We start from the raw sequence: 57,671 nt of genomic DNA, 5'->3' as shown, positions 1-57,671 counted from the left end.
CGGTTGTAACAGATATGAAGAAAACACCTCAGGCATTAGCTTGGGCAGTGAATGAAATGGAAAAAAGATATGCCTTGTTTGCAGAACATAAATCGAAAGATATCAACAGTTACAATCAAAAATCAACAGAAAAAATGCCAAGAATTGTTATAATAATTGACGAGCTTGCAGATTTGATGATGGTAGCTCCAAAGGAAATAGAAGAAGCTATATGCAGATTGGCACAAAAAGCCAGAGCTTGCGGTATACATTTGATAGTTGCAACACAAAGACCGTCAGTAGATGTAATAACCGGTCTTATAAAAGCAAATATACCTTCAAGAATAGCATTTGCAGTATCATCACAGACAGATTCAAGAACAATATTGGATTCCGGCGGTGCTGAAAAATTGCTCGGTAAAGGAGATATGCTATATTCTCCAATCGGTATGAATAAACCTATAAGGATACAAGGAGCTTTTTTGACAGAAGAAGAAGTAGAAAAAATAACGGAATTTATAGAAATAAATAATCCTGTAGAAGGTTTACAAGAAAAACAGGAAGAAGTATCGAAACAGATAGATGATATTGTACTTGAAACTGATAAAAAAGGTAAATCTGATGACGATTTATATGATAAAGTCGTAGAGTTTGCAATCAGTAATGGAGAAATATCTGTATCATTGGTGCAAAGACAATTTAGGATAGGTTACAATAGGGCATCAAGAATAGTGGATGATATGGAGAAAAACGGAATAGTAGGTAAGAGTGACGGCTCAAAACCGAGAAAAGTTTTAAATAATTAAGTTTAGATTTTTGGTGATTAATATGCAAAATATAAGTCTAAGAGCGAATGCAAAGTTAAACCTTTTTTTGAAAATAAACGGAATAACAAACTTCGGTTATCATGATATGACTATGATAAATCAAAGCATATCATTGTATGATGATATAAAAATAACAAAAAATGATAATCAAGGCATAAAAATAATAGATGAAACAACAGATATAGAATTTAAAGAAAATATAATGTATAAGACAGCTAAGATTATAAATGACAAAATATCAAAAATAGACGTTGACATAGAAATAAATAAAAAAATTCCGATGCAAGCAGGTTTAGGTGGGGGAAGCAGTGACGCTGCTGCTGTAATAATAGGACTTGATCATATATATAATTTAAGCCTAAGTGATGATCAGAAAATAGATATTGCCGTAAAAGTTGGTGCAGATGTACCTTTTTGCTTATTTGGAGGCACTAAGTATGTTGCGGGGATAGGAGAAAAAATAAATGATGTAAAATCAGACAATTTTTTATTTATAATAATAAAACCTGATGATAATATGCCTACAAATCAAGCATTTATGCTCTATGACAACAGTGAAAAGATAAAGCGGAGTGCTGAGTTTCTAAAAGGAATAAAAAATATAGATTTAGATTTAATAAGAAAAAACTTCTATAATGATTTTGAACCTGTAATATCTGATAAATTTTCTGTAATAGAAAAAATAAAATCGGATTTTTATAAAATAGGTGCAAGTTTTACTATGATGAGCGGAAGCGGAACAACGGTATATGCAATATTTGATGAAGAAAAAACAAGACAAAGAGCATATGATTATTTGAAAAATGAATATAAAAATATATTTTTGTCAAATACTACAAAATCAGGCATTGAAATAGTAAGTTGCAGTTAAAGAATAAGTATATTCTTATATGTAATAGACTAACTCTAATCACTGTGGTATAATATTTAATTGATATGATAAGGAAATGGCTATGAATGTAACTGTAAAGATTAATACATTACAAATTGATCTGACTTCAAACAAGAAAGATAATATAGATTTTGAGTCATTAGGCAGTATAAAGTCTGTTAAAAATATAGATTTAATAAAATATGAAGAAAGTGAAATAACAGGCTTAAATGGAAATACAACAGTTTTGAAAATAGAAAAAGATTCTGTAACTATGCTTAGATATGGAAAAAACTGCGGAACTATGTATTTTAAAGAGGGAATCAGCTCAAAAACTTTATATAATACAGATTATGGAAGCTTTGAACTTGAAATTTTTACAAAAAAATTGAATATAGAAAAATATACTGATGATTTACTGTATAAAATAAATATAGAATATGATATAAATATTAAAGATTTATTTAATGGATTAAATATACTTGATATAACTGTCAAAAATATAAAATAGTTTATTGTTTGATTAATGGATGAAGCTTTTGAACATATATAGATTTAGGGGATTTAATATGCTAATATATTCAGTTAAAGAAACAATAGAAAGAGAAAATTTGGTAAAAAACGGAGACAAAATATTGGTTGCACTTTCCGGTGGACCTGATTCGATATGTCTTTTAGACATACTTGTAAAATTGAGAGAAGAATATAATCTTACAATATATGCGGCGCATTTAAATCATAGAATTCGTGGTGTAGATGCGCAAAAAGATGCGTTATATTGTAGTGAAGTATGCGAAAAAGACGGAGTTATATTTTTTCTGAAAAGTGAAGATGTACCTGCTCTTGCTAAAGAAAAAGGTAAATCTATAGAAGATATGGCAAGACAAGTGCGCTATACAATGTTATTTGATATAAAACAAAAATTAGGAATAGATAAGATTGCAGTTGCACATAATCTTGATGATCAAGCCGAAACAGTACTTATGAAATTACTAAGAGGCTCAGGAATGCAAGGATTAAGAGGTATGGACTACATAAGAGATGACGGTATAATAAGACCTTTGTTGGACATATACAAATATGATATATTGCAATACTGTGAAGAAAATTATCTAAACCCGAGAATAGATAAAACCAACTTTGAAGATGAATATACAAGAAATAAAATAAGATTAAATCTCATACCGTATCTGGAAAAAAATTATTCCTCGAATATTAAACAAATACTTTCAAGAACTGCAAATATAATAAGGGAAGATTATAATTTTATAGAAAATGTTGCTAAAGAAAACTATGAGCTTATAAAATCATATCAAGATGACAATGAAACAGTATTGGATATAGAGCTTTTAAAAAATATTGATAAGTCAATAAAAAGAAGAATAGTCAGAATGGCAATAATATCGATATTGAAAGATTTAGACAATATAGAAACAGTTCATATAAATGATATTATAGAGCTTATGGATAAAGATAACGGGAAAATGCTAAATCTTCCAAGAGGGTTAAAAGTATATGTAAATTATGGTAAATTGACATTTACCTTAAAAGAAAAAGTAATTGAGGAAAAAAAATACAGTTACAAAATAAATCTAAATGGGTATACAAGAGTAGATGAGTTAAATTTAACAGTTATTTCAAATATTATATCAAAGCAAGAATGTTTAAGATATCCGACTACTAAATATGCAAAAGCATTTGATTATTCAAAGATACAAGGCGACTTGGTGATAAGGAATAGAGAAAATGGGGATAAAATAAATGCGATAGGATTGAAAGGCACAAAAAAGATAAAAGATATATTGATTGATAAGAAAATACCTGTAGAAGAAAGGTATATGTATCCTATTTTTAGTGATGATAACGGAATTTTGTGGCTATTCGGATATAGAATTGCAGAAGATTATAAAATAGATGAAAGTACTGACAAAGTAGTTAGAATACAGTTAAAGTATGATGTTAACAGGAGGGACATAATTGAAAAATTTATTTAAAGAAAGTATATTCTTTATAGTTGTTATACTTGTTGTAGCTTTTGGTCTTAGACTTGTAAATTTTGAAACTACACAGGCAAGTTCAACAATACCGTTTTCAGAAGTGTATAGCAATTTAGAAAAGGGACAATTAAAGTCTATAACATTTACAGATAGGAAGATAAAAGGACAAACTATAAGAGGCGAAGAATTTGAATCATATTTGCCGTATGCAATAGATACAGATGCGTTTTCTAATGAATTAATCAAAAATATAACTGAAAACCATCTCGTTGTAACTGGTACTCCGGAAGCACAGACTCCTTGGTTTTTGAGTTTTCTTCCAAGTATAATACTGGTTATAGCTTTAACAGGAGTACTTTTCATAATGATGCAACAGCCACGTGGAAATGGCGGTGCTAAATTTAATACCTTCGGAAAAGCTAAAGCAAAGACACAAGTGTCTGAAAATAAAGTCAGATTTGAGAATGTTGCCGGACTTGATGAAGAAAAAGAAGAATTGCAAGAAGTAGTAGATTTTTTAAAAAATCCAAAAAAATATATAGAATTAGGAGCAAGAATACCAAGAGGTATATTGATGATAGGACCTCCGGGAACAGGTAAGACATATTTATCAAAAGCAGTTGCAGGAGAAGCGAAAGTACCGTTTTTTTCAATAAGCGGTTCAGACTTTGTTGAGATGTTTGTCGGAGTAGGGGCATCAAGAGTTAGAGATTTATTTGAACAAGCCAAAAGAGATGCTCCATGTATCGTGTTTATTGATGAAATTGATGCAGTAGGTAGAAAAAGAGGTGCAGGCTTAGGTGGCGGACATGATGAAAGAGAGCAGACACTTAATCAATTATTGGTAGAAATGGACGGCTTTGGAGAAAATCAAGGCGTTATAGTTATGGCGGCGACAAATAGACCAGACATATTAGACCCGGCATTGTTAAGACCGGGAAGATTTGACAGACAAGTAATGGTTGGAGCACCTGATATAAAAGGAAGAGAAGAAATATTAAAAGTCCATTCAAAGAATAAACCGCTTGCTCAAGATGTAAATTTAAAAACACTTGCTAAAAGAACACCGGGTTTTACACCGGCAGATATAGAAAATCTTATGAATGAAGCTGCAATATTGACAGCAAGAGTAAACGGTAAAAAAATAAATATGGAAACGATAGAAGAGGCAATAACAAAAGTAATTGCGGGAATACCTAAAAAATCAAGAATAATAAGTGATAAAGAAAAAAAATTAGTATCTTATCATGAGGCTGGTCACGCAGTTATAGCAAGATTATTACCGGATTTTGACCCTGTACATCATGTAACCATCATACCAAGAGGTAGAGCAGGAGGATTTACAATGACTTTACCTGAAGATGATGTAAATTATATGACAAAATCAAAAATGAAAAATGAACTTGTAGATTTACTCGGTGGAAGAGTAGCGGAAGAAATCATATTGGAAGATGTATCTACAGGTGCACAAAATGACTTGCAAAGAGTATCACAGATAGCAAGGGCTATGGTTACAAAATATGCTTTCAGCGAAAATTTACCGTCAATGTCATTTGGAGATTCTTCAGATGAAGTATTTTTGGGAAGAGATTTTACAACAAGAAGAAATTATTCAGAAGAAGTTGCATCACAGATAGATAAAGAAGTTGAAAAAATAGTTCAAGTCGCTTATGACAGAGCTAAACAGATTTTAATTGAAAATATTGATAAACTTCACAATGTGGCAAAAGCATTGATGAAATATGAAACTTTAGATAAAGACCAATTTGAATCAGCTTATAACGGTACACTTAATCTTGAAGAAGATGAAAATACCAATTCTAAAATAAACTCTAACGATTCTTTAGATATTGCTTCAAATGAAAACCGAAAAATAGATTTAGAAAAGTCTTTATAAGAAAGTCAGTCCATATGATATTTAAAATATTTGTAATATATAAAAATAGAATCTATTATATAGGTTCTATTTTTATATATTTATGCAAAGTTTACAATATGTAATACTAAAATACTATTGCAAATGATAATATTTCTGAGTTTTATATATTTTTAGTTTGTAAAAGTATAATTTTTTAAATATATTATAATATACTTTTAATCAATGTTCAGTATAAATAATATTTTTTTGTAGGAAGGAGAATAAATGAAAGAAAATTACAGTGTATTTTATTTGTTTAAGAGGTTCAAACCATATTATAAAAAATACTATGGAACACTTCTTATAGACTTAATATGTGCAATGTTTTCAACAATGTGTGATTTGATATTGCCGATAATTTTGAGATTTTTGACTAATACAGCAAGAGAAGATATAAATAATCTTACAATAGAGTTAATACTTATGCTTGGCGGATTATTTGCTGTTCTTAGAATACTTGATACTATGGCTAATTACTATATGCAATATATAGGTCATGTTATGGGGGCTAAGATAGAAACAGATATGAGATATGATGTGTTTTCAAAATTACAACAATTGCCATATTCGTATTATAATACTAATAAATCAGGTCAGATATTGTCAAGAATAACCACAGATTTATTTGAAGTTACAGAGTTTGCCCACCATTGCCCTGAAGAGTTTTTAATAGGCGGTGTTAAACTTATAATTTCATTCTTGATACTTATAAATATTAATGTTCCGCTTACTTTGGCTATTTTTATTACAATCCCTATAATGGTTATGTCAATATCAAGATATAACTTAGCAATGAGAACATCTCAAAAAAGCCAAAGAAATCAAATAGGTGAACTCAATTCCGGAATAGAAAACAACATATTAGGTGCAAAAGTGGTAAAATCTTTTGCAAATGAGGAGCTTGAAATAGAAAAATTTCATAAAGAAAATCTTAAATTTTTAGGGATTAAAAAGAAGTTTTACAAGAGTTTAACAGGTTTTCATGCAGTATCTAGAATATTTGACGGTATAATGTATCTTATAGTAATAGTTTACGGTTCATATCTTATGAAATCAGGTCAGATAAAAGCCGGAGATATGTTTTTATACACATTGTATATAAATATGTTGCTTGCCACTGTTAAAAGAATAGTAGAATTTATGGAGCAATTCCAAAGAGGAATGACAGGTATAGAAAGATTTATAGAAATAATGGATGTTGAAAATGACATTAAAGATAGTGAAAATGCCATAGAGCTTACAGATGTAAAAGGTGATATAAAGTTTGATAATGTAAGCTTTTCATATCCGCTTAGTGATGTAAATGTCCTTGATAATGTAAGTTTTTCTATAAAACATGGCGAAAATGTTGCACTTGTAGGTTCATCAGGAGTTGGAAAAACAACTATATCCAACCTTATACCAAGATTTTATGACATAAATTCAGGCAGTATAACTCTTGACGGAATAAATATAAAAGATATAAAGCAAATAAGTCTAAGAAACAATATAGGAATAGTTCAGCAAGATGTGTATTTATTTTCAGGGACAGTTTATGAAAATATAATATATGGGAAAAAAGATGCATCAAAAGATGAGGTAGTAAAAGCAGCTAAAATGGCAGGTGCGTATGATTTTATAATGGAGCTTGAAAATGGATTTGATACTCATATTGGAGAAAGAGGAACCAAATTATCAGGTGGACAAAAACAAAGAATAAGTATAGCAAGAGTATTTTTGAAAAATCCTCCTATTTTGATATTGGACGAAGCAACTTCAGCATTAGATAATACAAGTGAAGCGATAGTGCAAAAATCTCTTGAAATTTTAGCTGACGGAAGAACTACATTTACAATAGCTCACAGATTGTCAACTATTAAAAATGCTACAAAAATATTGGTGCTTACTGAAAACGGTATAGAAGAAAGCGGCACACATAATGAACTTATGAATAAAAAAGGTGTATACTATAATCTATATAATAAAAATATAGACGAAACAGCTGTAAATCTATAATGTATTTGATATTTAGCTTTCAATTTAGAAACTATTAAAAATTTATTGTTAAAAAATTAAGAGTTATAGGAGGATTAAATGAAAAATGCTGTTGTATATATACATGGTAAAGGCGGCTCCGTTGATGAAGCTCATCATTATGAGAAATTTTTTAATTATGAGTATGATATTATAGGCTTTGATTATAAATCGAAATTACCATGGGAAGCTAAAGCTGAATTTCAAAAGTACTTTACTGATATTTTTTCAAGATATAATGAGGTTATATTAATTGCAAATAGCATTGGAGCATATTTTTCTTTAATATCCTTATCCGAAAACTTTATTAAAAAAGCAATGTTTGTTTCACCCATTGTAGATATGGAAAATTTAATTTTGAATATTATGAGTCGGTTAAATATATCAGAGGAAAAACTATATAAAGAAAAAACTATCACAACACCCTTTGGAGAAAACTTATCATGGGAATATCTTTCTTATGTTAGAAATAACCCTATAACTTGGGATATACCAACCAATATTCTTTACGCAAAGAATGACAATATGACTTCTTTGGAAACAATGACAAATTTTGCAAATAAGATAAATGCAAATATTACAATTATGGATAATGGAGAGCATTTTTTTCATAAAAAGGAACAAATGATTTTCTTAGATAATTGGTTCAAGGAATTTATATAATAAATCGAAGTTTTTATAGTTGATGATTAAAAACAAAACATATATATTGTAAAAATTTGGAGATGGAAAAAATAAGACAATATTGAAATTTGGGGAGTTAATTATGAGAATTGAACATATTGCAATATATGTAAATAGTCTGGAGGATGCTCGAAAATTTTTTATAAAATATTTAGGAGCAAAGTCAAATGACGGTTACCACAATTTACAAACAGGTTTCAGATCGTACTTCCTTTCATTTGATGATGGAGCACGTATTGAAATTATGAATAAACCAGAAGTTTTAGATTTGTCGAAAGAATTTGAGCATACCGGATATTCACATATAGCTTTTAGTGTGGGAAGTAAAGATAAAGTAGATGCTATAACTGAAGAGTTGAAAGCAGGCGGATATGAAGTTATCAGCGGACCGAGGACAACGGGAGACGGTTATTATGAAAGCTGTATAGTTGCTGTTGAACAAAATAAGATTGAAATTACGGTTTAAAATTTTTATATTGTTGTTAGATTTTATATAAAAAAGGTATAAAAATAATCATATAAAATATATTAATATAGAGGTTATTATGCTTGATAAATTACAAAAATATGGAATAAGTGACAATATTATAGATGAACTTAGATATTTTAGAAAATATTATAAAACAGATGACAGTGTTATTAACAGAATACAAGAGCCTAAGAGTTTTTATTATGGCATAGATATTTGGGAACAATGCCTTTATGCTCTTTTAAACTCTCAAAACATACTTTTAGTAGGTACAAAAGCTACTGGAAAAAATATACTTGCAGATAATCTGGCATATGCTTTTGCAAGGCCTAAATGGACAGTATCTTTTCACAACTTTTTAGATGCTGATGATTTGATAGGGGTAGATACTTATAAAAACTCACAAGTAATTTTTAGAAATGGTTCAATAAGTGAGTGTTCCATATATGGAGGTTTTGGTATATTAGATGAGATAAATATGGCTAAAAATGATGCCATATCGGTCTTATATTCAGCTCTTGACTATAGAAGAGTAATAGATATATCAGGATATAAAAAAATAGATATATCCGAGCCTACAAGATTTATAGCTACAATGAATTATGGCTATTATGGAACAAAAGAACTCAATGAAGCATTAATATCAAGGTTTGCAGTAATACAAATGCCAAAGCTTAATAAAGATATGATATTTGAAATATTAAAAGGTTCTTTTACGAATATAAATGAAGACAGCTTACAATTATTATCAGAAATATTTGAAAATTTACAGACAAAAGCACAAAATGGACAAATATCATCAAAAGCTGTAGATTTAAGAGGGCTTATAGATGCTGTATCTCTTGCCAAAAAAGGAATGAATATAAGCAAGGCACTTCAGATATGTATTACAAATAAAGTATTTGACGAATATGAAAGACAAATAATATCTGATTTAATAAAATTAAAATTATCGAATAAAATTTCTTTGGCAGGTGATTAATATGGAAGTATCTTCATACTATGATAGGGGCAGAATATCAAATATAGTGTGGACAATCACAGATAAATACGGATATGAAGTCGATTTTTCTCTTATAGAGCAAGATTATTTTTCCTATGAATTAATATATAATGCTACTATAATAGGCTCGGTATATAACATACTTGACTATAAGATGATAGCAGATTTTATAAAAAGTATTAAAGAGCAAATAAATAAAGCTAAAGAGATACTTACACTATTTTTTATGTGTATTGAAGAAACTTGTATAAATAAAAATATAGAATTTATAAAAAATATAGAAAATATCAGATATGAAAATTATAAATACAATATAAAAATTTTGAGTGAAACAGGGAAAAAAGACAAGCTATATAATATGTTGAGATTGGCATATTGGCATAATAATACAGATAAAATCATGATATTTCCACACAATATAATTCACATAATAAGAAGTATAGGTGAATTTAAAACAGTAGATAACACCATAGACTTTATAGAAAAATTTAAAAAAATAATTAATTTATACTTTAAATTTGAGGAAGACAACATAAAGCAAAATATTGAAAATTCACAGAATATAAATGAAAAAACTAAATCTGCCATAGCTATATCAATAAAAAATAATAAAGAGAAGATATATGAGTTTTTCGAAGAATATACATCTTCAGAATTCAATCCTAATGAAAGTATAATTGAGAAAAATTTTTCTACAGACTCGTCTACCATAGATGAAAAAGAAGATATATCAAAAGAAGAAGAAAATCTAAAAAAAATGGAAAACTACTATGGTAAAACTATGTTTGACATAAATAAACTGCATATATTGGAAAAAAAGTATTGTAAAGATATACATCATGCATATAAACTTTTTTTTACAAAAGGAGATTTGTCATCTATAAAAGAAGATTATAGAAAAAATCAAATTGAGCAGGAGCAAAATAAAAATAAATATGAATATATGAGCAAGAAAGAGTATTACGATAGGTCTATAGAAAAGTTGAAATCCATAATAAAGCAAAGTTTGGCTCAAAATGAAAATGTAAAAAATAAATCATACAGCGGTAACGTAGATGCAAGGCTTATATATAAAGCAGAAAAGATAAATGATTATAAAATTTTTTGGAAAGAAAAAAGAAGAGATGAAATAAAATTTCTCGTGGATATAGTTATAGATTCAAGTGCCTCGTTGCTTGAAAAGCAGAGCAAATTATCGGTTCAAGCTTATATAATATCAAAGGCATTGGAGGATTTGAAGATAGAAAATTCTATAAAAACATTCAACAGTTTTATGGATTATACAGTTATAAAAATATTGAAAGACTATGATGATATGAAAAGTGAAAATTGCTTTGATTATTTTTGTAGCGGTGGAAACAGAGATGGGCTTGCAATAGATGTTATAGGTTCGATGTCAAATAATATGAGTGATTACAAAAAGATGATGATAATATTCACAGACGCAAAACCGTTTGATGTACAAGTATTACACGCTATAGGAACAAAAGCTAAAAAACCATATCAAGGAGATATTGCAATAGACGATACAGCAAATGTTATAAGAAAACTAAGGCAGAAAAACACAAAGGTATGTGGTATATTCAGCGGTCAGGAAGAAGATATAGGCATAATAAGATATATATACGGCAGTGATTTTTTGCATATAAATTCAGTAGAACAGCTTTCAACCAAAGTAGGTAGATTTATAAGCGATTATATAAGTAATTTTTACGAATAATATGAAAATTTTTATAAAAAAGCTCAAAAAAATATTGAAATATGATAATTTATATATTATAATCTATAAGATATTAAAAAGATATTGCAAGAAGAGTAAGATTTTATATATTTTTCAGAGAGAAAACGTAAGGTGCGAGTTTTTAAATATATGTCCGAAAGCTGACTTGCAAAATGAAAGTTAATTCATTTAATCTTCAAATTCTAATAAAATTTGACGTTGATTACGTTATAATCCAAAAGATATGAGATTTTTAAGTTCTTGTATGAACAAGGGTGGTACCACGATAATTCGTCCCTAATACTTTATCAGTGTTAGGGATTTTTTTATGCTGAAAATAATTTTGTATTAATTTATATTAGTAATAACATATTTATAGAAAGGGATTGATTAAAATGGAATTTATGAAAGCGAATGATATAAGAAAAAAATATCTTGATTTTTTTAAGAGCAAAGAACATTATGTAAAAAACAGTTTTTCATTAGTGCCTAAAAATGATAAGAGCCTTTTACTTATAAATGCAGGTATGGCTCCTTTAAAAAACTATTTTTTAGGAATTGAAATACCTCCTTCAAAAAGAATGGCGACTTGCCAAAAATGTGTAAGAACCGGAGATATAGAAAATGTAGGAAGGACAGCAAGACATGCTACTTTTTTTGAGATGCTCGGAAATTTTTCTTTTGGAGATTATTTTAAAAAAGAGGCAACAAGTTTTGCTTGGGAATTTGTAACAAAAATTCTTAAACTTGATGAAGATAAACTTTGGGTTACTGTATACGAAGAAGATGATGAAGCATTTGATATATGGAAAAATAAGGTGGGCGTATCAGAAGAAAGAATAGTAAGACTTGGAAAAGACGATAATTTCTGGGAAATAGGAAACGGTCAAGGTCCTTGCGGTCCATGTTCTGAAATCTACATAGATAGAGGAAAAGAATATGGCTGTGATGATCCGAATTGTAAACCGGGTTGTGATTGTGACAGATTTTTAGAGTTTTGGAATTTGGTATTTACACAATTTGACAAACAAGTTGACGGTAGCTACAAAAAATTGGAGCATCCTAACATAGATACAGGTATGGGATTAGAGAGAATGGCTTGTATAATGCAAGGTGTAGACTCTATATTTGATATAGATACTATGAAACAGATAAGAACAAAGATATGTGAAATATCAGGTAAAAAATATAACGAAAATGAAAAAACAGATATATCTATAAGAATAATAACAGACCATTTAAGAGCTATAACATTTATGGTGAGTGACGGTATAGTGCCTTCAAATGAGGGAAGAGGATATGTTCTTAGAAGATTGGCAAGAAGAGCGATAAGACATGCCAAATTGATAGGCATAGATAAAAAATTTATAAATGATGTTGCAAATGTAGTTATAGATGTATATGCAGACGGATATGAAGATCTTGTAACAAATAAAGATTATATAAATAAAATACTGAAGATGGAAGAAGAAAAATTCAATGAGACATTGGACACAGGCATAAATATCTTAAACTCATATATTGAAGATGCAGTTAAAAATAATGACAAAAAAATAAAAGGTGAAGACGCATTCAAACTATATGACACATATGGTTTTCCGTTGGAGCTTACAATAGAAATTGCTGAAGAAAAAAATTGCTCAGTAGATAAAGAAGAATTTGAAAATCAAATGCAACAACAAAGGGAAAGAGCAAGAAATGCAAGAGCAAAAGGCACTGATATAGGCTGGAAAGATGAAATATCAAGTTTGGATTTATCAGTAAAAAATACAGAATTTGTAGGATATGACAGTCTTGAAATTGAAAATTCTATACAAGATATAATTTTTGAAAAAGAGATAGTAGATGAAGCATTGCAAGGACAAGAAGTTATATTGATTTTCGACAGAACGCCTTTTTATGCAGAATCAGGTGGACAAGTGGGAGATATTGGACAAATTTCAGGAGAAAATTTCAAAATAATTGTAAATGATGTAAAAAAATCCACTAACGGATTGTACTTGCACCACTGCATAATAGAAGAGGGAAGAGTAAAAAAATACGAAAAAGCTGTTTTAAAAGTTGATAAGGATATAAGATTTGCAATAAAAAGAAATCACACAGCTACACATCTATTACACAAGGCTTTAAAAATTGTACTTGGAGATCATATACAACAAGCGGGTTCATTAGTATCAAGTGACAGATTAAGATTTGACTTTAATCATTTTTCAGGTATGAGTAAAGAAGAAATATCTATGGTAGAAAAAATAGTAAATGAGCAAATATATAATGCACTTAGCGTGAAAACTGAAGTTATGTCTATAGAAGATGCAAAGAATACGGGAGCAATGTCATTGTTTGATGAAAAATATGGCGATATAGTAAGAGTTTTAAGTATCGGGGATTTTTCAAAGGAATTTTGTGGTGGTACACATGTAACAAATTCAAATGATATAGGAATGTTTAAAATAACATCAGAAGGTGGAGTTGCATCAGGAGTAAGAAGAATAGAAGCTATAACAGGATTAAAAGTATATGAGTATTTGCTTGGCGAAGAACGTCTTATAGATACGGTATCCAATATAATAAAATCATCTAAAGAAAATATAGAAAAAAGAATAACAGAAGTAGTGGAAGAAAATAAATCATTAGATAAAAAATTAAAACAGATACAAAATGAATCTGCCAAAAATACTCTTGATACTCTTATAAAAAATGCCAAGCAAATAAAAGATGTTAAGCTCATAACATATTCATATGAAAATATGCAAGATGATGTACTAAGGGATATAATGCAGGAAATAATTGACAAAACTGAAAATACAATAGTGATATTTTCAAATGTTATTACAGAAACAGGTAAATTATCCTTTATATGTATGGTTGACAAAGCACTTATACCTAAATACAACGCAGGGAAAATAGTGAAAGAAGTAGCCGTTACAACAGGAGGAAATGGTGGCGGAAAGCCTAATATGGCACAAGCCGGAGGAAAAGATATAAGTAAAATCTCTGAAGCTTTTGCAAAAGCAAAAGAATTTATAGAAAATATATAATTTTTTATAAAATTTAAAAATTGAATAAATGTTTTGATAATTTAAACTATTATTTATTTTTTACAAATAATAGTTTAAATTTTTGACTGTTTTATGTTATAATCTTATGGAAAGGATTTGATTACTTTGGAACATTATTCAAGAGATAGAGTATTACTTAGAATTTTGAACACCGTGTTTTTTGCGGTTTTATTATTTATAAACATAAGATTATCTTTTTTTTCAGGAGATAAATCATTTGTAAATTATGCTGATATAAAATATTTTATGTCACCGTATAAATTTTTGTATATACTGAACTTTGTATCGCTGTTATATATGGCTGTATTTGTGATAGTTCAAATAGACTCTTCAAGCCACGGAATTAAGAAAAAAGTGGTGGAAAATTATAGCTTTTTTTTAATATTGGCATTTATTTTTATGGGAATGCACTTGTATTTTCTAATTCAAAAAAAATACAGCTTTGCATTTTTATACATTATTATAGGCACTCTTTTAACGGCAATACTATATATAAAATCTCAAAATATGAAAAGATATATGTATAATGATGAAATACGAGTGTTTGTATATCCGTTTTCTGTTTTTTTTGCTTGGAATGCAATAATGCTTTTTATGACGTTTAATATTATGTTTAAATCGTCTTTGGTTATTGGTAGCACGATATCTATAATACTCGCATTCATACAGCTCATTATTATAGTTGCAATAAGCATAGGTGTATTATACTTTTTTAGAGACACTATTTTCATAGTTATACAACTTTTATATTTACTAACAGTAGCTGTAAATACAGGTTTAAATGATTATTTTATGCCTGTGGGTTATTTATGCTTTTTATCAATAATACTTGTATTTGTATTTTTGTACAGGACTAAAAAAAGAAAAAAATAAGTAAAGTATTTATCGAATAAATATATTAATTGAAAAAATATACAGGAGGTTTTTATGTCAGTTAGAGTAAGATTTGCACCTTCTCCTACCGGATTTGTTCATATCGGAAGTTTGAGAACAGCATTATATAATTATCTTTATGCTAAGAAGAACAATGGAGTTTATTTATTAAGAGTAGAAGATACAGATAGAACAAGACTTGTAGATGGTGCGATAGAGTCTATGCTAACTTCTCTTAAATGGGCCAATATAAGCTCTGATGAAGGTGTATGTATATCTGATAAAAATGAAATAACGCAATTAGGAGAAGACGGACCTTATATACAATCAGAAAGACTTGATATCTATAAAAAATATATAGATATCTTAGTTGAAAAAGGTCATGCTTATTATTGTTTTTGCTCAAAAGAAAGACTTGAAAATTTAAGAGAAGAGCAAAAACAAAGAGGTGAAGATACTAAATATGACGGACATTGCAAATCTTTACCAAAAGAAGAAATACAAAGAAGAATTGCAAATGGAGAAGAATATGTAATAAGATTAAAAATGCCTAAAAATGTAGATATAGCGTTTGATGATGTGGTTAGAGGCAGAGTCGTTATAAATTCTGATACAGTTGACGATCAGGTGCTTATGAAATCAGATGGTTTTCCTACATATCATTTTGCGGTTGTAGTAGACGATCATCTTATGAAAGTTACACATATAATAAGAGGAGAAGAGTGGCTTACTTCAACACCTAAGCACGTCATGATGTATGAAATGTTCGGTTGGGAAAAACCTACTTTTGTTCATCTTCCTAATATATTGAATGCGGATAAGAAAAAATTGTCAAAAAGACAAGGCGATGTGGCAGTAGAAGATTTCAGAAAAAAAGGCTATTTACCGGAAGGACTTATAAATTATATAGCACTGCTCGGTTGGTCTCCTGAAGAAAATAAAGAGATATTCTCTCTTGAAGAACTCGTTGAAAACTTTTCATTAGAACGAGTTTCAAGCAGTGGTGGTGTATTTGATGTTGCTAAATTAAATTGGGTAAATGCACATTATATAAAAGAATATCCGATAGAAAAACTTGTAGAATTGTCAATACCATTTATTGAAGAGTCAGGCTTGATGACAAAAGAGGATATCGAAAAAAATTCTAAATGGCTACATTTGGCTATGGATACAATAAGAGACAGACTCAGCTATTTAAAACAATTTCCGGATGAAATAAAGACTTTCTTATTAGATAATATAGAAAATGTTGAAGATGAAGCCATTCAATTTATGAAATTGGAACATATGAAAACACTTTATGAAATTGTAAAATCTGAAATAGAAAATGCGGATATTATAAATGCGGAATTTGTAGACAATCTATTTGCAAAATTGAAAGAACAGAAAATAAAAGGTAAAAATCTGTTCATGGGGCTTAGGGTTGTAATAACTGGTCAAACTCATGGACCTGATATTCATAAGTCAATGGAACTGATTGGTAAACAAAGATTGCTTAAACGTCTTGAACAGACAAAACAATATATATTTTAGTATATATATGGTGTATCTGAAAGGTATAATACTTTTTTAGATACACCATAGTATTACTGGCAAGTAATACTAATATTCGTTTAATTGATATATATAATTTATATGATTTTTTTACTTTGAGTATATAATAATTTTACTTAGTATAAAAATAAACTTATAATTATTTGGAGAAAAGAATGCTTTTAGTATGTGATGTAGGCAATACAAATCTTGTTTTCGGGCTTTATGAAGGAAGAATTTTAAAACACAGTTTCAGACTTGGTACAGATCCGACTATGACATCTGATGAGTATGGAGTATTTGTAAAAATGCTCATAGAAGAAGAAGGTTATAAATTTTCAGACATAGATGATGTTATAATATCATCAGTAGTACCAGAGGTAATGCACTCATTAGATAATTTTGCATTTAAGTTTTGTAAGAAAAAACCGTATATAGTAGGACCGGGAATAAAAACTGGAATAAATATTAAATATACAAATCCTTCACAAGTAGGCGCAGATAGAATAGTGAATGCAACAGCGGGATATGAAAAATATAAATCAAATCTCATATTGATAGATTTTGGTACGGCAACTACATTTTGCAGTGTTTCTAAAGATGGAGATTATTTGGGAGGACTTATAACTCCTGGGATAAAAATATCAGCAGATGCATTGTTTTTAAATGCCTCAAAATTGCCAAAAGTAGAAATAAAAAAACCGGAGAATGTAGTTGCAAAAAATACTGTAAGTGCAATACAAAGCGGTATATATTATGGCTACTTAGGACTTGTAGATAAAATAGTGTCTCAGATGTTATTAGAGCTCGGTTGGAAAGAAGGAGAATACAATATAATAGCGACAGGAGGACTTTCACAGCTTATTGTAAATGAATCGATTCATGAAATAGAAGTGGATAAAACTCTTACATTAGAAGGCTTAAGAATAATATATGAAAAAAATAAACAATAATTTAAAAATAGGCTATAAACTGTATGAAGATGTTATTGCAATACCGGCTCCTATGGCGGGTTATACGGATTTACCGTTTAGAACTATATGTGAAGAATTCGGTGCAAAACTGACTTTTACTGAAATGGTAAATGCGAAAGCATTGTGTTATGAAGATGAAAAGACGTTTTCTATGTTGAATGTAAAAGGTCAAAAATATGATATAGCAGTTCAAATATTCGGTAGCGAAGTAGAATATATGACAGGGGCTGTTAAAATAATAAATCAGCTCGGTATATTTTCACATATAGATATAAATATGGGTTGTCCTGCACCTAAAATAGTAAAAAACGGTGACGGCAGTGCACTTATGAAAACTCCTGAGCTTGCAGCTGAAATAGTGAAAAATGACAAAAAAAAGTATCAAAATTGCCTATAACTGTAAAAATAAGAAAAGGTATAAATGAAAAATCTGTAAATGCGTTGGAATTTGCCAAATTAATGCAAGATAGCGGTGCAGATGCGATAACAATACACGGAAGAACAGCCAATCAGTATTACAGTGGCACAGCGGATTGGGATATAATAAAAGAGATAAAAGAAAATTTGAGTATACCTATAATAGGAAACGGAGATGTAAAATCACCGGAAGATGTTCAAAAAATCATTGAATATACAAATTGTGATGCTGTTTTAATAGGTAGAGGCTCACAAGGAAATCCGTTTATATTTTCTCAGATAAATGACTTCTTTAAAAATGGTGTTTATGATGAAATAGATGATTATACAAGAATAGTTACAGCATTGAAGCATTATAAAAAAGCCATAGATATTTTTGGAGAAAGTACAGCAGTTAGAGAAATGAGGAAACAACTCAACTGTTATTTAAAGGGAATAAAAAACTCATGTTCCATAAAAAATGCTATAAACACAGAACTGTCATATAAAAAAGTTATAGAGATACTTTCTGATTTTTCCAAAAGCTTGACATTAAATTAGCAATGGTATATAATTCTTACTTAAAGCTTATAATTCAGTTATTATTTCAAAATATTTTTATATAAATTAGTCAATATTAAGGCTAATATCATTTATAAAAAACAAATAATACTGATTATACTTACACAAATATATATTAAATTTGTGTATAAACTTTTAAAAGCAATTAGCTATAACTTAATATTGAAAAAAGGAGAGCTGCAATTAATGTCTACACCAAATGAAAATTATATAATACTTACAAAAGAGGGATACGAGAATATAGAAAAAGAACTCGAAGAATTAAAATCAGTCAGAAGAAAAGAAGTTTCAGATAAACTTAAAGTAGCACGCTCTTTTGGAGATTTATCAGAAAATGCAGAATATGACGAAGCTAAAAACGAACAGGCACAATTAGAAGAAAGAATAACAAAACTTGAAAACATACTTAGAAAAGCTGAGATAATATCAGAGTCCGATATGAAGATGAATGTTGTAAATGTTGGCTCTACTGTTAAATTTTTCATAAAATATCCTGATGGAGAAGTAGAAGAAGAAGAGTATACAATAGTAGGTAGTGCAGAGGCGAATCCTTCAGAAGGTAAAATATCAAATGAATCTCCAATAGGAAAAAGTCTTTTAGGCACAAAAAAAGGACAAAAAGTAGATGTACAAGTGCCTGATGGAATAGCAAAACTAAAAATTTTGTCAATAGCATATTAAAATAGAGCATAAATTTATCCAAATTAGGAGGAGTAATGGAAGGCGAACAAATAATCCTTAATGAAATAGAGAGATTAAAATATGAAAAATTATTAAAATTGCAAGAAAATGGCAAAGATCCATTTAAAATAGAAAAATTTGATCAAACACATCATTCTAAAGAGATAAAAGATAATTTTGAAGACTTTGACGGAAAAGAAGTATCAGTAGCAGGAAGAATGATGAGTTTTAGAAGTTTCGGTAAAGCAACTTTTATTGATATACAAGACAAAGACGGAAGAATTCAAAGTTATGTAAGAAAAGATCAACTTGGAGAAGATCTTTATAAAGAATTTAAAGAATTTGACATCGGAGATATAGTAGGTGTTACCGGAATAGTATTTAAGACACAAAAAGATGAGATATCTATAAAAGCGTCAAGCATACAATTATTGTCAAAATCTCTTAGAATATTACCGGAAAAATATCATGGTCTTAAAGACATGGATCTTAGATATAGACAAAGATATGTTGATTTAATTGTAAATCCTGAAGTAAAAGAGGCTTTCCTAACAAGAAACAAGGCTATAAAAGCTCTTAGAGATTTCTTGGAGCAAAGAGAGTTTATAGAAGTGGAAACACCTATACTTAACACTATTGCCGGAGGAGCTGCCGCAAGACCGTTTATAACTCATCACAACACTCTTGATATAGATATGTATTTAAGAATAGCAAATGAATTATATCTTAAGAGATTGATAGTAGGCGGATTTGAAAAAGTATATGAAATGGGTAGAATGTTTAGAAATGAAGGAATGGATATGAAACACAACCCTGAGTATACAGCTATGGAACTATATCAGGCATATGCAGACTATGAAGATATAATGAAACTTACAGAAGAAGCTGTTGCATATATGGCTGAAGCCGCAACAGGTTCAACGCTTATAGAATATCAAGGCAAACAAATAGACTTAAAACCGCCTTGGAGAAGATTATCTATGACAGATGCAATAAAACAATATGCTAATATAGATTTTGACACTATAAAAACAGATGAAGAAGCGGTTGAATTGGCAAAAGAACATGCTGTAGAAATAATACCTGAAATGACAAGAGGTCATGTAATATCAGCTATATTTGAAAAATATTGTGAAGAAAAATTGATAGAACCTACATTTATAACACATCATCCTGTAGAAATATCACCACTTTCAAAAAGAAATCCTGATGATCCGAGAATAACAAACAGATTTGAGGCATTTGTAAATACTTGGGAAATAGCAAACGCATTTTCAGAATTGAATGATCCTATAGACCAAAGAGCAAGATTTATGGCTCAATTAAGACAAAGAGAGCTTGGGGATGAAGAAGCTCAAATGCTTGATGAAGATTTTCTGAATGCAATAGAAGTAGGTATGCCACCTACAGGTGGACTTGGAATTGGAATAGATAGAGTAATAATGTTACTTACAAATTCAGCAAGTATAAGAGACGTAATCTTATTCCCTACAATGAAGCCAATGGCTAAAAAAATGGCTGAAAATCAAGATTTATCATCTCAAGATGACAAATCTTGCAATGAATCTATTACAGATTTGAAGAAAATAGATTTATCTAAAGTGAAAGTAGAGCCTTTATTTGAAGATATGGTAGATTTTGAAAAATTTTCTGAGTCAGATTTTAGAGTAGTTAAGGTTAAAAACTGCGAAGAAGTTCCTAAGTCAAATAAATTATTAAAATTCATATTAGATGATGGAACAGAAAAGGATAGAATAATTTTATCAGGTATAAAAAATTACTATAGTGCTGAAGAATTAATAGGTAAAACTTTGCTTGCGATAACTAATTTACCGGAAAGAAAAATGATGGGTGAACCGTCACAAGGAATGCTTTTATCTGCAGTATATGAATATAATGGTGAAGAAGCGTTAAATCTTATTATGTTGGATGGAAATATACCTGCTGGAGCAAAAATATATTAAAATAAGAATTTATTATAAAAGACTGATGTTGAATTTAATAATTTGGCCTCAGTTTTTTATGTTTTATACTATTTTCTAATAAAATTATGGATAACTTGTATAATTATATAAAATTAATATACATACTCTACCAGAAAAATTAATTGTTATTATTTTCCATTATTCTATAAGATTTTAGTATTAGTATGATTATATTTTCAATTATAAATAATGTTCGAGCTTAAAATTAATTAACAAATAAGTTGAAAATAAACTGATAAAGTTAGAAGTTAAGGAGGTGATTTCATTGAATCCTTTAGTTGTATATTATTCATATTCAGGAATAACAAGGAAATTAGCAGAAGATATTGCATTGATTACAGATGGGGATTTGAGAGAACTTAAACCACAAAAGCCTTATTCCTTTTCATATAATACAGCTGTAAAAGAAGTAAGAGAAGAAATTGAAAAAGGATATTGTCCTCCTCTTATTCAAGGGGCAGAAAGTATTGAAAATGCAGAGGTGATTTTTGTAGGTTCTCCTAATTGGCTTAAAACTTTTGCTCCACCCGTTTTATCGTTTTTAAGAACGGTTGATTTAAGTGGAAAGACCATAATTCCGTTTTGTACACATGGCGGAGGTGGTTTTGGGAGAATGATTGAAGATTATAAAAAGGAATGTAATCACTCAATTATAAAAGATGGAATAGCATTAAAAGGAGATTACAGTTTTGATGAACTTAAAACATGGTTAGACAGTAATTTGTAACTCCCGGTTTCACTAATTAAAATAATTAAATAAAAAACTAAAGCATATCAATTAAAAACGATAAATCAAGCAGTTATAAAAAAGGGACAGTAGGAAATTTATTACACAATTCCACAATTTTAGACTATAAAAATTGCTTTCAAAATGGTATAATGAATTAGTTTATAAATACTAACTTCGCTTTTAATATATTGAAATCTTATAAGGCGAAATTATAATTATCCGGGAGGAATGTATTATGGGCTGGTTTGGAAAAAAGAAGGAATGGGATATTAAAAAGTCAGACGCAAACAAAAGCAGATTAAGAGAATTGTTTAATGGAGTTATGGAAGATGGACACTCCTATGATATTGTTTATGGGTATGGCTTGAATATAAAAAACAGTGATTATATTTTAGCTCGTAAAACTACATACACATATACAAGTTTAATTATAGGTTATCGTGAATCTGATATGAGCATAGCACTACTACAAACAACTCCGGAGCTTGAGGGCTGTAGTGAAGCTGAAATTTTTAAAAAAGACAATATTAAAAAAGCAAAAATTGCAACAGGTATGTATACGATTTATCATCAAGGAGGATTGATGGCAGGCTATACTCAATTTGCAACTTTAGCAGAAAATGATGAAAAATTTCTTGCTTATATATATCAGCCGGAAGAATATGATAAGTTTGATATATTCTTTAAGAAATTTTCAGGAAAGTAAGCTATGAATTGGATAATATATTTTTTAATCTTTTTAGCCATCTGTATAGTATGGTTTGTTATTACACGAATTTGGGTAAATGGAATAGATTTGATTATATCTGCTTTCAAGAAAATATTTGGATTAAATAAAAATAATAACGCAGAAAGTTGGAATACTTTGGAAGATATTAGGAATAAGAACAAAAAAGATTAAATAACAAATACAATTAAATTTATAAGGCTATGAAGAACAGTAAATCAAAATGGTTTACTGTTTTTATTGCTCAAAAATGGAAAGGAAGTTAAAAAGACAAGCGTTAACAAAAATATGCTTGACGAAATACTTACTGTATTATTGCATAAGATTTATTCCTTTTTAAAATATTTTGAATATAAACTATTACTGTTAAATTACTGATAATATAACAACGTTGACATAAATCGTCAAAAAATATATAATTGTACAAAGATTTGTAATTCAAAGGATAGAGATAGAAGAAATATAAAACCATATTCTAATATAGTAAAAACTAAAGTCTATACGGGGGAGTCTATGTGAAAAAAACTTTTAACTTATTTACATATATTGCAGCAATAACACTTGTAATACTTACATTAACAGCTTGCAAGATGTGGGGGCCTAATGATTACAACCAAGACAATTACGAAAGTGTATTAGCATACTTAAAATCTGATTTGGAAAGTTATTTTGCAAGTGAAATGCCAAATGTAGAGATTTTGGAAGTCAGTATTTACCAACCTTTTAGAAATTTAACCAATTGTCTGAAAGGAAAGGCAAGTGTTAGAAAAAGTTCAGAGGATGAAGCCGATGTTGAAACTTTTAATTTCTTTTACGATTCTGGAAATGATATGCTTTACACAGATAGCGGAGATAATTTAAAGCGTTGTGTTCAAATGGCTTGTGATATGATAATTGAGAAACTGCCTGAAGATTTCTCTTATTCTAATCCAACTCTTTCTAAATTTGGCTCTGTAGTTAAGCTAAAAGTTTATAATTTTGATAATAAGACAGGTAAACGCTTAGAAAATGAAGAAGTTGAAATGATTGGGGATATGTTGCCATATGGTGTAAAGGATGATGAGCTTATAGAAATAGTAAAAGACACTCTTGGACATTCAAGTAAAAATGAGTTTGTTGCTTTTGATTGTAATGCAGTGGCTAAGTCTCACATATCTTATCATTTTTTTAGAGAAACACCGAACGAAATTTTTAAAAATTTTCCATGTATTGATACAGTTGATATAGGATTTTATGATTTATCCGGTAATAATCTCGGTTTTCTCTCATCTTTTGAAGATGATCGTCTGATTGAAGATTCTAAAAAAAATGGGCACTATATTATCAATGAATACCATGTTCCAAAGTATTATGATTTATCTAAATGGTTGAAATTAAACGGTTATGACAACTCCTACTATAATACTGACTATGATACAGGTAACTTGGTAGAAGAAAAGGAGATTATTTCAAACCATAACGGTTCAATGGTGGAGCGAACAGAGAAAGGATTTAGAGTAACGCTTGGAATATATGGAGAAATATTTTTATTAACAGAAGTAGACAGCAATGATGGTAATAGCTCGGTCATTCCTTTAGAAGCGAAAACACTTTTGACAACTCTCGGCAAAGCGAATGATTCACCGGAAGGAACTATATTTCAATTAATAGAAGAACCATCTATGGGACACGGATGGAAACGTATAGCTGACGAAGATGGAAGTAGAAAGACATTCAGTGTAGGAACATATGAATTTACTTATAAGTGATTTTATATACTTATTAATCGATTTAAAATATTATTATGTATTAATAATTAAAAGGAACAAAAATTGAATATAACAATTTATCAAAAACGTATAAATAATGAATTATTGAAACCTTTGAAAACAGAATATATTAATAGAATTAAAAAATATTGCAACATAAATATACAAAATGAAATTTTTTCTATACAAAACAAACAATATGTTATAAGAATTTCAAAAAAGGCAAACACTATTTCATCAACAGATTTTGCAGATAAAATAAGCAGTATTTTAACAAGTGGATACTCTAACATAGTATTTTTAACGGATGATATTATATCATCTCACGACGATTTTGAAATATCTGTTACAAAGCTTAAAACTTCATATGAAATGGAGATAATTATGCTTTTAGAACAAATATATAGAGCATTTAAAATAAATAACAATGAGGTTTATCATAAATGAAAAATGTAGGTGGACAAGCATTGATAGAAGGCATAATGATGAAAAGCCCTGAATTAAAATCAATATCAATAAGAAAACATACAGGAGAAATAATAACAACTACAAAAAAACTGAAAGAAAATCCTGTTAAAAACATCCCTGTAATAAGAGGAATATACTCTCTTATAACATCTGTAATTGAAGGTAGTGAGGATATAAATTATTCAGCATCTTTTTTTGAAGATGAAGATGATAAAAAGAGCAAATTTGAGCTGTTTTTAGAAAAATATTTAAAGATAGAAAACTTTATGAGTATAATATCATTTACATTAGCAATATTTTTAGCGATTTTTATGTTTTTATTTATTCCTGCTACTGCTACAAAATTTTTTGAAAAAGATTCCGGTATCTTATTTTCTTTAATAGAAGGCTTTATAAAAATATCTATTTTTGTATCATATATAGCTATAATATCAAAATTGCCTGATATGAAAAAAGTATTTATGTATCATGGTGCAGAACATAAAAGTATATTTGCATATGAAAAAGGTCTTGAATTAACTGTAGAAAATATCAAAAAAATGCCAAGATTACATCCAAGATGTGGAACAAATTTTATAGCGGTGACACTTATAATTTCGATACTTGTAAGTTCATTTATACAAGTAGACAGCATAATTATAAGAGTGTTTACCAAAATTATAATTTTACCATTAATAGCAGGCATATCTTACGAAGTGATTAAATTGGCAGGTAAATCAGGTAATATACTTACAAATTTATTGATATTCCCTGGAATGATGTTGCAAAAAATAACTACACAAGAACCGGAAGATGAGCAAATAGAAGTCGCTATAGCGGCACTCAAAAAAGTATTATAAAAGTATTGAAAGGTACTTCAATTATGACAATAAGACAGATATACACATATTGTATAAATGAATTGAACAGTGATGAAAAATATATAGATACAGAATTATTGATTGCACATGTGTTAAAAAAAGACAGATTATACATTAAACTTAACTTGGATGAAGAGATAAGCGTGGAAGACGAAAATTATGTAAAATCAGGCATAAATGAACTTAAAACCGGAAAACCCATACATTATATAACCAAAGTAAGAGATTTTTTCGGTTTAGATTTTTTTGTAGAAGAAGGCGTATTGATTCCAAGAAGTGATACTGAATTTTTAGTACAAGAAAGCATAAATGCTTTGAATAAATTCGATAAAAAATTGCATGGCTTGGAAATAGGCGTAGGTAGCGGTATAATATCCGTATCATTGTTAAAAAATATTCCAAATTTGAAGATGACATGTATAGATATAAATGAGAAAGCAATTTTATTAAGCAGAAAAAATGCTGAAAACTTAGGTGTATCAGATAGGATATTACTTATAAATTCAAATCTTTATGAAAATTTGCAAATACATGAATTTGATTTTATAATATCAAATCCTCCATATATTCCAACGGATGATATAAAATCACTTGAAGATAAAGTCAAAAATTTTGAGCCTATAAATGCACTTGACGGAAGAAAGGATGGACTTTACTTTTATGATGAAATCTTAAAAGAAAGTAAAAAATATCTAAAAAAGGATTTTTTTATTTTTTTTGAGATAGGCTATAATCAAGGAGAAGATTTAAAAAATTTGTTCAGAAAATATAATTTTAGCGGAGATATAAAAATTATCAGAGACTACAACAACAATGAAAGAGCAGTAGTATATCAAAGTTGAATAAAAGTATTGAAATGATGTTGAAAAAATAATAAAAATATGATAAAATTTTTAAATAAAATTTTTTATTTTAAACATATATGAATTTATTTTAATGTTTTATAATTTGAATGGAGGTAGTGAATTGAAAAGAGCAGCTGTGTTTTTTGCTGACGGATTTGAAGAGGTAGAGGCACTTACAGTTGTAGACTACCTTAGACGTGCTGACATTCATGTAGATATGATTTCCACTATTGATAATAAAATTTGTAGGGGAGCTCACGATATAGATGTAGCTATGGATAAATTGATGGATGAAACATCTGATGACTATGATGCGTATATTTTTCCAGGGGGCTCTGATAATGCAACATCAATGAGGCAAAATAAAAAATTGTTGGATAAAGTAAAAAAAGTATTCAATGAAGATAAATTAGTCTGTGCAATATGTGCTTCGCCTACTGTGCTATATGAAGCAGGAATACTTGTGGGTAAGAAAATAACTTCATATCCCGGAGTTTTCAAAAATATTGAAGGTGGATTTGATTATCTTGAAGAGAAAGTTGTGGTTGACGGCAACTTAATCACATCAAGAGGCCCGGCTTTAACAGTATATTTTGCCCTTGAAATAATACAAGCTCTTGAAGGAGAAGAAAAAAGACAGCAAATAGAAAACCAGATTTTATTAGCAATGATGTAAAAGATTTATTACTAAGGGATTTTCTTAAGTTTATGAGGAAATCCCTTAATTGTGTTTATAAAAATATTTTAATACTATTAATTTATTAAATATCCGATTATAATAAAACAATTATATAATGAAATTATTATTTGGATTTATGATATTTTAATGCTTATTATTAATATATTGATATAGTTTTGAATTAGTATTAATATCATTTTTGAAAGGAATGTTGAAATTTGTCATTAAGAGAAGATATAAGAAATATTGCTATAATAGCCCATGTTGACCATGGTAAAACTACACTTGTAGATGCATTGTTAAAACAAAGCGGTATATTTAGAGAAAATCAAGAAGTGCAAGATAGAGTTATGGATTCAAATGACCTTGAAAGAGAAAGAGGTATTACAATTCTTTCTAAAAATACAGCTATTCACTATAAAAATGCAAAAATAAATATAATAGATACTCCGGGACATGCTGATTTTGGAGGAGAGGTTGAGCGTGTGCTTAAAATGGTTAATGGCGTTATTCTTGTTGTTGACTCTTTTGAAGGACCTATGCCACAAACAAGATTTGTGTTAAAAAAAGCATTGGAATTAAACTTACCTGTGCTTGTGTGTATAAATAAAGTAGATAGACCTGAGGGTAGAGCTGAAGAAGTAGTCGATGAGGTTTTGGAACTTTTATTGGAATTGGATGAAAGCGAAAGATATCTTGATTCACATTTTATATTTGCATCTGCCATAGGTGGCTGGGCAACAGATGATTTGTCTGTGAAAAAAGATAATATGGAAGATATGTACGAGGCTATTTTAAAATATATGCCTGCTCCTGAAGGTGACTTTGATGCTCCTCCTAAAATGCTCATATCAACGATAGATTATAATGAATATATAGGTAGAATAGGAGTAGGAAAAGTAGAAAGCGGAATTATAAAAGTAAATCAGGAAATGCTTCTTATGAATCATCTTGATGAAAATAAAAAAGTAAAAGTTAAAATAGGTAAATTGTATGAATATGATGGTTTAAAGAGAGTGGAAGTTCCTGAGGCAAAAATGGGTTCAATAGTTGCCATATCAGGTATAGAAGATTTACAAATAGGTGATACTCTGACAGATCCTTCAAATCCTAATACTATTGAATTTGTCAATATTTCCGAACCTACAATAGCTATGACATTTTCTGTAAATGACTCTCCATTTGCAGGACAGGAAGGTAAATTTGTAACATCAAGACAAATCAAAGACAGATTACAAAAAGAGTTGAATACAAATATTTCATTGAGAGTTGAAGAAACAGACTCAGCAGATGCGTTTAAAGTATCAGGAAGAGGAGAATTGCATCTTTCCATATTAATGGAAACTATGAGAAGAGAAGGCTATGAATTTCAAGTATCTAAGCCGGAAGTATTGTTTAAAACAGATATAAACGGAAAAAAACTTGAACCTATGGAGATAGCTGTAATAGATGTGCCTGAAGAATTTATGGGTTCTGTAATGGAAAAAATGGGGCTTAGAAAAGGCGAAATGAAAAATATGATACAAAGTAAAGGCGGATATGTAAGACTTGAGTTTTCTATACCGACAAGAGGTCTCATAGGATATCGTAGCGAATTTTTAACAGATACAAAAGGAAACGGAATAATAAATACGTTATTTGACAAATATGACGAATACAAAGGTGCAATAGAAACAAGATCAAGAGGTTCTCTTGTAGCATTTGAATCAGGAGTGGCAGTAACATATGGGCTTTATAATGCACAAGAAAGAGGGATTTTATTTGTAGAACCGGGAGAAAAAGTATATTCAGGTCAAGTTGTAGGATTAAATGCAAGACCTGAAGATATAGATGTAAATGTGTGCAAAAGAAAACAAGCTACAAATATGAGAGCGTCAGGTTCAGATGATGCGCTAAGATTATCTCCTGCAAAAAAAATGTCATTGGAAGAAACGTTGGAGTTTATAGATGATGACGAACTTATAGAATTGACACCAATATCAATGAGAATAAGAAAAAGAATATTAGATAAAGCACAAAGAGCAAAAGCAAGATCGAAAAATTAATTTTGAAGTTTGCATTGATTGAAAACAGGTTGGTGTAAAATATGAAAGTTGATAATGCCATAATACTTGCTGCCGGAATTGGAGACAGGTTTTCGCCATTGACATATACTAAACATAAAGGATTAATAGATGTTTTAGGTGAAACAATGGTTGAAAGACAAATCAGGCAATTAATTAAGGCAGGAATAAATGATATAACAATAATAACAGGATATTTATCAAAAGATTATGATTTTTTAATTGATAAATATAAAGGAATAGTTAAGCTACTATTTAATGAAAATTATCTCACTAAAAATAATATATACAGCATGTATATTGCCAGAAAATTGTTGAGAAATACTTATATATTGTCTTGTGACAATTACTATGTAAATAATATTTTCTCAAATATTGAATATAATGCTTGGTATTGCGCAGTATCATCACAAGCAGATAAAAATGAATGGGGATTAACATTAGACCATAATGATAAAATAATATCTATCTCAAAAACTGCTAAAAGCAATCAATATTATATGTATGGGGCAGTATTTTTTGATGAAAAACTTTCCGAAAAATTTAGAAATATTTTAGAAGAAATGTCTTGCGAATTGGAGAAAGAACATAGTGCTATTTCAAATTGTCTTTGGGAACAAATACTATTAGATAATATAAATGAATTTGAGATATATGCAAAAAAAGAAAAAGAAAATAATGTATACGAATTTAAAAGTCTTGAACAATTAAGAAATTTTGATATAAGATATAAAAATAATTGTGAAGATGCAATAATAAAAAAAATATCAGAAGTATTTGATGTAAAACAAGAAAAAATTACCAATATAGTTAGTCAAAAATTAGGTATGACTAATGATTCATTTAGATTTGATATAGATAATGTAAGTTATATATATCGTGTAAGTGGAGAGATGTCTCATAAAATAATTGACAGGTATACAGAAGCACTTGTTTATAAAAAAATAAAAAATTTACACATATCTGACGAAGTAATATATATTGATCCAAAAACAGGACATAAAATATCAAAATTTTTTTATAATGCAAGAGTTATAAATCCTGCTTCAAAAGAAGAAGTATTTAGAGCTATTCAAATGATAAAAAAACTTCATAATCAAAATATAAAAATAGATAAATATTTTGATATTAAAGAAAACTTGTTATATTATGAAAGACTTGCAAAAGAAAAAGGTGTACAATTTTTTGAAGATTATGAGCAAGTAAAAGAAAAAATATTTAAAATATTGGGATTTATTAAAAAGTTGCCGATGAATGTATGTCTTTGCCATATAGATGCAATTAGAGATAATATTTTGATTACAGAAGATAACAGTTTGAAATTAATAGATTTTGAATATGCAGCTATGCAAGACCCTATGATTGATATAGCTATGTATGCAATATACAGTGACTATAATTTTGAACAAATAAGAGAATTAGTCAATATATATTTTGCAGAAGAAGAAATACCAAAGTATTCATACGAAAAAGCTATATTATTTGCGGTATGTGGCGGATTACTATGGTATACTTGGGGGAAATATATGCAAAATAATAATGAATTAAAAGACTATTTGAAATCTATGTATGATTATGCTAAATTAGATGTTGACTTAACTATTTAACAGCAAAATGTTAAATATTCCGCTTAATTATAACTATTATACAGTTTTATAATTTATAAAAAATTGAATTTTCAAATTAATTCATTATTTAATTAATGGAGTTGTTTTAATATGAAAAGCAAAATTTTAGAAAATTTAAATATCGGAAATATAGACTCACTATTAGATGACATAAAAAAATATGAACTTGAATATCCTTATGATTTTGATATATATTCAATAAAAGCTTCCTATTATTTTATGGTAGGAGATTTATATAATGCTGAAAAAACACTTCTTAGAGGATATGATATAAATATATTTAATTTTGATATTTTATACAACTTAGCACTTGTGTATGAATATAAAAAAGATACTATTAATGCCATTATATTTTACAATAGAGCCAAAATTATGGCAATGAATTATCTAATGGATTTTAATGAAATTGATGATAAAGATTCCAGAGAAACCTATAAAAAACATATATCATTAATAACAAAAAAAATTGATGAATTAAGCAATAGGTTGGATAAAGAAATTAAAGTGGCAGAATCATCCGAAAATTTGGCATTTTTATTAGAACTAAGAAAAAAATTGGCAAATTATAGTAAAGAACACAATATAAATTTTGAATTAGACGCAATGGAGCCATGGTGTTGGAAAGGACAGATTTATTTTGGAGAGAATTTAAGATATGATTTATCATATTTTGTAGGATATTACAGTAGGATTGGAATTGTTTTTGAAAATACAAAAGCGTATAGAAGAGTGGAAATATTAAAAATATTGAAAGATAGGTTAAATGATGATATAAATAATGATGACGGTATATTAAAAATAAGTGAAAAAGTATTGCTTCCTATATTATTAAAAGATGAAAATAATCTTATGATAGAAAAAAATGGTAAAACTTATGAAATTTTTCAACAGCCTAATGTATTTTACTATTATAAGTTTGATGAGGATATAAAGATAAAAAATAATAAATATTTAATTGCACAGCCTATAAAGTTACATTCAGATGATAATAAGAAAAAGTTGATAATTAGTATATTCATAGATGGGTTATGTTGGAATACTGTAAAACAGGAAGGTTTTAAAAATCTAATGCCTAAAACTGAAAAATTTTTTTCTGATGGTATAATTTGCAATAATTTTCATTCCAATGCAGAATGGACATATCCGTCCATGGCATCATATTTTACAGGTCAATATCTGATTAATCATAATATGTATACAAGCTTGGCAGTTAAATTTTTGCCTAAAGACACGTTGACATTAGCAGAAATATTCAAAAACTCAAAATTCGTTAATACAAAGATAGATGGAGATTGGAGAACATCTCCTGATATGGGATATATAAGAGGATTTGATAGAGTTGTCGATGCTATATATGGAGAAAGAATGGGTGTACAAGAAGTAATAACAGAGGCAATAGATAATATAGAATTATTTAAAGATACAAATCAATATTTATTTTTAGGTATTGCTGATTTGCACGATATTGCTGATAATTACAGATTGAGTGTATGCACTCAAAAAGAAATTGATTTTGAGAATATGCAAGGAAGTAAAATTGATTCTACATCAGTTATGATATCTTCTGATGATAACAAAAAAGCGAGATATTTAAAACAAATAAGTTATTTAGATATGTATCTTGGAATTTTATTTAATCATATTAAGGAAAATTTTAATGATGATGAGATTGTAGTGACAATATTTTCTGATCATGGTCAAGGATATCTTAATGATGAAAAAGATAATTTCTTCCTTAATGACAATAGAACCAATGTACCATTACTTATAAAAGGTGTTACTAAAGAAAAATATATATGTGATGAATATATATCAGCAGTAGACTATATAAGTATAATGGATAAAATATCCGACTTAAACGCTGACTTAAATAATAAAGACAGTAATTTACCTGAATTTTTTGGAGGTAAAAAGCGTGATTTTGTGATTTCAGAATCACTTCATTCAAACAGACCGTACAGAGTGTCTTTTAAAAATGAAAAAGAGTATTTTTATTTTGAAACACAAGGTTTAGCAACTACTGACGGTAGAGTAAAAATAGGAGATTACAAAACATATCTCTGTGATAGTGAATTAAATGTTATAAATGATGATGATAAAATTAAATATTATACAGATATTGCTTTAGAAAGAATAAAAGATCGTATTATATATTAGATGGTTAATATATAAAATATAGTATAAATTTTTTAAAATATAAACAGTGATTAAAGGAAATATAAAATGAAAATTGACAAACTGATACACAAATACAAAATGAATGATTTGAATATAGTGCTTGATATAAATTCCGGCTCTGTTCATATTTTTGATGATATAAGTTATGATATAGTAGAAGATGCATATAATATTACATCTGAAGGTTTATGCAAAAAATATGGCTATACAAAAGATGAAATTGAAGAAGCACTTGAAGAAATTAATGCACTTAGAGATGATGGACAACTATATACAGATAATGATTATATAGACAATATAATAGTATCTAATCATACAAATGTTATAAAGGCCATGTGTTTGCACGTAGCTCATGATTGTAATTTGAGATGCAGTTATTGTTTTGCTTCGCAAGGAGATTTCGGTGGTGATAAGGAAATAATGAGCTTTGAAGTTGGAAAAAAAGCTTTAGAATACCTTGTAGAAAACAGTGGCAATAGGAAAAATCTTGAAGTGGATTTTTTTGGCGGAGAGCCTCTTATGAATTTTGAAGTTGTAAAAAAACTCGTAGATTATGGAAATAAAATTGCTGAGGAAAAAGGAAAAAATTTTAGATTTACAATAACCACTAACGGAGTGTTACTAAGTGATGACAAAATAGACTATATAAATAAAAATATGCACAATGTTGTACTGTCGCTTGATGGAAGAAAAGAAATAAATGATGAAAACAGACCTCTCATAAATGGACGAGGAAGCTATGATTTGATAGTTCCAAAATTCCAAAAACTTATTAAAAATAGACCAAAAGATAAATACTACTATGTAAGAGGTACATTCACAAGAAAGAACCTTGATTTTTCAAAAGATGTTATGGAATATAAAGATTTAGGATTTGCGCTTACATCAATAGAGCCTGTAGTGGGTGAAGAAGAAAATATATATGCAATCAGACATAAAGATTTACCACAAATATTGGAAGAATACGAAAATTTGGCAAAAGAATATGCTGATATGCAAGCAAATAAAGAAGATTTTAAATTATTCCACTTTATGGTAGACTTGACACAAGGACCTTGTGTAATAAAAAGAGTTCGTGGCTGTGGTGCAGGAGGAGAATATCTTGCGATTACACCGACAGGTGATATATATCCTTGCCATCAATTTGTAGGAAATGAAAAATATAAAATGGGTAATTTGTTTGATAAAAACTTAGAACTACCTCAAGATTTGCAAACAAAATTCAGAAATGCAAATGTACTTACGAAAGATGAATGCAAAGATTGCTGGGCAAGATATTATTGTTCAGGAGGCTGTCATGCAAATGCGATTAATTTCAATGATGATATTCAAAAACCTTATGAAATAGGCTGTATAATGCAAAGAAAAAGAATAGAATGTGCAATAATGATAGAAGCTTACAAGGTTATAGCTGAAAATGTTGCGAATTAGAAATAGCTTTAAACAAAAATTTCTTTAATTTTTTAATACAGAATTAACATTATACTAATATTAGTATAATGTTAAAACTTTTTTACGTAGTAAAAATAAGCCAATTAAATTTTATTATAATGTAAATTTCTATAGTTAAAAAAATATTAGCGTAAGTTAATAATATATTGGAATTTTAAGGTTTAATTTGCTTTTATAATTATTTTTTTAAATTAAAAAATTGTTTATAAATGATATGGATAACTTACCAATAATAAATGAATTGAAATTATTCAAAAAAGAAAACTATACAAAATTTTTTATGCCTGGACATTTACAACTTGTATATAAACAAGACTATAGATCCATGCAAAAAGAAGTATTTGACTTGTTAAAAGAATTTGAAAAAGATATATTTTCCTTTGATGTAACAGAAGTAAATAATTTTGACAATCTTGCAAATCCTAATGGAATTATACAAAAATCTCAAGAAATATTATCAAAAGATTTTGGAGCAAAAAGAGCATATTTTTTAGTGAATGGTTCAACTGTAGGTATATTATCAATGGTCTGTGCGGTTACTAAAAACAAAGATAAAATAATAATTCAAAAAAATTCGCATAAATCAGTGTATAATGCCTGTAAAATAAATGATTTATCTGTTGTATATATCGATACTGAAAAAAATAGCAAGTTTGACATATTCGAAAAAATGGATTTAATTAAATTTGAAAATATATTAAACCAAAATAAGGATGCAAAAGCTGTTGTAATTACATCACCTGATTATTATGGACAAAATCAAAATATAGAAAAACTTGCGCAAATAACACATAAATATAAGATGCTGTTGCTTGTAGATTCTGCACATTCTCCGCATTATATATATAGTGAAGATTTTCAAAAAAATGCCATATATAATGGGGCAGATATTATGGTAGTAAGTTTTCACAAGACATTACCTACGTTAAATCAAACAGCATTAATGTTTGCAAACAATAGTTTAAACGATTATGTATGTGATAAATTGCAAGAAAAACTCAATATATTTCAAACCACAAGTCCATCGTATATATTGCTGGCAAATATAGAACTTACTAATAATATTTTGAAAAAATACGGAAAAGAATTATATAAGAATCTTAAAAATAATATAGAGAATTTTAAAATGCATATAAAAACATTAAATAAAATGTTAGAAAAATCAGATAAAAATTTTTATGTTAAAATTTTAAACAATGATGATTTTTCAAGAATTGTAATCTCTACACCAAACATAAAAAACACCTATAAAATTTTAAAAGAAGAGTATAAAATACTTCCTGAAATGGTAAATGAAAAAAGTATAGTGTTTATATGTAATATTTTTCATACAAAGCATGAATTCAATTTATTATATAAAGCATTTGAACACATCTCTAAAAAATATTTAAATATAAAGGGTATTAGTTTATATACAGATAGAAAAGATGTTTTTTTTAAAGAAAATGCATACGAAAAAAAGCTTAGCATTTTAAATTACTTAAAAGAAAATATAGGAGAAAACTGTAAAAAATCAATATATTCATATCCTCCAGGAGTACCGATAGTATCAGAACATGAAATTATAAATAGCGAGCATATAAGGTATGTGAGCAATATAATGAATAATGTTGAAATAGACTTATTTATGGGATGATTAGAGAGGTTATTATGAGAAAAAAATCCGATTCAAATAACAGTCTTATAGATATATTTGGAGAAGTAGGTATAATATCTTTGATATTGCTTATATTTCTATGTACAATCTTTGCTTTTTTTCCTGAAAAATCTAAAATTATATTGGAAAAATTAAGATTTTTTCTGGCTGACAATTATGGACTTTACTATGCTGCTTTAGGATTAGGAATATTTCTGTGTACAATTTTTATTGCGTTTTCTAAATATGGGAAGATTAAACTTGGAAAAGAAAGTGATGAAAAAGAATACCCATCTTTTATTTGGGGTACTATGATATTTACATCTACTATGGCGGCAGATATTTTGTTTTTTTCTTTGTGTGAATGGTCCTTATATTATAATGAACCATATATTCAAAATTTAGGCAGTTTGCAATTGTGGGCATCTACATATCCTTTATTTCACTGGGGACCTACTGTTTGGGGATTTTATGTAATTTTGTCCGTTTCATTCGGTTTCATGGTTCATGTAAGAAATAGAAAATGTCAGAAGTTTTCAGAAGCATGCAGACCTATTTTTAAAGAGAAAATAGATGGTATTTGTGGCAGGATAATTGATTTAATAGCTATTTTTTCTTTGATAGCGGGAACATCAACTACATTTTCTTTAGCTACTCCATTATTATCTAAAGTAATCAGCAAGTTTTTTTACATACAAAATACAACTATTTTTACAATATTGATACTTATTATAATAGCTGTTATATATACAATTGCTGTACTATCTGGAATGAAGACTATATCAAACCTGGCTAAATATAGTTCATATATATTTTTTTTATTGATAGCATATTTTTTATTTGCCGGTGGTGAAACGGTATATATTTTAGAAACAGGATTTTCTGCTATTGGAAATCTTGTACAAAATTTTATATTAATGTCTACATGGTTAGACCCTTTGCGTGAGACATATTTTCCACAAAAATGGACAATATATTATTGGTCATATTGGATGGTATGGTGTGTCGCAACACCATTTTTTATAGGTAAAATTAGCAAAGGAAGAACTATTAAGGATACCATTTTAGGTATTTATATGTATGGTATTTTGGGAACATTTATGTCTTTCATAGTTATGGGTAATTATGGACTTTCATTACAGTTAAATAATAAATTGGATATAGTTGGAATAATAGCTAAAACAAGTGATTATTCTGAAGCAATAATTAAAATATTTGATACATTACCATTTCCAAATATAGCTCTTATAATTTTAGTTCTTACAATGATTATGCTTTATGTAACCACTTTTGATGCACTTGTAATTATAGCTTCTGTATATTCTTATAATATGCCTGATATAGAAATGGAAGCTGATAAAAAAAATAAAATATTTTGGTCAATAATATTTATATTATTTCCAATAGTTTTGATTTTTTTTAAAAATTCTATGTATAATTTACAGTCAATATCAATTATAGCTGCATTCCCTATAGGAATTATTATCATTTTTATAATTATAAGTTTTTTTAAAGATGCAAACAAATACTTGACAGAATATGATAAATGAGATATATAGTTTTATGAATTATAATATTTTGTTTAATGCTCGTAATTCATGGTATAAATATACAAAAGTAATCATATACTTTAATATAAAAATATAAAAAAGTTTTGTGGAGGAACAAAAATGGAAAATATAACCGTTTATACAAGTACATCTTGTCATTACTGTCATCTTCTTAAGGATTATTTGAAAGAAAAAAATGTTGCTTTTGATGAAAGAAATATAGATACAGATTCTGATGCAAGGGCATTTCTTATAAAAAACAGAATTATGGGTGTGCCTGCAATGTATGTTGGGGAGCAACAAATAGTAGGATTTGACAAAGAAAAAATAGATGAGGTATTAGGATTATAATATCGAATACTATAAATAAATTAAAAATCTAAAAGATGTTTTTTCTTTTAGATTTTTTTTGTAACAGTAATTTTATGCTAATACTTATTTACTTGTGGAGTGATTAAATTGAAAATTTTTGCAGATTATCATACACATACTATATATAGTGATGGTAAAACTACAATACAGGAAAATGTTGAGCAGGCAATAAAAATAGGTCTTAAAACCATAGGTATATCAGATCATGGATATAAACATATGGGTTTTGGAGTTAAATATGAAAACTATCCTAAAATAAGGGAAGAAATTGACAGATTACAAGAAAAATATAAGCAAATAAAAATACTTATGGGGATAGAATGCAATATACTTGATGATAAAGGAAATATAGATATTGATGATAAAATAATGTCTTATATGGATTATGTTATGGCAGGATATCATTTTGGTTCAACTCCAAAAAATTTAAGGGGAGTCAAAAATCATATTTTCAATTATATAAAACCTTTAAAAAATTATGAGATTGATTATAATACCAGAGCTTTAATAAATGCTATGAAAAACAATGATTTATTCATATTAACACATCCGGGAGATAAAGGTAACGTAGATATAGAGGAGATTGCAAAAGTAGCGAAGCAAACAGACACAGTGCTGGAGATAAACGAAAGACATCACAACCTGACATATGAACAACTCTTAAAAGTAAAGCATTTCGATATAAAATATGTTATTTCATCAGATGCTCACAAAAAAGATGCCATAGGTATGGTGAATGATGCAATAAAAAGAGCTGTAAAAGCTGAAATACCTATAAATAGAATAATAAATGTAATATAAAAGTTGTGAAAGTTTTAAATATTGAAGAACAAAATATATTTTGATATAATAAAATATACGATTTTACAATATTTTTATAAGTATATATAATATATTGAATATAATAAAAACTATTTGTATTCAAAAATATTAATATTTTATATAAAATGGAGTTAAGGTATGAAAATAGTTATAATTACAGGATTATCAGGTTCAGGCAAAAGTGAAGCTATGAATGTTATGGAGGATCTGGGATATTATTGCATAGATAATTTGCCTCCTGAAATAATACCTAAAATAGTTACTCTCGGATATGATTCAAAAGGACAGCTTGATAAAATTGCGCTCGGTATAGATATAAGAGGTTACCAATTTTTAAAAGAGATAAATACTGCAATAAACTTTCTGCAAGAAAGCGGTTATGATTACAATGTTATATTTTTAGAATCAAATAATGAAACCTTGGTAAGACGTTACAAAATGTCAAGAAGAAAACACCCTTTATCAAATGGTGAAGATATTTTGGATGGAATATCAAAAGAAAGGGAAATGCTTAAAGATATTAGAAAAAAAGCAAAATATATAATAGATACATCAAATTTTTTGCCGATTGATTTGAGAAGAGAGGTTATATCACTATTTAATGAAAATATAAAAAGTAAAGGGTTTATTATAACAATAATATCTTTCGGTTTCAAATATGGTATACCGATAGATTCAGATCTTGTATATGATGTAAGGTTTATGCCTAATCCATATTATGTAGAAGAATTGAAAGAAAAAACAGGAAATGACAAAGATGTTCAAGAATATGTTTTAAATGATGTAAACAGTGTAAAATTTTTAGAAAAATTATATGATATGATAGATTTTTTATTGCCTATGTATATAAAAGAAGGTAAAAATCAGCTCGTTATATCAATAGGTTGTACAGGAGGTAAACATCGTTCTGTTACAATAAGTAACAAATTATACGAACATTTGGAAAATCAAAATTACAATGCTTATATAAAACATAGAGATTATATGAATTGAGGATAATAAATAATGAAAAATAAAGCGACAATTACTCTTCTTGGAGGAGGAACAGGACAATCCAATATATTAAGAGGTCTAAAAAAATTTGATGTAAACCTTAATTCAATAGTTACTATGGCAGATGACGGTGGAAGTTCAGGAATTTTAAGACAGGAAATGGATATACTTCCGCCCGGAGATTTGCGCAATTGTATATTGGCACTGTCAAACATAGAACCTGAGATGGAAAAATTATTTCAATACAGGTTTTCAAAAGGCTCGTTAAAAGGGCAAAATTTTGGAAATTTATTTATAGCCGCTATGAATGAAATACATGGAGATTTAAAAAATGCAATAGTGCAAATATCAAAAATACTTGCAGTAAGAGGCAATGTATATCCTGTTACCTATGATAATATAAATTTGCTTGCAAAGCTTAAAAATGGAAATATTATAAGAGGAGAGTCCATAATAGCAAAAGAATGTATAAATCAAAAAAGTACAATAGACAAAATACATATAGAACCGGATAACGCATCTGCATCTGAAGATGCTGTTAATGCAATAAGAAACTCTGATGTAATAATAGCAGGCCCCGGAAGTTTATATACAAGCATATTGCCGGTACTACTTATAAAAGAAATAGCTTATGAAATAAAAAAATCTAATGCTGTAAAGATATTTATAACCAATATAATGACAGAGCATGGAGAAACGGACAGCTTTACGTCAAAAGATTTTGCTCTTGAAATTTTAAAAAACTTCGACAGCTTTATATTTGATTATTTCATAATAAATAACGGCAAAATTCCGGATGACATTATGATTAAATACAATAAAAAAGGTCAAAATATAATAAAATTTGACGACAATGATATAAATGCTTTCAAAAAAACGGGAATAACCATAATTTCTGAAGATATGGTAAAAATAAAAGATAAATTGATATTTCACAATAACGAAAAAGTGGCACAAATAATAAATGAAATTTTCAAAGCCAAGTATAATACAAATTTAGAAATGTTTTTTTAAATATTTTTATAAATTTGTATGCTTAATACTATTTATTTTTTTATTGATTTAAAGTATAATGTTGTATAAGTTTTAATTTTTATCTAAATTAATATAAAATTATCTGATTTAAAATTATTAATAATGGATAAAAAACTATAGACAAAAAGAACTTTTTATTTTAAAAATTATTATAGATTGGAATGTTATATAATGAGGGAAGAAACAAGTGCAGGCGGAGTAGTAGTTTTCTCAAATGCAATTCTTTTACTAAAAAAATACAACAAAGACTGGGTTCTTCCTAAAGGTAGAAATGAACAAGGGGAGAAATTAGAACAGACAGCAGTAAGAGAAGTGTATGAAGAAAGTATGATAAAAGCTGAGATATTGAAATATTTAGGAGAAATACATTATACATTTAATGACAATATAGATATAGGAGATAAGATACATAAAACTGTATATTGGTATCTAATGACAACACAAAATGATGAATGTTATCCACAAAAAGAAGAAGGTTTTGTCGAGGCGAGATTTATAGAATTTGACAAGGCACTCGATTATGCGAAATATGAAGACGAAAAATCAATAATAAAAGTGGCTATAGAACATATGAAAAAAATAAATAGTAAAAAATCAGGTAAAAAATAGTGTCTTTTTCAAAAGAAATAAGAGATGAGATAACAGATATAAAAATATATGATGATAATGAAATTATAGCTCTTTTAAGCGGAGTTTTTATGTTTTGCGGAAGTGTTGTAATAAAAGGTAACGGTAAACTTTCTTTTCAGATAAATACAGAAAGCATAACTGTTGCAAAAAAAGTATCTCTCCTTTTTAAAAAAATGTTTTCAATAACTCTTGAATTATATCAAAAAAATAATTATAATTTTAATAAGGAAAAAATTTATACTTTAGAATACACACATACTTTGAATGAAATAAGTAATATTTTAAAAAAAATATTTGTCCTTAATGAAGATAGTAGCGGTATAATATCTATAAGAAGTGATATAGACGAAATTATAACAAAAAATGAGAATGCAGTAAAATCTTTTTTGAGAGGAGCTTATATGATGTCAGGTTCAATAGCAGATCCTGAAAAATCATATCATCTTGAATTTATATCACATGACTTTACATTCAGTCAAAATTTTTCCGCTTTATTAAATGAAAGCAATATAAAATCCAATATTACGCAAAGAAAAGAATCTTTTATTATATATATAAAAGAAAGTGAAAGTATATCGGATTTATTGAATTTGATTGGCGCACATAAAAGTATGTTTAAATTTGAAGATATACGAATAAAAAAACAAGTGAGAAACAACATAAACAGAATAGTCAACTGTGAAACTGCCAATCTTAGTAAAATAGCAAAGACATATGTAAGACAAAAAAAAGCGATACAATACATCTTAAATAAAAAAGGTCTCAGTTTTTTGCCAAATGAATTAAGACAGATTGCTATTTTAAGATTAGAAAATGAAGATGACAGCCTAAAAGAATTAGGCGAAAAATTGCCTAATCCAGTGAGTAAGTCTGTTGTAAATCGCAGACTTTCCAAAATAGAAAAAATAGCTCAACAAATTTATGAGGAGGAATAAAAGTTATGATAAAAAAAGAAATAGTAGTAAATAATGATTTAGGACTTCATGCAAGACCTGCAGCAGTATTTATTCAACATGCAAACAAATATAAATCTAATATATTGATAACAAAAGAAAATTCAACAGTAAATGCAAAATCTATAATGGGAGTTATGGCTCTTTCCGTAGGAAATGGTGAAACTATAGAAATAAAAGCGGAAGGACCTGATGAAAATGAGGCAATAGAAGATTTGATGACATTGATACAAGAAGGATTGGCAAAGATATAAAAATACAAATTAAAAGTTTTTATTTTAAAATATATAGATATAATATTTTTAAATTTAAAAATTTATACTAATTGCAAGTAAAATATATAATACATTTTATCCGTTAATTAGACGAATATCAGCATTAATTATATTACAGTTTTTTTAATATCATTATGTAGATTTTAATAAAACAGATTATAATTTATATAAAAATATATAAATTTAAGTTTAAATGTGCTTGTTTTATATATTTTTACTTGACAAGTTCATATTTTTATAATAAAATACTCTGGAATGTATAGATAAGTTGTCCATTAGCCCCGGACTTATGATACAGAGTGTATTTGATTATTTATGCATATTAGGAGGAAATTAAATAATGAAGTGTTATGTTCAAAAACCTTCAGAGGTTCAAAGAAAATGGCATCTTATAGATGCAGAAGGAAAGACTCTTGGTAGACTTTCTACTGAAATAGCAAAACTATTAAGAGGTAAACACAAAGTTACTTTTACACCACACGTTGACGGTGGTGATTATGTAGTTGTTATCAATGCTGAAAAGATTGAAGTTACAGGTAAGAAAAGAGACAACAAAGTATATAGACACCATACAGGATATATAGGAAATCTTAAAGAAATAAACTTTAAGAAATTACAAGAAAAAAAACCTGAAGAAATAATAAGATTATCTGTAAGTGGAATGCTCCCTAAAAACAAATTAAGAGCACCTATGATGAAGAGACTAAGAATATTTGCAGGTTCTGAACATGTTCATCAAGCTCAAAATGTAGAAAATTACGAATTTTAATTTAGGAGGGTAAACTTTAATGGCAAAGGTACAATATTTCGGAACAGGAAGAAGAAAGAGTTCTGTTGCAAGAGTAAGACTATTACCGGGCGACGGAAAAATAACTATAAACAAGAGAGACGTAGAAGACTATTTCGGAGCAGGATATGAAACTCAAAAAAGAGAAGTAAGAAGACCACTTGAAATAACAGAAACATTAGGTAAGTACGATGTATTTGTAAATGTTTCCGGTGGTGGATTTACAGGTCAAGCCGGAGCGATAAGACACGGTATTTCAAGAGCATTACTTGAAGTAGATGCAGAATTAAGAAAAACTCTAAAATCAGAAGGTTTCTTAACAAGAGATTCAAGAATGAAAGAAAGAAAGAAATATGGTCTTAAAGCGGCAAGACGTGCTCCACAGTTCTCTAAGAGATAATTTTTTGAACTTAAAAACCTTGAAAATTATATATTTTCAAGGTTTTTATAATATAAAAAGGAGTTTTGGGAAATGATATTTGACTATCTTTTAAATAATAAAGGAGAAATAGGTGCAAAGATAATGATAACTGCGATATTGTTAGTGATATTTTCTTTTACAGCTCCTAATTTATTTAGAGTACGTATTGACGGTGTTTCTTTTTATGAGAATTATTATTATTCGCTTGTGAGGAGTTTATCTTGGTTTGTTTTTGTAATTATGCTTTTCTTTTTGGGTTTTGCAATATTTTTAAGGGGAAGAAAAAACGAAGACGATAAATAATCTTAATTTTATTAAAAAATTACTGCTATTATTTCAGCATATAGCATAATTATATTTGCGTATTGCTCTAAGCGTTATTTATCATTAAATATAATTACATAAAATTTAAAATTAAAATAATATATAAAACTACTGACATTTATGGTAAAATATAAATATTCAGTAGTTTTTTTATAAAAATTATACAAAAATAATTATAAATTTTTTTGTCAGGTAATAATATAAAAATGATAATGATACTATCTTATAATAAAATTACGTATAATTTGTATAATCATATAATATTAATATAAATAATCTACCAGAAAAATTAATTATTATGTTTTTCTATTATTCTAAAAGATTTTAGTATAACAATCTTTTAAAAAGCCATATAATTTATAAAATAATGTATAAGAGTATAAATAATATATAAATAGTGAGGGAAACATATGAAAGCTGTTTTTACAATAAAATATACTGATAAACAAATAAAAATGATAGAAGATTTGGGATATGATGTAATTGTGAGAAATAAGTTTTTAAATGAAGAAGATTATGATTGCGATGTACTTCATTGTTTTAAAACATTGACATCTGAGAATTTACATAAATTTGTTAACCTTAAACTTGTTCAACTTGCATCTATAGGATTTGAACACTTACCGAAAGAAGAATTATTAAAAACAGACATAAAGATATCAAATCAAAATGGAATATACTCAAAGCCTATTGGAGAGTGGATAGTATATAATATATTGCAAATAATAAAAAATGATAAAAAAATAATAGAAAATCAACAGTTGAAAAAATGGGAGTTTATAAGAGATGTTGATGAGCTTGATGGAAAAACACTTTTATTTCTTGGAACAGGCAGTATAGCAACAGAAGCTGCCAAAAGATTGTCAAATTTTGGTGTGAAAATAATAGGTCTTAACAGTAATGGCAGAGATATGGATTTCTTTGATGAATGTTACAGCTTAAGTGATATAGATAAATTTCTACAAATATCGGACTTTATCATAAATGTGTTACCGGCAACTGACAAAACATATAATTATATTAATAAGGATTTACTGAAAAAATTCAAAAAAGGTACTAATTTTATCAATGTGTCAAGAGGTCTTGTTGTAAATGAAGATGATTTGCTTTGGGCTTTGAGAGAAGGTATTGTAAAAAATGCCTGCTTAGATGTTTTTGTAAATGAACCACTTGATGTATCATCACCGTTTTGGGATATGGAAAATGTATATATTTCTCCGCATATATCTTGGAGTTCATCTAAAAAAAATGAAAGAGTTTTTGAAAACTTATATGATAATATGAAAAATTTTATAGAGAATAAACCGCTTAAAAATATTGTTGATTTGAAGAAAGGTTATTAATTTTATGTCTGAAATAAGACTGGATTTTGTAACAAAAAGAGCAGTAATATTTACGAATATAAGAGAAAATAAGCCAACTGATTTATGGGATAAAAACATAATGAATGTGTTTGAAAAGTTTGATGATATAGAATATTCTCCAAACTGTCCTTTTTGCGTAGGCAATGAACATATGACACCTGAAAATCATTATGACAGCGAAGAGAATTGGAAGGTTAAAATCATTCCAAATATGTATCCTATAATACAAACTGAAATGGAAATTAAGAGTATAAATAAGTTTTGTTATGTATCAACAGGAATACATGATGTTATAGTAGAAACTCCAAAACACAACGAAACCTATTTTACTATGGATTTAAATCAATTCAATATTATATATGAAAAGATACATAAAAGATATAAAGAACTTATAAATAATGATGATATAAGCTATGTAAGCTTGTTTAAAAATTATAAAATGCTTGGGGGAGCGTCTTTACAGCACTCTCACAGCCAAATATTAAGTTTGGATGCTATACCTATAAAATTAAACTATGAGATAAATTCTTCATATGAATATTATAAAGATAAACATTCTTGTCCGTATTGTGATATGTTGAATTTTGAAATGAAAGCTGAAAAACGTATAATTTATGAAAATGAGTATTTTATAGCATTAGAACCATATGCTTCAGCTTATAAATATGAAACATGGATACTTCCTAAAAATCATATATCATCTTTTGAAAATGAAGAGAAAATTTCGTATCTATCAGAAATGTTGTATAAAGTATTCAATCTCTTATATAACACAATTGGAAATTTTCCATTTAATATGTATCTAAATTCACTTTTAAAAAATAAAACTGAATGTAAAGATTCATATCACTATTCATTTAGGATAATACCTAAAATAGCAGGAAGTGCAGGATTTGAAATGTCATCAGGTATAAGAGTAAATTCAGTGTATCCGGAAGATGCTGCTTATAATATACTTAAAAAAAATAATTTAATAAATATATAGAAATTATAATAAGTATATATTATAATTGTTGGTATATATATAAAATTTAATATGAATATAAGATTTTTTTAAGAATTATATTGTACAATGGATTAGATTTTTTAGAGGTTTAAAAAGAATAAATTTAATATTTTGGAGATATTTATGAAAGCAGAAATAATATCTGTAGGAACGGAATTATTATTAGGTGAAGTTGTAAATACAAATGCAAGCGATATAGCTAAAGCATTAAAAGAAATTGGAATATCTGTGTATAATATAGATACAGTAGGGGATAATCCTAAAAGATTGTATGAAGATATAGAAAAGGCATATGACAGAAGTGATATAATAATAACTACCGGAGGTTTAGGACCTACAAAAGATGACTTGACAAAAGATATTGTTGCCGATTTTTTGAAAGTTGATATGGTTCTTGATGAAAATGAAGTAGAAAAATTAAAAAACTATTTTAAAAATAGGAAAGATGAACTTAATGAAGGCAATATGACACAGGCATATTTTCCAAAAGGCTATGAAATACTTGACAATCCTAACGGAACAGCGAGTGGCTGTGTGATAAATAAAGACAATAAAATAATTATTGTAATGCCGGGACCTCCAAGAGAAATGAAGCCTATGCTCAAAAATTATGTCATACCATATCTTTCCAAATTATCCTCAAAATATTTTGCCAGTAAAACTATAAACGTTATCGGAATTGGCGAATCTAAAATGGAAGAAATGATTATGGAATTGATAAAACATCAGACTAATCCTACTATTGCGCCCTATTTCAAAGATAAAAGTCTTACTCTCAGAGTTATGGCATCAGATGATGACAAAGAAACTGCAGAAAATATGTTGTTACCTACAATAGATAAAATAAAAAGCATATTAAATGACAACATATATGCTTATGGAGATGATTTAGCTATAGAAGACGTTGTTTGTAAATATCTTATGGACAATAATCTGACTATATCTACTGTTGAATCTTGTACAGGAGGCATGCTATCATCAAGAATCATAAATATTGCAGGTATAAGCAAATGTTTTAAGAGTGGTTATGTTACTTATTCAAATGAAGCTAAAATTCAGCTTGGTGTAAGTGAAGATACATTGCAAAAATACGGTGCTGTATCAGAGCAAACAGCGATAGAGATGGCGACTGTTTGTGCAAAAAAATCAGGATCCGATATAGCAATATCTACTACAGGCGTAGCAGGACCTGATGGCGGTAGCGAAGAAAAACCGGTAGGTTTGGTGTATATAGGTTTATATATAAACGGACATACTTATTGTAAAAAATTAAATATAGCAGGAAACAGGCAAAGAATAAGAAGAATAGCTACAAGCAATGCACTTGATTTTTTGAGAAGAACATTAAAAATGCCCGTATATGAAATTAATTGAATTATATTTGAAAAAATCTAATTAATACTATTATCTGAATTAAATAGACTTATAATAAATTTTATAAAGCTTTTTATATTATGATAAAAGCTGTTTGAAAGATTATATTGAAGTAATTATCCATGAAATCTTCACAATGAATAATATATAATCTTTTCATTAATTGACGATATTAAAATATTAATTATTATAGAGGGAGGGTAGTTATATGTGGTATGATGAATTTATATATCCTTTTATTGATTTGATAACACATTTAAAGTTGACAGATATATTAGATATATTGATAGTTGCATACGTTTCATACAAATTATACGAACTTATAAAAGAAACAAGGGCAGAACAACTTGTTAAAGGGATATTTATAATAGTGATATCACTAAAATTATCCGAAGTTTTTCAACTGCATGCTGTTAATTGGATATTAAGAAATACGGTAACGGTAGGACTTATTGCGATTATTATAGTTTTTCAACCGGAACTTAGAAGAATATTGGAATATATAGGTAGAACTAAATTAATTATGAAAAACGATGAAGAAACCGCTAAACAAAAAGTTGATGTCATAAATGAAACTGTACAAGCTTGTCTGTCTTTGTCAAGACAGAGAATAGGTGCTTTAATAGTTTTTGAGAGAGAGACAGGTATAAATGAAATAATACAAACAGGTACAAAATTAAATGCGATAGTTTCAAGAGAATTACTAATAAATATATTTATTCCTAATACACCGCTTCATGACGGTGCAGTGGTGATAAGGAAAAATTCTATCATTGCGGCAGCCTGCTTTTTACCTCTTACAGAAAACAAAAATTTAAACAAAGAATTGGGCACAAGGCACAGAGCCGCTCTTGGTATAACTGAAAAATCGGACTGTCTTTCACTTGTGGTTTCAGAAGAAACAGGATATATATCTATTGCTATAAAAGGTAAGCTGTATAGAGATTTAAACGAAGAAAGACTTAGAAATATGCTAAGTCAAAATCTTATAAGAAACAATAACAATAATGTTTTACAGCTTAAAAAAGGTGGAAAAAATGATGAAACAAAGTCAGAAAAATTCTAATATAAAAATTCAATTAGCTTGTGTATTTTTTGCCTTTTTTGTGTGGGTATATGTTATGTCAGATTTAGATCCTATAGATACAAGAGATATTACATCCGTATCAATAAGTGTATCCAATTTGGATGAATTGGAGAAAAATAACCTTACTTTATCGCCAAATCAAGAGCTAAAAGCAAACGTACAAATTAAAGGTAGACGCTCAGTAATAGCAAAAAAAGTAAAATCAGGTATAAAATTACAAGCAGTACTTGAAAATGTTCAAGTTGGCAGTAATGAAGCAAAAGTTGTAATATCCGGAGATAATACAGATTTATCATATAATGTTACACCGAGCAATATAATTTTGAACATAGAAGAAAAACAGGCAAAATCGGAAAAAATTCAAATAAAATCAATAGGTTCTCTTGCAGAAAATTATTATATTGATAATATAAAACTTTCAAAAGATAATATATATGTTTCAGGTCCATCATCACTTATTGAAAAAATAAATAAAGTTGAAGTTGAATTGGACTTGGCAAATAATTCCTCAGATTTTTCAAAATTGACAAAAGTTAAAGTGTTGGATATTGAAAACAATGAAATAAATGGTCTTACAATAGATGATGCAGATGTGATAGTAACAGTTGCTCTAAAAAAAGAAAAAATTGTACCGGTAAAAGCAAATATACAAGATGATGGTAATTTAAATGTTTCACAAATAAATATAAATCCTGAAACTATAAAAATTCAAGGCAAACCTTCAAGAATAGATTCTATAACACAAATAGAGACGAAAAAAATAGCATCATCACAACTTTCTGATAATATAGAAACATTGTTGGAATTAGATTTACCAAGTGACATTTATTCGAATGTTAAACAAGTTTCACTAACTGCATCCGTTGAAAATACAAAATTGTCAAAAAAATATGAATTTGATTACAAAAAAGAAGAAATACAAGTTATTTCAAACGAAAATAATAATTACAATATCTTAATACCAGAAGATATAAAATTGACATTATCTTCTGATGAAACAGATATAAAAAAAGAAGATATAACTCTTTATATAGACGTTGCAACGATTAGTGAAAGTAGAGCAGATATAAAATATAGAACAGGTAAAAGTATTAAAAGTTTGGAAATTATACCTGAATATATTGAAGTAACTGAAAAAGAAAATAAAGAGAACAGCCAAAACAATAATTAATTTTAAAATAAATTGGGGGAGATTTATGAGTGTCGAATTTAAGAAAGAATTGATAGAGTGGATCAAAACTATAGTATTTGCTGTTATATTAGCATTCTTAATAAGTGTTTTTATTACACCTACAATAGTTAGAGGTGAATCTATGTATCCTACTTTACAAAACAGCAACTATCTTATAATAAATAAGACAGCTTATTGGTTTTCTAAACCTTCAAAGGGAGATATAATAGTATTCAAATCTCACATAAAAGACGAAAAAGGAAATGATAAAGACTTGGTAAAACGTGTAATAGGCGTGCCGAATGACCATATAGTTGTAAAAGACGGAAATGTATATATAAACGACGAACTGCAAAGTGAAAACTACATTAACGGAGATTACACAGACGGAGATGTAGACATAATTGTACCTGAAGATGAAGTATTCGCTATGGGAGATAACAGACCCAATTCATTTGATTCGAGAGCACAAGAAGTAGGTACAGTCAAAATAAAAGATGAAATAATCGGTAAAGTAGTTGTACGATTATATCCGTTTAATGAAATAACAAATTTTTAAGTAAAAATTCACTTTACTTACAATACAGTAAGACATATTTCACACTAAATACCATTACAAATTATTAATATTTCTAAATTTTATAATTATTTTGAAAAAATATAACTTTTTAAAATATTACGTATATTTCTAATTAGTGTTTAGTATCTGTATAAAATATTTTTTATAAAAATTAGGAGTTTTAATGAGAATAAATAAATTTATAGCTTCGAAAACATCATATTCAAGACGAAAGGCGGAGGAGCTGATACTTCAAAAAAAAGTTAAAGTGAACGGAGAAATATTAAATTCACTGTCATATTCAGTAAATGACGGTGATAAGGTGGAACTTGACGGAGATATAATATCAGATGTAAAAACAAAAAAATATTATTATTTATTCAATAAGCCTAAAAATGTTATTTCCAGTGTATCAGATAATTTGGGTAGATTATGTGTAACAGATTTTTTTCCAAGCGATATAAGTGTATATCCTGTAGGAAGATTGGATTATGACAGCAGTGGGCTAATATTAGTTACAAATGATGGAGATATAGCAAATAAACTTACTCATCCAAGAAGTCATATATCAAAAACATATATAGCTACATTAAATGGTAGACTTAGCGAAAATCAGATGAAACAGTTTAGAGAGGGGATTTTATTGGACGGCAAAAAAACTTTACCATCTGAAATAAGTTTGTATGATTTTAGCGAAAATTCATATAGAGTTGTATTATATGAAGGTAGAAACAGACAAATAAGAAATATGATATCAGCTCTCGGAAGAGAAGTAAAAGAGTTGAAAAGAATATCCATAGGTAAAATTAAAATAGGAAGAATATCAGAAGGAAAATACAGAAAATTGACACCGGATGAACAAAAATATTTGTTTGAATTATAAAGCTAAATAAAAATTTTAACATACTTATATTATTTTAAAAAATTTATATAGATATACAGTTTTTATTATTAATACTAAAATCCAATAGAATTATAGAAAAATACTGCCTTGTAAATTTAATAAAATACAACATTATTATAAACTTCTTAATAAACTATCTATTATTCTATTAGAAATTAGTATAATTTAAAATTAGAGAATAGGAGCGTTAGAAATGGCAATAGAAAATTTTATGTATCATAATCCTGTTAGAATACTTTTTGGAAAAGATCAAATTTCAAAAATTTCAAAATATGTTCCTAAAGATAAGAAGATATTGATAGTATATGGTGGCGGTTCCGCTAAAAAATTTGGCACAATAGATAAGGTAAAAAAAGCTCTTGAAGGTTATAAAATAGGAGAATTTTCAGGAATACCGGCAAATCCTACTTATGAAAAATCCATGGAGGCTGTAGAACTTATAAAAAAAGAAAATTATGATTTTATAATGGCAGTTGGTGGAGGCTCTGTGGTAGATGCTGTAAAATTTATTTGTGCAGCCGTATTATTTGAAGGAGATCCTAAAGATTTATTTTTCTGGGGTAATAATGAACCTGCAGAAGTTAAAAATGCCTTACCATTTGGAGTTGTTTTAACGTTACCGGCTACAGGTTCAGAAATGAATGACGGCGCAGTAATAACTTTTGTAGAAAGACAAGCAAAATTATCTTTTGGTTCTCCGTTGGTGCATCCTCAATTTTCAGTTTTAGATCCTGAGCTTACTTATACTCTTCCAAAACGTCAGTTGGCAAACGGAGTTGTGGATACTTATGTCCATGTAATGGAACAATATTTAACATATCCTGTAGATGCGAGAGTGCAAGACTATCACGCAGAAGGTGTGCTTAAAACATTAATAGAACTTGGAAGTGATATAGTTGATGAAAATAAACACGATTATGCTGTAAGAGCTAATTTTATGTGGGCGGCAACTAATGGACTTAACAGATTTTTAGCGTGTGGTGTTCCTCAAGACTGGGCAACTCATATATTAGGACACGAAATAACAGAAAAATACGGTATAGATCATGGCAGAACTTTGGCAATAGTATTACCATCTCTTATGAATGTAATGAGAAATTCTAAAAAAGATAAAATATTGCAGTATGCAAAAAATATATTTAATATAAAACAAGGTAGCGAAGATGAAAAAATAGATCAAGCTATACAAAAAACTGCCGAATTTTTTGAAAGTTTAGGTGTTCCTACACATTTTAAAGATTATGAAATTGGTGAAGAAGCTGTAGAAATATTAACTAATCAACTTGAAAAACATGGTTTTACTACATTGGGTGAAAAAGGCGAAGTTAATTTGGAAAAAATAAGACTCATATATAAAGGAGCATTATAAAAATAATTTTTACAAAATAAATTATAAAAAACAGTTGTGTAGTTAATGATTTTGCAATATAATATTAACTATGCAACTTATTTTTTAGTTAGAAAAATTTATGTTAAAGAGGTTAATTAAAATGAAAGCAATTTCAATTAAAGAAATATTTAAAAATTCACAAGATTATATAGAAAAAGATATAGCTGTACAAGGGTGGATAAAAACTGTCAGAGATTCAAATAAATTTGCATTTATAGAATTAAATGACGGAACTTTTTTTAAGAATATCCAAATAGTATTGGAATCAAACAAAGTTGAAAATTTCAAAGATATTGTTAAATATCCTATATCTACAGCTATAAAAGTAATAGGAAAGTTAGTCACTACACAAGCTGCAAAACAAGACTTTGAAGTAAATGCTATAAATGTTGAATTATTAGCCCCATCAACTGTAGATTATCCGCTCCAAAAGAAAAGGCATTCATTTGAATATTTGAGAACAATGGCACATTTAAGACCGAGAACAAATACTTTTTCTGCAGTATTTAGAATACGTTCATTAGCAGCTTTTGCAATACATAAATTTTTTCAAGAAAAAAATTTCGTATATGTACATGCACCTATAATAACAGCCTCTGACGCTGAAGGTGCAGGAGAAATGTTTCAAGTAACTACGCTTGATATGAATAATTTACCTAAAAATGATAATGAAGTAGATTTTGGTAAAGATTTCTTCGGTAAAAAAACTAACCTTACAGTTAGCGGTCAATTAGAGGCTGAAATATATGCTTTGGCTTTTCAAAATGTTTACACTTTCGGTCCTACATTTAGAGCGGAAAACTCAAACACTGCAAGACATGCTGCAGAATTTTGGATGATAGAACCTGAAATGGCATTTGCTGATATCAATGACAATATGAATGTTGCTGAAGAAATGGTAAAATATATAATAAATTATTGTCTTGAAAATGCAAAAGAAGAAATGGAATTTTTCAACAACTTTATAGATAAAGGATTATTTGATAGATTAAATAATATTGTAAATAGTAATTTTGAAAGAATAACTTATACAAAAGCTATAGAATTATTGGAAGAATCAGGTCAAAAATTTGATTATCCTGTAAAGTGGGGCATAGATTTACAAACAGAGCACGAAAGATATATAACAGAGAAAATATTTAAAAAACCTGTATTTGTAACTGATTACCCTCAAGAGATAAAAGCTTTTTATATGAGAAGAAATGACGACGGCAAAACAGTCGCTGCCATGGATTTATTAGTGCCTGGAGTAGGAGAGATAATAGGGGGCTCACAGAGAGAAGAAAGACTTGATATATTGGAACAAAGAATAAAAGAGAATAATCTTGATTTAGAAACATACTGGTGGTATTTAGAATTAAGAAAATACGGTGGAGTAAAACACTCAGGATATGGTTTAGGATTCGAGAGAATGATAATGTATTTAACAGGTATGTCAAATATAAGAGATGTTATATCTTTCCCAAGAACTGTAGGTAATGCAGAGTTTTAAAAAAATATGATTTTAATGCAAAAATAAGATTTATTAAGTTGAAACATATGATTACAGTTTCGCTTAATAAATCTTTGTTTTTTAATATGTTTAAAAAATTTAATACTTTATATTATTTTTCTTCATAGCGTCCATTAAATCTTGCTTATTTGAATGCGTGTATATCTGTGTTGTAGATATTGAACTATGCCCTAATACTTCTTGAACGAGTCTTAAATTTGCTCCATTTTTTAAAAAATGAGTTGCAAAAGTATGGCGTAATTTATGCGGAGTTATATCTTTTCCTATATTGGAATATGATATTATTTTTTTTAATGCAATTTGGATATATCTTGCTGATAATCTTTTTCCCTTGTGAGATACAAACAATGCATCATTGTCAGTATCCATAGCATATCTGTATTCAAGATATTTTTCTATAAGATTATCATTATCATGCAATTCTTTTGCTAATTCCTCTATATTTATAGGTACTATTCTCTCTTTATTTCCTTTTCCTATAATTGATAAAAAATCAGTTTTTTTAGTTTTTTCCATATCGTTTATATCCAGAGATATAAGTTCTGAAATTCTAAGACCTGTATGAAGAAAAAGGTTTATTATAAAAAAATCTCTCGATTTAGTAAATTTATCTTTATAATACTCCATTATACTTTTATTTATCTTTTGTATCTCATCTATTTCAAGATATGTAGGAAGTTTGATTTTTACTTTTGATTTAGATTTTATTATACTTTCTTTAGGAATAGGAGATTTTGCTAAAACTTCTATTTCTATCAAATACTCAAAAAATAATTTTAATACATATTTCTTTCTATTTATAGAAACAGTAGAGTTACCTTTTTCGGAAACTAAATAAGAATAATAAATATTTATGTTTATTGGTTTTAAATTATTAATAGTTATCTTTTTTAACAATTCATTATTATTTTTAAAATCAAAAAAAACTTTTAGATCTCTAAAATATGAGTATATGGTATTTTTACTTTTGCCTGCAGTATTAAGAGCATTTAAAAAGGAAGTTATATAGTAAAAATCATCTTCCGAATAGTTATTATCCAATTTAAAAATAAGTTCATTTATATTCATATAAGTTCCTTTGCTAAACAATATGTATTATATATATTTCAATTTGATTTTTCACTTCGCATAATATGTATTATGCGAAGTGAATCGGCTGTAATATTAAAGTATAGCCCGGTTTTATTGCCGGGCTATACTTCTTTAATTATACATGTACTTCATTTTCAACTTCAGCAGCTTTTATTTTAGCTTCCTCATAAGCTTTCAATATAGCTTCTTGAAGTTCATTTCTTGATTCTGAATTTATAGGATGCGCAATATCCCTAAATTCATTATCATTAACTTTTCTGCTTGGCATAGCAATGAAAAGTCCGTTTTGTCCTTCTATTATTTTAATGTCGTGAACAACAAATGTGTCATCAAAAGTTACAGAAACAATACCTCTCATTTTGCCTTCTTCTGATAATTTTCTTACTCTTACGTCTGTGATTTTCATTTCAATACTCCTATCTTTGCTTTGCTACTAATGATACTTTAAATATATATTATGAACAAAAAACTAGCACCATTAATAAAAAATATTAAGGTATATAAAATAGCTGAGTTTTTTAAAAACTCAAACTGTTTTAACTGAATTAAGACTCAAGTTGAGAAATTATTTTGCTTGACGGCTTGAGGATGTTTTTTCCATCTTGTTCTTCAAGTGAAATAAGATATTCATAATTATGGATTTTTTTAATTTCAGGTTCTTGGGTTGCTATTATAACTATACTTGTTATAACTTCAACAGAAAATTCTTTCATCAAGTCATGCATGCCTTTTATAGTACCGCCACCACGCATAAAATCATCTAAAATTATAACTTTAGAAGCTTTTTTAATGCTTTTTATAGGTAGCGACATAGTCTGTATCTTAGAATTATTTTTACCGGTTACATAGGTAATGTTTATAGATGGACCTTCTGATATCTTGGTATTCTTTCTTATTATAAGTAACGGTAAATTCATAATTTTGGCTGTCATTATCGCCATAGGTATTCCCTTTGTCTCAATAGTGACTAAATAATCAGCTTCAGAATAGTTAACTATAGAAGCGAATATTTTTCCTATTTTTTCCACCACAAAAGGGTCATATATCAGGTCGATTAAATACAAAAATCTCCCCGGCAAAATTCTTTCTTTAGATGATAATCTTTCACAAAGCGAATTTAAAAATGTAATACACTCATCTTTATATATAGTCGGTATGTATTTTACACCACCGGCAGCTCCCGGTATAGTTACGACTCTGCCTAATTTCTGCTCATCAAATATAGCTTTTATAGATGATATATCTGAACTTATAGTTGATTTTGCGGAAAAGAAACGTTCGGCAAAATAATTAAATGTCAAAATTTTATTAGGATTATCAGATAAAATTTTAGCTATCGCTGCTAATCTATGAGCTTTTTTTAGTTTCATAAACTGAGCCTTTCTTTAAATATCATCAAAAGAATATATATTCTCAATATTTCATTTTTTCTAAAACGAGTATAATTACAAACGTTCTATGATTTAATTAT

General features: G+C 28.0%; 51 protein-coding genes and 1 pseudogene (1 of these 52 running past the window's edge). 49 read left to right on the top strand and 3 right to left on the bottom strand.

Going from position 1 to position 57,671, the window contains the following annotated elements; translation table 11 throughout:
• The 49 genes and pseudogenes from HMPREF9629_RS07650 to asnS form a co-directional block, all read left to right on the top strand.
• A protein-coding gene (locus HMPREF9629_RS07650; RefSeq protein WP_009525814.1) for a DNA translocase FtsK crosses the window boundary here: on the top strand, positions 1-785 show its end. It extends 931 nt beyond the left edge of the window; only the last 785 of its 1,716 coding nucleotides appear in the window; its start codon lies beyond the left edge, outside the window; its stop codon occupies positions 783-785.
• 22 nt (positions 786-807) lie between these two features.
• Entirely contained in the window at positions 808-1,677 is an 870-nt protein-coding gene (gene ispE, locus HMPREF9629_RS07645) for a 4-(cytidine 5'-diphospho)-2-C-methyl-D-erythritol kinase (RefSeq protein ID WP_009525813.1), read from the top strand.
• A gap of 82 nt (positions 1,678-1,759) precedes the next feature.
• Complete coding sequence (locus HMPREF9629_RS07640; RefSeq protein WP_009525812.1) at positions 1,760-2,188, top strand: DUF1934 domain-containing protein; 429 nt, start codon at positions 1,760-1,762, stop codon at positions 2,186-2,188.
• 58 nt (positions 2,189-2,246) lie between these two features.
• Positions 2,247-3,671, top strand: coding sequence for a tRNA lysidine(34) synthetase TilS (gene tilS, locus HMPREF9629_RS07635; RefSeq protein WP_009525811.1), 1,425 nt, complete (start codon positions 2,247-2,249; stop codon positions 3,669-3,671).
• A complete protein-coding gene (gene ftsH / locus HMPREF9629_RS07630) occupies positions 3,655-5,571 on the top strand; it encodes an ATP-dependent zinc metalloprotease FtsH (protein ID WP_009525810.1) in 1,917 nt (638 codons plus the stop codon). The genes tilS and ftsH overlap by 17 nt, the downstream gene beginning before the upstream one ends.
• Positions 5,572-5,817: 246 nt before the next feature.
• Entirely contained in the window at positions 5,818-7,587 is a 1,770-nt protein-coding gene (locus HMPREF9629_RS07625) for an ABC transporter ATP-binding protein (protein ID WP_009525809.1), read from the top strand.
• 78 nt (positions 7,588-7,665) lie between these two features.
• Complete coding sequence (locus HMPREF9629_RS07620) at positions 7,666-8,268, top strand: alpha/beta hydrolase (protein WP_009525808.1); 603 nt, start codon at positions 7,666-7,668, stop codon at positions 8,266-8,268.
• A 103-nt stretch (positions 8,269-8,371) separates the two neighbouring features.
• Entirely contained in the window at positions 8,372-8,755 is a 384-nt protein-coding gene (locus HMPREF9629_RS07615) for a VOC family protein (RefSeq protein WP_009525807.1), read from the top strand.
• 79 nt (positions 8,756-8,834) lie between these two features.
• Positions 8,835-9,740 (top strand): AAA family ATPase, encoded by a 906-nt coding sequence (locus HMPREF9629_RS07610; RefSeq protein ID WP_009525806.1) that lies wholly within the window; start codon positions 8,835-8,837, stop codon positions 9,738-9,740.
• A 1-nt stretch (position 9,741) separates the two neighbouring features.
• Positions 9,742-11,481 carry a vWA domain-containing protein gene (locus HMPREF9629_RS07605; protein ID WP_009525805.1) on the top strand — a complete coding sequence of 580 codons (1,740 nt, stop codon included), beginning with the start codon at positions 9,742-9,744 and terminating at the stop codon, positions 11,479-11,481.
• A 395-nt stretch (positions 11,482-11,876) separates the two neighbouring features.
• On the top strand, positions 11,877-14,519 hold the full coding sequence (gene alaS, locus HMPREF9629_RS07600; protein ID WP_009525804.1) for an alanine--tRNA ligase: 2,643 nt from the start codon (positions 11,877-11,879) through the stop codon (positions 14,517-14,519).
• Between the two features lie 117 nt (positions 14,520-14,636).
• Positions 14,637-15,413, top strand: a complete 777-nt coding sequence (locus tag HMPREF9629_RS07595; protein WP_242822033.1) for a hypothetical protein — start codon at positions 14,637-14,639, stop codon at positions 15,411-15,413.
• Between the two features lie 54 nt (positions 15,414-15,467).
• Positions 15,468-16,946, top strand: a complete 1,479-nt coding sequence (gene gltX / locus HMPREF9629_RS07590) for a glutamate--tRNA ligase (protein WP_009525802.1) — start codon at positions 15,468-15,470, stop codon at positions 16,944-16,946.
• A gap of 176 nt (positions 16,947-17,122) precedes the next feature.
• Entirely contained in the window at positions 17,123-17,899 is a 777-nt protein-coding gene (locus HMPREF9629_RS07585) for a type III pantothenate kinase (protein WP_009525801.1), read from the top strand.
• Positions 17,880-18,877: pseudogene (gene dusB / locus HMPREF9629_RS12675) on the top strand (tRNA dihydrouridine synthase DusB). The gene HMPREF9629_RS07585 and the pseudogene dusB overlap by 20 nt, the downstream one beginning before the upstream one ends.
• A gap of 207 nt (positions 18,878-19,084) precedes the next feature.
• Positions 19,085-19,579 (top strand): transcription elongation factor GreA, encoded by a 495-nt coding sequence (gene greA / locus HMPREF9629_RS07575; RefSeq protein WP_009525798.1) that lies wholly within the window; start codon positions 19,085-19,087, stop codon positions 19,577-19,579.
• A 35-nt stretch (positions 19,580-19,614) separates the two neighbouring features.
• Entirely contained in the window at positions 19,615-21,543 is a 1,929-nt protein-coding gene (gene lysS / locus HMPREF9629_RS07570; RefSeq protein ID WP_009525797.1) for a lysine--tRNA ligase, read from the top strand.
• A 286-nt stretch (positions 21,544-21,829) separates the two neighbouring features.
• Positions 21,830-22,291, top strand: a complete 462-nt coding sequence (locus tag HMPREF9629_RS07565) for a flavodoxin (RefSeq protein ID WP_009525796.1) — start codon at positions 21,830-21,832, stop codon at positions 22,289-22,291.
• A 238-nt stretch (positions 22,292-22,529) separates the two neighbouring features.
• Positions 22,530-23,000 carry a hypothetical protein gene (locus HMPREF9629_RS07560; RefSeq protein ID WP_009525795.1) on the top strand — a complete coding sequence of 157 codons (471 nt, stop codon included), beginning with the start codon at positions 22,530-22,532 and terminating at the stop codon, positions 22,998-23,000.
• 536 nt (positions 23,001-23,536) lie between these two features.
• Complete coding sequence (locus HMPREF9629_RS07550; protein ID WP_009525793.1) at positions 23,537-24,769, top strand: hypothetical protein; 1,233 nt, start codon at positions 23,537-23,539, stop codon at positions 24,767-24,769.
• Positions 24,770-24,832: 63 nt separating this feature from the next.
• Positions 24,833-25,216 carry a 23S rRNA (pseudouridine(1915)-N(3))-methyltransferase RlmH gene (locus tag HMPREF9629_RS07545; RefSeq protein ID WP_009525792.1) on the top strand — a complete coding sequence of 128 codons (384 nt, stop codon included), beginning with the start codon at positions 24,833-24,835 and terminating at the stop codon, positions 25,214-25,216.
• A complete protein-coding gene (locus HMPREF9629_RS07540) occupies positions 25,213-26,076 on the top strand; it encodes a DUF1385 domain-containing protein (RefSeq protein WP_009525791.1) in 864 nt (287 codons plus the stop codon). Before HMPREF9629_RS07545 ends, HMPREF9629_RS07540 begins: the two co-directional genes overlap by 4 nt.
• Before the next feature lie 23 nt (positions 26,077-26,099).
• Positions 26,100-26,939: a peptide chain release factor N(5)-glutamine methyltransferase gene (gene prmC / locus HMPREF9629_RS07535; protein ID WP_009525790.1), complete on the top strand. Its 840-nt coding sequence runs from the start codon at positions 26,100-26,102 to the stop codon at positions 26,937-26,939.
• 124 nt (positions 26,940-27,063) lie between these two features.
• Positions 27,064-27,618 carry a DJ-1 family glyoxalase III gene (locus HMPREF9629_RS07530; protein ID WP_009525789.1) on the top strand — a complete coding sequence of 185 codons (555 nt, stop codon included), beginning with the start codon at positions 27,064-27,066 and terminating at the stop codon, positions 27,616-27,618.
• Between the two features lie 221 nt (positions 27,619-27,839).
• Positions 27,840-29,666, top strand: coding sequence for a translational GTPase TypA (gene typA / locus HMPREF9629_RS07525; protein WP_009525788.1), 1,827 nt, complete (start codon positions 27,840-27,842; stop codon positions 29,664-29,666).
• A 41-nt stretch (positions 29,667-29,707) separates the two neighbouring features.
• Entirely contained in the window at positions 29,708-31,291 is a 1,584-nt protein-coding gene (locus HMPREF9629_RS07520) for a sugar phosphate nucleotidyltransferase (RefSeq protein ID WP_009525787.1), read from the top strand.
• A gap of 111 nt (positions 31,292-31,402) precedes the next feature.
• A complete protein-coding gene (locus tag HMPREF9629_RS07515) occupies positions 31,403-33,469 on the top strand; it encodes a sulfatase-like hydrolase/transferase (protein ID WP_009525786.1) in 2,067 nt (688 codons plus the stop codon).
• A gap of 66 nt (positions 33,470-33,535) precedes the next feature.
• A complete protein-coding gene (scfB, locus tag HMPREF9629_RS07510; protein ID WP_009525785.1) occupies positions 33,536-34,921 on the top strand; it encodes a thioether cross-link-forming SCIFF peptide maturase in 1,386 nt (461 codons plus the stop codon).
• A 235-nt stretch (positions 34,922-35,156) separates the two neighbouring features.
• A complete protein-coding gene (locus tag HMPREF9629_RS07505; RefSeq protein ID WP_009525784.1) occupies positions 35,157-36,578 on the top strand; it encodes an aminotransferase class I/II-fold pyridoxal phosphate-dependent enzyme in 1,422 nt (473 codons plus the stop codon).
• Positions 36,579-36,592: 14 nt separating this feature from the next.
• Positions 36,593-38,128 carry a BCCT family transporter gene (locus HMPREF9629_RS07500; protein WP_009525783.1) on the top strand — a complete coding sequence of 512 codons (1,536 nt, stop codon included), beginning with the start codon at positions 36,593-36,595 and terminating at the stop codon, positions 38,126-38,128.
• A gap of 120 nt (positions 38,129-38,248) precedes the next feature.
• Positions 38,249-38,479, top strand: coding sequence for a glutaredoxin family protein (locus HMPREF9629_RS07495; protein WP_009525782.1), 231 nt, complete (start codon positions 38,249-38,251; stop codon positions 38,477-38,479).
• 108 nt (positions 38,480-38,587) lie between these two features.
• On the top strand, positions 38,588-39,301 hold the full coding sequence (locus tag HMPREF9629_RS07490) for a PHP domain-containing protein (RefSeq protein ID WP_009525781.1): 714 nt from the start codon (positions 38,588-38,590) through the stop codon (positions 39,299-39,301).
• A gap of 159 nt (positions 39,302-39,460) precedes the next feature.
• Positions 39,461-40,315: an RNase adapter RapZ gene (rapZ, locus tag HMPREF9629_RS07485; protein WP_009525780.1), complete on the top strand. Its 855-nt coding sequence runs from the start codon at positions 39,461-39,463 to the stop codon at positions 40,313-40,315.
• 12 nt (positions 40,316-40,327) lie between these two features.
• Entirely contained in the window at positions 40,328-41,329 is a 1,002-nt protein-coding gene (locus HMPREF9629_RS07480; protein WP_009525779.1) for a gluconeogenesis factor YvcK family protein, read from the top strand.
• A gap of 192 nt (positions 41,330-41,521) precedes the next feature.
• A complete protein-coding gene (locus HMPREF9629_RS07475) occupies positions 41,522-41,959 on the top strand; it encodes an NUDIX hydrolase (protein ID WP_009525778.1) in 438 nt (145 codons plus the stop codon).
• Positions 41,959-42,915, top strand: a complete 957-nt coding sequence (gene whiA, locus HMPREF9629_RS07470) for a DNA-binding protein WhiA (RefSeq protein WP_009525777.1) — start codon at positions 41,959-41,961, stop codon at positions 42,913-42,915. Before HMPREF9629_RS07475 ends, whiA begins: the two co-directional genes overlap by 1 nt.
• A gap of 5 nt (positions 42,916-42,920) precedes the next feature.
• A complete protein-coding gene (locus HMPREF9629_RS07465; RefSeq protein ID WP_009525776.1) occupies positions 42,921-43,187 on the top strand; it encodes an HPr family phosphocarrier protein in 267 nt (88 codons plus the stop codon).
• Positions 43,188-43,548: 361 nt separating this feature from the next.
• Entirely contained in the window at positions 43,549-43,977 is a 429-nt protein-coding gene (rplM, locus tag HMPREF9629_RS07460; RefSeq protein ID WP_009525775.1) for a 50S ribosomal protein L13, read from the top strand.
• A gap of 19 nt (positions 43,978-43,996) precedes the next feature.
• Positions 43,997-44,395 carry a 30S ribosomal protein S9 gene (gene rpsI, locus HMPREF9629_RS07455; protein WP_009525774.1) on the top strand — a complete coding sequence of 133 codons (399 nt, stop codon included), beginning with the start codon at positions 43,997-43,999 and terminating at the stop codon, positions 44,393-44,395.
• 72 nt (positions 44,396-44,467) lie between these two features.
• Positions 44,468-44,719 carry a hypothetical protein gene (locus HMPREF9629_RS07450; protein WP_009525773.1) on the top strand — a complete coding sequence of 84 codons (252 nt, stop codon included), beginning with the start codon at positions 44,468-44,470 and terminating at the stop codon, positions 44,717-44,719.
• Positions 44,720-45,150: 431 nt separating this feature from the next.
• Complete coding sequence (locus HMPREF9629_RS07445; RefSeq protein WP_009525772.1) at positions 45,151-46,083, top strand: phosphoglycerate dehydrogenase; 933 nt, start codon at positions 45,151-45,153, stop codon at positions 46,081-46,083.
• 4 nt (positions 46,084-46,087) lie between these two features.
• Positions 46,088-47,089: a galactose-1-phosphate uridylyltransferase gene (locus tag HMPREF9629_RS07440; protein ID WP_009525771.1), complete on the top strand. Its 1,002-nt coding sequence runs from the start codon at positions 46,088-46,090 to the stop codon at positions 47,087-47,089.
• A gap of 144 nt (positions 47,090-47,233) precedes the next feature.
• Positions 47,234-48,484: a competence/damage-inducible protein A gene (locus tag HMPREF9629_RS07435; protein ID WP_009525770.1), complete on the top strand. Its 1,251-nt coding sequence runs from the start codon at positions 47,234-47,236 to the stop codon at positions 48,482-48,484.
• A gap of 208 nt (positions 48,485-48,692) precedes the next feature.
• Complete coding sequence (cdaA, locus tag HMPREF9629_RS07430) at positions 48,693-49,550, top strand: diadenylate cyclase CdaA (protein WP_009525769.1); 858 nt, start codon at positions 48,693-48,695, stop codon at positions 49,548-49,550.
• Positions 49,522-50,742: a CdaR family protein gene (locus HMPREF9629_RS07425; protein ID WP_009525768.1), complete on the top strand. Its 1,221-nt coding sequence runs from the start codon at positions 49,522-49,524 to the stop codon at positions 50,740-50,742. The genes cdaA and HMPREF9629_RS07425 overlap by 29 nt, the downstream gene beginning before the upstream one ends.
• Before the next feature lie 25 nt (positions 50,743-50,767).
• Positions 50,768-51,301 carry a signal peptidase I gene (gene lepB, locus HMPREF9629_RS07420; RefSeq protein ID WP_009525767.1) on the top strand — a complete coding sequence of 178 codons (534 nt, stop codon included), beginning with the start codon at positions 50,768-50,770 and terminating at the stop codon, positions 51,299-51,301.
• Between the two features lie 184 nt (positions 51,302-51,485).
• Positions 51,486-52,184 (top strand): pseudouridine synthase, encoded by a 699-nt coding sequence (locus tag HMPREF9629_RS07415; protein ID WP_009525766.1) that lies wholly within the window; start codon positions 51,486-51,488, stop codon positions 52,182-52,184.
• Positions 52,185-52,398: 214 nt separating this feature from the next.
• Positions 52,399-53,574: an iron-containing alcohol dehydrogenase gene (locus HMPREF9629_RS07410; RefSeq protein WP_009525765.1), complete on the top strand. Its 1,176-nt coding sequence runs from the start codon at positions 52,399-52,401 to the stop codon at positions 53,572-53,574.
• Positions 53,575-53,695: 121 nt separating this feature from the next.
• On the top strand, positions 53,696-55,087 hold the full coding sequence (gene asnS, locus HMPREF9629_RS07405; RefSeq protein ID WP_009525764.1) for an asparagine--tRNA ligase: 1,392 nt from the start codon (positions 53,696-53,698) through the stop codon (positions 55,085-55,087).
• Between the two features lie 99 nt (positions 55,088-55,186).
• Here asnS and HMPREF9629_RS07400 read toward each other — a convergent pair whose 3' ends face one another.
• The 3 genes from HMPREF9629_RS07400 to purR all read right to left on the bottom strand — a co-directional run bounded on the left by HMPREF9629_RS07400 (position 55,187) and on the right by purR (position 57,570).
• Entirely contained in the window at positions 55,187-56,176 is a 990-nt protein-coding gene (locus HMPREF9629_RS07400) for a tyrosine-type recombinase/integrase (protein ID WP_009525763.1), read from the bottom strand.
• A 139-nt stretch (positions 56,177-56,315) separates the two neighbouring features.
• Positions 56,316-56,606: a septation regulator SpoVG gene (spoVG, locus tag HMPREF9629_RS07395; protein ID WP_009525762.1), complete on the bottom strand. Its 291-nt coding sequence runs from the start codon at positions 56,604-56,606 to the stop codon at positions 56,316-56,318.
• Between the two features lie 139 nt (positions 56,607-56,745).
• Positions 56,746-57,570, bottom strand: a complete 825-nt coding sequence (purR, locus tag HMPREF9629_RS07390) for a pur operon repressor (protein ID WP_009525761.1) — start codon at positions 57,568-57,570, stop codon at positions 56,746-56,748.
• Positions 57,571-57,671 lie beyond the last annotated feature (101 nt).

This window comes from Peptoanaerobacter stomatis (assembly GCF_000238115.1).
Classification (GTDB): Bacteria; Bacillota; Clostridia; order Peptostreptococcales; family Filifactoraceae; genus Peptoanaerobacter; species Peptoanaerobacter stomatis.
This window is presented reverse-complemented; position numbering and strand designations above follow the sequence as displayed.

Bases quoted from the DNA above. Each gene is read 5' to 3' on its own strand.
- ispE (WP_009525813.1), top strand. From the start codon at position 808: ATGCAAAATATAAGTCTAAGAGCGAATGCAAAGTTAAACCTTTTTTTG.
- HMPREF9629_RS07640 (WP_009525812.1), top strand. From the start codon at position 1,760: ATGAATGTAACTGTAAAGATTAATACATTACAAATTGATCTGACTTCA.
- tilS (WP_009525811.1), top strand. From the start codon at position 2,247: ATGCTAATATATTCAGTTAAAGAAACAATAGAAAGAGAAAATTTGGTA.
- HMPREF9629_RS07625 (WP_009525809.1), top strand. From the start codon at position 5,818: ATGAAAGAAAATTACAGTGTATTTTATTTGTTTAAGAGGTTCAAACCA.
- HMPREF9629_RS07620 (WP_009525808.1), top strand. From the start codon at position 7,666: ATGAAAAATGCTGTTGTATATATACATGGTAAAGGCGGCTCCGTTGAT.
- HMPREF9629_RS07615 (WP_009525807.1), top strand. From the start codon at position 8,372: ATGAGAATTGAACATATTGCAATATATGTAAATAGTCTGGAGGATGCT.
- HMPREF9629_RS07610 (WP_009525806.1), top strand. From the start codon at position 8,835: ATGCTTGATAAATTACAAAAATATGGAATAAGTGACAATATTATAGAT.
- HMPREF9629_RS07605 (WP_009525805.1), top strand. From the start codon at position 9,742: ATGGAAGTATCTTCATACTATGATAGGGGCAGAATATCAAATATAGTG.
- alaS (WP_009525804.1), top strand. From the start codon at position 11,877: ATGGAATTTATGAAAGCGAATGATATAAGAAAAAAATATCTTGATTTT.
- gltX (WP_009525802.1), top strand. From the start codon at position 15,468: ATGTCAGTTAGAGTAAGATTTGCACCTTCTCCTACCGGATTTGTTCAT.
- HMPREF9629_RS07585 (WP_009525801.1), top strand. From the start codon at position 17,123: ATGCTTTTAGTATGTGATGTAGGCAATACAAATCTTGTTTTCGGGCTT.
- greA (WP_009525798.1), top strand. From the start codon at position 19,085: ATGTCTACACCAAATGAAAATTATATAATACTTACAAAAGAGGGATAC.
- lysS (WP_009525797.1), top strand. From the start codon at position 19,615: ATGGAAGGCGAACAAATAATCCTTAATGAAATAGAGAGATTAAAATAT.
- HMPREF9629_RS07560 (WP_009525795.1), top strand. From the start codon at position 22,530: ATGGGCTGGTTTGGAAAAAAGAAGGAATGGGATATTAAAAAGTCAGAC.
- HMPREF9629_RS07540 (WP_009525791.1), top strand. From the start codon at position 25,213: ATGAAAAATGTAGGTGGACAAGCATTGATAGAAGGCATAATGATGAAA.
- prmC (WP_009525790.1), top strand. From the start codon at position 26,100: ATGACAATAAGACAGATATACACATATTGTATAAATGAATTGAACAGT.
- HMPREF9629_RS07520 (WP_009525787.1), top strand. From the start codon at position 29,708: ATGAAAGTTGATAATGCCATAATACTTGCTGCCGGAATTGGAGACAGG.
- HMPREF9629_RS07515 (WP_009525786.1), top strand. From the start codon at position 31,403: ATGAAAAGCAAAATTTTAGAAAATTTAAATATCGGAAATATAGACTCA.
- scfB (WP_009525785.1), top strand. From the start codon at position 33,536: ATGAAAATTGACAAACTGATACACAAATACAAAATGAATGATTTGAAT.
- HMPREF9629_RS07505 (WP_009525784.1), top strand. From the start codon at position 35,157: ATGGATAACTTACCAATAATAAATGAATTGAAATTATTCAAAAAAGAA.
- HMPREF9629_RS07500 (WP_009525783.1), top strand. From the start codon at position 36,593: ATGAGAAAAAAATCCGATTCAAATAACAGTCTTATAGATATATTTGGA.
- HMPREF9629_RS07495 (WP_009525782.1), top strand. From the start codon at position 38,249: ATGGAAAATATAACCGTTTATACAAGTACATCTTGTCATTACTGTCAT.
- rapZ (WP_009525780.1), top strand. From the start codon at position 39,461: ATGAAAATAGTTATAATTACAGGATTATCAGGTTCAGGCAAAAGTGAA.
- HMPREF9629_RS07480 (WP_009525779.1), top strand. From the start codon at position 40,328: ATGAAAAATAAAGCGACAATTACTCTTCTTGGAGGAGGAACAGGACAA.
- HMPREF9629_RS07475 (WP_009525778.1), top strand. From the start codon at position 41,522: ATGAGGGAAGAAACAAGTGCAGGCGGAGTAGTAGTTTTCTCAAATGCA.
- HMPREF9629_RS07465 (WP_009525776.1), top strand. From the start codon at position 42,921: ATGATAAAAAAAGAAATAGTAGTAAATAATGATTTAGGACTTCATGCA.
- rplM (WP_009525775.1), top strand. From the start codon at position 43,549: ATGAAGTGTTATGTTCAAAAACCTTCAGAGGTTCAAAGAAAATGGCAT.
- rpsI (WP_009525774.1), top strand. From the start codon at position 43,997: ATGGCAAAGGTACAATATTTCGGAACAGGAAGAAGAAAGAGTTCTGTT.
- HMPREF9629_RS07450 (WP_009525773.1), top strand. From the start codon at position 44,468: ATGATATTTGACTATCTTTTAAATAATAAAGGAGAAATAGGTGCAAAG.
- HMPREF9629_RS07445 (WP_009525772.1), top strand. From the start codon at position 45,151: ATGAAAGCTGTTTTTACAATAAAATATACTGATAAACAAATAAAAATG.
- HMPREF9629_RS07440 (WP_009525771.1), top strand. From the start codon at position 46,088: ATGTCTGAAATAAGACTGGATTTTGTAACAAAAAGAGCAGTAATATTT.
- HMPREF9629_RS07435 (WP_009525770.1), top strand. From the start codon at position 47,234: ATGAAAGCAGAAATAATATCTGTAGGAACGGAATTATTATTAGGTGAA.
- cdaA (WP_009525769.1), top strand. From the start codon at position 48,693: ATGTGGTATGATGAATTTATATATCCTTTTATTGATTTGATAACACAT.
- HMPREF9629_RS07425 (WP_009525768.1), top strand. From the start codon at position 49,522: ATGATGAAACAAAGTCAGAAAAATTCTAATATAAAAATTCAATTAGCT.
- lepB (WP_009525767.1), top strand. From the start codon at position 50,768: ATGAGTGTCGAATTTAAGAAAGAATTGATAGAGTGGATCAAAACTATA.
- HMPREF9629_RS07415 (WP_009525766.1), top strand. From the start codon at position 51,486: ATGAGAATAAATAAATTTATAGCTTCGAAAACATCATATTCAAGACGA.
- HMPREF9629_RS07410 (WP_009525765.1), top strand. From the start codon at position 52,399: ATGGCAATAGAAAATTTTATGTATCATAATCCTGTTAGAATACTTTTT.
- asnS (WP_009525764.1), top strand. From the start codon at position 53,696: ATGAAAGCAATTTCAATTAAAGAAATATTTAAAAATTCACAAGATTAT.
- HMPREF9629_RS07400 (WP_009525763.1), bottom strand. From the start codon at position 56,176: ATGAATATAAATGAACTTATTTTTAAATTGGATAATAACTATTCGGAA.
- spoVG (WP_009525762.1), bottom strand. From the start codon at position 56,606: ATGAAAATCACAGACGTAAGAGTAAGAAAATTATCAGAAGAAGGCAAA.
- purR (WP_009525761.1), bottom strand. From the start codon at position 57,570: ATGAAACTAAAAAAAGCTCATAGATTAGCAGCGATAGCTAAAATTTTA.